Annotated in this window: 51 protein-coding genes and 1 pseudogene; 33 read left to right on the top strand and 19 right to left on the bottom strand. The window is 72.7% G+C overall.

Translation table 11 applies throughout. The annotated features are described in order from the left end of the window. The first annotated feature begins 175 nt into the window (after positions 1-175). The 3 genes from ACIQNG_RS09655 to ACIQNG_RS09645 all read left to right on the top strand — a co-directional run bounded on the left by ACIQNG_RS09655 (position 176) and on the right by ACIQNG_RS09645 (position 3,385). On the top strand, positions 176-670 hold the full coding sequence (locus ACIQNG_RS09655; RefSeq protein ID WP_401431678.1) for an FBP domain-containing protein: 495 nt from the start codon (positions 176-178) through the stop codon (positions 668-670). A gap of 288 nt (positions 671-958) precedes the next feature. Beyond that, the gene (locus tag ACIQNG_RS09650) at positions 959-2,215 is read left to right on the top strand and encodes an FUSC family protein (RefSeq protein ID WP_401483635.1); all 1,257 of its coding nucleotides are present in this window, start codon (positions 959-961) and stop codon (positions 2,213-2,215) included. Between the two features lie 126 nt (positions 2,216-2,341). Further along, positions 2,342-3,385, top strand: a complete 1,044-nt coding sequence (locus tag ACIQNG_RS09645; protein ID WP_401483633.1) for a hypothetical protein — start codon at positions 2,342-2,344, stop codon at positions 3,383-3,385. 47 nt (positions 3,386-3,432) lie between these two features. On the opposite strand, the gene ACIQNG_RS09640 is transcribed toward ACIQNG_RS09645, so the two are convergent. After that, the gene (locus ACIQNG_RS09640) at positions 3,433-4,161 is read right to left on the bottom strand and encodes a DUF2470 domain-containing protein (RefSeq protein WP_401483632.1); all 729 of its coding nucleotides are present in this window, start codon (positions 4,159-4,161) and stop codon (positions 3,433-3,435) included. Positions 4,162-4,323: 162 nt separating this feature from the next. Next, positions 4,324-4,932, bottom strand: coding sequence for a TetR/AcrR family transcriptional regulator (locus ACIQNG_RS09635; protein WP_401431667.1), 609 nt, complete (start codon positions 4,930-4,932; stop codon positions 4,324-4,326). A gap of 163 nt (positions 4,933-5,095) precedes the next feature. Between ACIQNG_RS09635 and ACIQNG_RS09630 the strand changes: the two genes are divergently transcribed. Continuing rightward, positions 5,096-6,646, top strand: a complete 1,551-nt coding sequence (locus ACIQNG_RS09630; RefSeq protein WP_401483630.1) for a cytochrome P450 — start codon at positions 5,096-5,098, stop codon at positions 6,644-6,646. Here the strand turns inward: ACIQNG_RS09630 and ACIQNG_RS09625 are convergent. The 3 genes and pseudogenes from ACIQNG_RS09625 to ACIQNG_RS09615 all read right to left on the bottom strand — a co-directional run bounded on the left by ACIQNG_RS09625 (position 6,608) and on the right by ACIQNG_RS09615 (position 9,181). Next, the gene (locus ACIQNG_RS09625) at positions 6,608-7,432 is read right to left on the bottom strand and encodes a pentapeptide repeat-containing protein (protein ID WP_401483628.1); all 825 of its coding nucleotides are present in this window, start codon (positions 7,430-7,432) and stop codon (positions 6,608-6,610) included. The two genes, ACIQNG_RS09630 and ACIQNG_RS09625, sit on opposite strands and share 39 nt — an antisense overlap. Positions 7,433-7,439: 7 nt before the next feature. Then, positions 7,440-7,832: pseudogene (locus ACIQNG_RS09620) on the bottom strand (RNA polymerase subunit sigma-70); the annotation flags it as partial. Positions 7,833-7,879: 47 nt separating this feature from the next. Continuing rightward, positions 7,880-9,181 (bottom strand): alpha/beta fold hydrolase, encoded by a 1,302-nt coding sequence (locus ACIQNG_RS09615; protein WP_401483627.1) that lies wholly within the window; start codon positions 9,179-9,181, stop codon positions 7,880-7,882. A 241-nt stretch (positions 9,182-9,422) separates the two neighbouring features. On the opposite strand from ACIQNG_RS09615, the gene ACIQNG_RS09610 reads away from it, so the two are divergent. Genes ACIQNG_RS09610 through ACIQNG_RS09595 form a run of 4 tightly spaced genes read left to right on the top strand, consistent with a single transcriptional unit; the run spans position 9,423 to position 13,483 of the window. Then, a complete protein-coding gene (locus ACIQNG_RS09610; protein WP_401431654.1) occupies positions 9,423-10,178 on the top strand; it encodes a (Fe-S)-binding protein in 756 nt (251 codons plus the stop codon). Next, entirely contained in the window at positions 10,175-11,650 is a 1,476-nt protein-coding gene (locus ACIQNG_RS09605; RefSeq protein WP_401483626.1) for a lactate utilization protein B, read from the top strand. Before ACIQNG_RS09610 ends, ACIQNG_RS09605 begins: the two co-directional genes overlap by 4 nt. Further along, a complete protein-coding gene (locus ACIQNG_RS09600) occupies positions 11,647-12,315 on the top strand; it encodes a lactate utilization protein C (RefSeq protein WP_401483624.1) in 669 nt (222 codons plus the stop codon). The genes ACIQNG_RS09605 and ACIQNG_RS09600 overlap by 4 nt, the downstream gene beginning before the upstream one ends. Before the next feature lie 4 nt (positions 12,316-12,319). Beyond that, positions 12,320-13,483 carry an ABC transporter ATP-binding protein gene (locus ACIQNG_RS09595; protein ID WP_401483622.1) on the top strand — a complete coding sequence of 388 codons (1,164 nt, stop codon included), beginning with the start codon at positions 12,320-12,322 and terminating at the stop codon, positions 13,481-13,483. A 64-nt stretch (positions 13,484-13,547) separates the two neighbouring features. Here ACIQNG_RS09595 and ACIQNG_RS09590 read toward each other — a convergent pair whose 3' ends face one another. Genes ACIQNG_RS09590 through ACIQNG_RS09580 form a run of 3 tightly spaced genes read right to left on the bottom strand, consistent with a single transcriptional unit; the run spans position 13,548 to position 15,861 of the window. After that, a complete protein-coding gene (locus tag ACIQNG_RS09590) occupies positions 13,548-14,516 on the bottom strand; it encodes an ABC transporter substrate-binding protein (RefSeq protein ID WP_401483620.1) in 969 nt (322 codons plus the stop codon). Then, positions 14,513-15,184: an ABC transporter permease gene (locus ACIQNG_RS09585; protein WP_401483618.1), complete on the bottom strand. Its 672-nt coding sequence runs from the start codon at positions 15,182-15,184 to the stop codon at positions 14,513-14,515. The genes ACIQNG_RS09590 and ACIQNG_RS09585 overlap by 4 nt, the downstream gene beginning before the upstream one ends. Then, complete coding sequence (locus tag ACIQNG_RS09580; RefSeq protein WP_401483616.1) at positions 15,181-15,861, bottom strand: ABC transporter permease; 681 nt, start codon at positions 15,859-15,861, stop codon at positions 15,181-15,183. The genes ACIQNG_RS09585 and ACIQNG_RS09580 overlap by 4 nt, the downstream gene beginning before the upstream one ends. A 302-nt stretch (positions 15,862-16,163) precedes the next feature. Here ACIQNG_RS09580 and ACIQNG_RS09575 point away from each other — a divergent pair, with 302 nt between their 5' ends. From ACIQNG_RS09575 to ACIQNG_RS09560, 4 genes are all read left to right on the top strand, one after another. Beyond that, a complete protein-coding gene (locus ACIQNG_RS09575; RefSeq protein WP_401483879.1) occupies positions 16,164-16,949 on the top strand; it encodes an ABC transporter ATP-binding protein in 786 nt (261 codons plus the stop codon). Positions 16,950-16,952: 3 nt separating this feature from the next. Further along, positions 16,953-18,263, top strand: a complete 1,311-nt coding sequence (locus ACIQNG_RS09570; protein WP_401483614.1) for an FtsX-like permease family protein — start codon at positions 16,953-16,955, stop codon at positions 18,261-18,263. Between the two features lie 122 nt (positions 18,264-18,385). Continuing rightward, complete coding sequence (locus tag ACIQNG_RS09565; RefSeq protein WP_401483612.1) at positions 18,386-19,243, top strand: AAA family ATPase; 858 nt, start codon at positions 18,386-18,388, stop codon at positions 19,241-19,243. A 221-nt stretch (positions 19,244-19,464) separates the two neighbouring features. Then, positions 19,465-20,772: a VWA domain-containing protein gene (locus tag ACIQNG_RS09560; protein WP_401483610.1), complete on the top strand. Its 1,308-nt coding sequence runs from the start codon at positions 19,465-19,467 to the stop codon at positions 20,770-20,772. 54 nt (positions 20,773-20,826) lie between these two features. On the opposite strand, the gene ACIQNG_RS09555 is transcribed toward ACIQNG_RS09560, so the two are convergent. After that, complete coding sequence (locus ACIQNG_RS09555; protein ID WP_401483608.1) at positions 20,827-21,807, bottom strand: threo-3-hydroxy-L-aspartate ammonia-lyase; 981 nt, start codon at positions 21,805-21,807, stop codon at positions 20,827-20,829. Then, positions 21,804-22,523, bottom strand: coding sequence for a transcriptional regulator (locus ACIQNG_RS09550; protein WP_401483606.1), 720 nt, complete (start codon positions 22,521-22,523; stop codon positions 21,804-21,806). Before ACIQNG_RS09550 ends, ACIQNG_RS09555 begins: the two co-directional genes overlap by 4 nt. A gap of 147 nt (positions 22,524-22,670) precedes the next feature. Here ACIQNG_RS09550 and ACIQNG_RS09545 point away from each other — a divergent pair, with 147 nt between their 5' ends. Together ACIQNG_RS09545 and ACIQNG_RS09540 are read left to right on the top strand one after the other, a co-directional pair. Then, entirely contained in the window at positions 22,671-23,168 is a 498-nt protein-coding gene (locus ACIQNG_RS09545) for a DUF6153 family protein (protein WP_401483604.1), read from the top strand. Between the two features lie 101 nt (positions 23,169-23,269). Next, positions 23,270-23,947 (top strand): DUF305 domain-containing protein, encoded by a 678-nt coding sequence (locus ACIQNG_RS09540; protein WP_401483602.1) that lies wholly within the window; start codon positions 23,270-23,272, stop codon positions 23,945-23,947. A 56-nt stretch (positions 23,948-24,003) separates the two neighbouring features. On the opposite strand, the gene ACIQNG_RS09535 is transcribed toward ACIQNG_RS09540, so the two are convergent. From ACIQNG_RS09535 to ACIQNG_RS09520, 4 genes are all read right to left on the bottom strand, one after another. Continuing rightward, on the bottom strand, positions 24,004-24,636 hold the full coding sequence (locus tag ACIQNG_RS09535) for a hypothetical protein (RefSeq protein ID WP_401483600.1): 633 nt from the start codon (positions 24,634-24,636) through the stop codon (positions 24,004-24,006). A 203-nt stretch (positions 24,637-24,839) separates the two neighbouring features. Next, positions 24,840-25,655 (bottom strand): hypothetical protein, encoded by an 816-nt coding sequence (locus ACIQNG_RS09530; protein ID WP_401483599.1) that lies wholly within the window; start codon positions 25,653-25,655, stop codon positions 24,840-24,842. Beyond that, entirely contained in the window at positions 25,652-26,020 is a 369-nt protein-coding gene (locus ACIQNG_RS09525) for a TraR/DksA family transcriptional regulator (RefSeq protein WP_401431614.1), read from the bottom strand. The genes ACIQNG_RS09530 and ACIQNG_RS09525 overlap by 4 nt, the downstream gene beginning before the upstream one ends. Before the next feature lie 52 nt (positions 26,021-26,072). Then, on the bottom strand, positions 26,073-26,354 hold the full coding sequence (locus ACIQNG_RS09520; RefSeq protein WP_401483878.1) for a TraR/DksA family transcriptional regulator: 282 nt from the start codon (positions 26,352-26,354) through the stop codon (positions 26,073-26,075). 503 nt (positions 26,355-26,857) lie between these two features. Here ACIQNG_RS09520 and ACIQNG_RS09515 point away from each other — a divergent pair. From ACIQNG_RS09515 to secD, 4 genes are all read left to right on the top strand, one after another. Then, entirely contained in the window at positions 26,858-27,925 is a 1,068-nt protein-coding gene (locus ACIQNG_RS09515) for a sensor histidine kinase (protein WP_401483596.1), read from the top strand. Next, entirely contained in the window at positions 27,922-28,704 is a 783-nt protein-coding gene (locus ACIQNG_RS09510; protein WP_401483594.1) for a response regulator, read from the top strand. The genes ACIQNG_RS09515 and ACIQNG_RS09510 overlap by 4 nt, the downstream gene beginning before the upstream one ends. Positions 28,705-28,798: 94 nt before the next feature. Next, complete coding sequence (locus ACIQNG_RS09505) at positions 28,799-29,242, top strand: hypothetical protein (protein ID WP_401483592.1); 444 nt, start codon at positions 28,799-28,801, stop codon at positions 29,240-29,242. An 87-nt stretch (positions 29,243-29,329) separates the two neighbouring features. Continuing rightward, on the top strand, positions 29,330-31,699 hold the full coding sequence (secD, locus tag ACIQNG_RS09500) for a protein translocase subunit SecD (RefSeq protein WP_401483590.1): 2,370 nt from the start codon (positions 29,330-29,332) through the stop codon (positions 31,697-31,699). Positions 31,700-31,807: 108 nt separating this feature from the next. Here the strand turns inward: secD and ACIQNG_RS09495 are convergent, their stop codons facing one another. Both ACIQNG_RS09495 and ACIQNG_RS09490 read right to left on the bottom strand, forming a co-directional pair. Then, positions 31,808-32,347: a DUF6328 family protein gene (locus ACIQNG_RS09495; RefSeq protein WP_401483588.1), complete on the bottom strand. Its 540-nt coding sequence runs from the start codon at positions 32,345-32,347 to the stop codon at positions 31,808-31,810. A 188-nt stretch (positions 32,348-32,535) separates the two neighbouring features. Beyond that, a complete protein-coding gene (locus ACIQNG_RS09490; protein WP_401483876.1) occupies positions 32,536-34,230 on the bottom strand; it encodes a VanW family protein in 1,695 nt (564 codons plus the stop codon). 577 nt (positions 34,231-34,807) lie between these two features. Here ACIQNG_RS09490 and ACIQNG_RS09485 point away from each other — a divergent pair. From ACIQNG_RS09485 to ACIQNG_RS09465, 5 genes are all read left to right on the top strand, one after another. Beyond that, positions 34,808-36,352, top strand: a complete 1,545-nt coding sequence (locus tag ACIQNG_RS09485) for an alpha/beta fold hydrolase (RefSeq protein WP_401483586.1) — start codon at positions 34,808-34,810, stop codon at positions 36,350-36,352. Between the two features lie 261 nt (positions 36,353-36,613). Beyond that, positions 36,614-37,192, top strand: a complete 579-nt coding sequence (locus tag ACIQNG_RS09480) for a TetR/AcrR family transcriptional regulator (RefSeq protein WP_401483585.1) — start codon at positions 36,614-36,616, stop codon at positions 37,190-37,192. 147 nt (positions 37,193-37,339) lie between these two features. Continuing rightward, complete coding sequence (locus ACIQNG_RS09475; protein WP_401483583.1) at positions 37,340-38,620, top strand: hypothetical protein; 1,281 nt, start codon at positions 37,340-37,342, stop codon at positions 38,618-38,620. Positions 38,621-38,869: 249 nt separating this feature from the next. Beyond that, entirely contained in the window at positions 38,870-39,064 is a 195-nt protein-coding gene (locus tag ACIQNG_RS09470) for a DUF5708 family protein (protein WP_401431591.1), read from the top strand. Positions 39,065-39,078: 14 nt separating this feature from the next. Then, a complete protein-coding gene (locus tag ACIQNG_RS09465) occupies positions 39,079-40,605 on the top strand; it encodes a hypothetical protein (protein WP_401483581.1) in 1,527 nt (508 codons plus the stop codon). 89 nt (positions 40,606-40,694) lie between these two features. Here the strand turns inward: ACIQNG_RS09465 and ACIQNG_RS09460 are convergent, their stop codons facing one another. Beyond that, positions 40,695-41,651, bottom strand: coding sequence for a LysR family transcriptional regulator (locus tag ACIQNG_RS09460; RefSeq protein ID WP_401483579.1), 957 nt, complete (start codon positions 41,649-41,651; stop codon positions 40,695-40,697). Positions 41,652-42,086: 435 nt separating this feature from the next. Here ACIQNG_RS09460 and ACIQNG_RS09455 point away from each other — a divergent pair, with 435 nt between their 5' ends. The 9 genes from ACIQNG_RS09455 to ACIQNG_RS09415 all read left to right on the top strand — a co-directional run bounded on the left by ACIQNG_RS09455 (position 42,087) and on the right by ACIQNG_RS09415 (position 54,264). Beyond that, positions 42,087-43,445 carry an aminopeptidase P family protein gene (locus tag ACIQNG_RS09455; protein WP_401483874.1) on the top strand — a complete coding sequence of 453 codons (1,359 nt, stop codon included), beginning with the start codon at positions 42,087-42,089 and terminating at the stop codon, positions 43,443-43,445. 35 nt (positions 43,446-43,480) lie between these two features. Further along, positions 43,481-44,929, top strand: coding sequence for an aminopeptidase P family protein (locus tag ACIQNG_RS09450; RefSeq protein ID WP_401483577.1), 1,449 nt, complete (start codon positions 43,481-43,483; stop codon positions 44,927-44,929). A 146-nt stretch (positions 44,930-45,075) separates the two neighbouring features. Continuing rightward, positions 45,076-45,873, top strand: a complete 798-nt coding sequence (locus tag ACIQNG_RS09445) for a GntR family transcriptional regulator (RefSeq protein ID WP_401483575.1) — start codon at positions 45,076-45,078, stop codon at positions 45,871-45,873. Between the two features lie 333 nt (positions 45,874-46,206). Next, a complete protein-coding gene (locus ACIQNG_RS09440) occupies positions 46,207-48,534 on the top strand; it encodes a M9 family metallopeptidase (protein ID WP_401483573.1) in 2,328 nt (775 codons plus the stop codon). A gap of 166 nt (positions 48,535-48,700) precedes the next feature. After that, positions 48,701-49,969 carry a M20 family metallopeptidase gene (locus ACIQNG_RS09435; RefSeq protein WP_401483571.1) on the top strand — a complete coding sequence of 423 codons (1,269 nt, stop codon included), beginning with the start codon at positions 48,701-48,703 and terminating at the stop codon, positions 49,967-49,969. 131 nt (positions 49,970-50,100) lie between these two features. After that, entirely contained in the window at positions 50,101-51,075 is a 975-nt protein-coding gene (locus ACIQNG_RS09430; protein ID WP_401483569.1) for an alpha/beta hydrolase, read from the top strand. Next, positions 51,075-52,286 carry an acyltransferase gene (locus ACIQNG_RS09425; protein ID WP_401483567.1) on the top strand — a complete coding sequence of 404 codons (1,212 nt, stop codon included), beginning with the start codon at positions 51,075-51,077 and terminating at the stop codon, positions 52,284-52,286. Before ACIQNG_RS09430 ends, ACIQNG_RS09425 begins: the two co-directional genes overlap by 1 nt. 80 nt (positions 52,287-52,366) lie before the next feature. Further along, the gene (locus tag ACIQNG_RS09420) at positions 52,367-53,593 is read left to right on the top strand and encodes a sensor histidine kinase (RefSeq protein WP_401483565.1); all 1,227 of its coding nucleotides are present in this window, start codon (positions 52,367-52,369) and stop codon (positions 53,591-53,593) included. Next, positions 53,590-54,264 carry a response regulator gene (locus ACIQNG_RS09415; RefSeq protein ID WP_401483563.1) on the top strand — a complete coding sequence of 225 codons (675 nt, stop codon included), beginning with the start codon at positions 53,590-53,592 and terminating at the stop codon, positions 54,262-54,264. Before ACIQNG_RS09420 ends, ACIQNG_RS09415 begins: the two co-directional genes overlap by 4 nt. Positions 54,265-54,310: 46 nt before the next feature. Here the strand turns inward: ACIQNG_RS09415 and ACIQNG_RS09410 are convergent, their stop codons facing one another. Next, complete coding sequence (locus ACIQNG_RS09410) at positions 54,311-54,817, bottom strand: cupin domain-containing protein (RefSeq protein ID WP_401483562.1); 507 nt, start codon at positions 54,815-54,817, stop codon at positions 54,311-54,313. Between the two features lie 268 nt (positions 54,818-55,085). Here ACIQNG_RS09410 and ACIQNG_RS09405 point away from each other — a divergent pair, with 268 nt between their 5' ends. Then, a complete protein-coding gene (locus ACIQNG_RS09405; RefSeq protein WP_401483560.1) occupies positions 55,086-55,787 on the top strand; it encodes a hypothetical protein in 702 nt (233 codons plus the stop codon). A 31-nt stretch (positions 55,788-55,818) separates the two neighbouring features. Here ACIQNG_RS09405 and ACIQNG_RS09400 read toward each other — a convergent pair whose 3' ends face one another. Then, positions 55,819-56,559, bottom strand: a complete 741-nt coding sequence (locus tag ACIQNG_RS09400) for an HAD family hydrolase (protein WP_401483559.1) — start codon at positions 56,557-56,559, stop codon at positions 55,819-55,821. Between the last annotated feature and the right edge of the window lie 51 nt (positions 56,560-56,610).

Below are 56,610 nucleotides of genomic sequence, written 5' to 3'. Positions count from 1 at the left end.
TGTGCGGCCCCTGTACAGGGTATGTCCCACGGCCTCCCCTTGATCCAGTGACTTCCCGGAAAATCCGGTGGGCGGGCCTGGCGGAAATCCGTTGGCCTCCCGCCACCGCTGCTCTCTACCATAGGCGGGCTCCTAGGGACTCTAGGGAGATGATGAGGGCCTTCAGGAGGCTTCCGTGCGATCGCTCACCGAGCAGGACATCCGTGGTTCTTTCGTGAACTGCTCCAAGGGAGAGGCCAAGCGGCTGGCCGTCCCCAGGGACCTCGACACCCTGCCCTGGGACGACCTCGACTTCCTCGGCTGGCGCGATCCGGGGGCGCCCGACCGCAGCCACCTGGTGACCGAGCGGGGCGGGCGGCTGGTGGGGATCGCGCTGCGGTTCCCGTCGTCGCAGCGGGGCTTCCTCCATCGCAGCATGTGCGGGCTGTGTCTGACGACCCATCCGAGCGGCGGGGTCTCGCTGATGACGGCCCGCAAGGCGGGCGCCGCGGGCCGCGAGGGCAACTCGGTCGGCCTGTACATGTGCACCGACCTCGCCTGCTCCCTGTATGTGCGGGGCAAGAAGGCCCTGGGCGGCGGGGCCCGGTTCAAGGAGAGCCTCACCCTGGAGGAGCAGATCGCGCGGACGACCGGGAATCTGTCGGCCTTCCTCGACAAGCTCTACGACTGACGGGGCGGCCACGGATCCGCCGTCCATGGATCCTCGGTCCACGGATTCGGCGTTCACGGATCCTCGGTCCACGGATCCGCCGTCCACGGACTCTCGGTCCACGGATCGGCCGAGTGGCCTCGCCCGGATGGCCCATGGCCCGGTCCCGCAAGGCGGGGACGGCGTGCGGGCGATGGGGTGCCTCGCCGCCGCGAGGATGCCCATGCCCCGGGTTCCCGTTCCCTCGTCCGCCCCTGGCGTACCCCGTGTCACGTTCGGCACAGCCGGTCAGCGGGAAGAGCCCAAGGGATGCGAGACATGAGGAAGTGGTGGGCGCGGGTCGGCCCCGAGGTGGTGCGGCGCAGCCGGGACCCGGTGATCGTGCAGATGCTGCGGTCGACGGCCGCGGCGACGATCGCGTATGTCATCGCGCTGCGGCTCAGCCCGGAGTCGGTCCCGCTCACCGCGCCCCTCACGGCCCTGCTCGTCGTCCAGGTCACGCTCTACTCGACGCTCACGACCGGGATCCGCCGGGTCAACTCGGTCGTCGCGGGCGTGCTCGTGGCCATCGCCTTCAGTCTGCTCGTGGGGCTGACCTGGTGGAGTCTCGCGCTGGTCATCATCGCCGCGCTGGTGGTGGGGCATCTGGTGCGGGTCGACGAGTTCGTGCCCGAGGTGGCGATCAGCGCGATGCTGGTGCTCGGGGTCACCGCCGTCGGCAACACGGCCTGGTCGCGGGTGCTGGAGACGCTGATCGGCGCGGCCGTCGGCCTCGCCTGCAATCTGCTGCTCGCCCCGCCGGTCTGGGTGGACGAGGCCGGTGAGTCGATCGACGGACTGGCCCGCCGGGTGCGGCAGCTGATGCTGCGCTGCGGGGAGGAGGCGGCGGGCCGTACGCCGCCGCAGCAGGCGGCCGAGCGGCTGCACGAGGCCCGGCGGCTCGACCACGACATCACCCAGGTGGACGCCGATCTGCGGCAGGCGGAGGACAGTCTGCGGCTGAACCCGCGGGTGCGGGAGGGGCTGTTGCACCGGATCGTGCTGCGCACCGGGCTGGACACCCTGGAGATCTGCACGGTCGTGCTGCGGGTGATCGCGCGCACGCTCACCGATCTGGCCAAGGAGCGGGAGCCGGAGCCGCTGTTCCCGCCGCCCGCGGGCGAGGTCGTGGAGCAGTTGCTGTCCGAGATCGCGGACGCCGTGGTGAGCTTCGCGGTGCTGGTGACGACCAGTGTCAGTGTGAGCGCCGAATCGGCGGAGGAGCGGCTCACCTCCGAACTGCGGCAGGCGGGGGCGACCCGGGACGCGCTGGCCCGGATACTGCTGGAGAACGTACGGCGGGACGACCGGCAGTGGCAGTTGTACGGCGCCCTCCTCACCGAGGCGACCCGCATCATCGACGAACTCGACACCGAGCACCGCACGCGCCGGCTGTTCGAGGAACTCGACCGCCACTCGCGCGAGCAGCGCGAACGCCGGCCGCGGCTGACGCGGGCACGGGAGCGGGTGCGGGCCTCGCGGCGCCGGATGCGGAACCGGGCTGCCGCCGCGCGTCGTTCTACGTGAGAGAGGGTCGCGGGACCCCGGAGGAAGTCCGGGAGAAATCCGGAGGAAGTCCGGGGGAAATCCGGGTGGGATCCGGCCGGGCATCCGCGTGGGCTTCCCGGTGGGGCGAGCGAGGGGAATGGGCGTATGACGGGGACGGTGCGGATCGACGGGGACACACTGCGGCTGCCCGGGGGTGCGGCGGTGCGGTTCATGCGGACGCTGCGGCTGCCGGAGACCGGGACGCACGCGCTGCCGCCCGCCCTCGGCGCGTTCCCGCTGCGCCCGGTCACGGACTTTCCCGACACCGCGCCGCCGGAGTGGCTGTCGCGCGGCGGTGTGCTGCTCCCGGTCCATCTGCGGGAGGCGATGTGGCTGAGCTTCCACGGCACGGCCGAGCCCGCCGCGCTCCAGATCGGGGTGGGCAAGGTCTGCGCGGTCTCGGGAGAACCGTGGAGCGACCGGCTCTCCCGGACGCCGCAGAACTATGTGGTGCTGCCGCGTCAGCCGTGGCTGGACGGCATCAACTCGGGGAAGGGCACCGTCCGCCAGTTCGTGGCGGTGCCGCTGGGGCTGGGCGCGACCGTCGAGGGGCAGGTCACCGGCGAGGAGGTGTGGGGCGGCCTGCAACTCCGGTCGTTCGCGCTGCGCGAGGAGGAACTGGCCGCCTGGCGGGAGGAGCAGCGCCGACGGGCCTCGGTCGAGCGGCGTACGGCGGCGCCCACGGGTTACGGCGCGGCGATGCCGATGGCGCCCGGGGCCGGTCCGGTGGCGGCGTCGGCGTCCCGGGGCGCGCCCCGGGCCCGCGGCGCGGCGATGGGGCTCGGCGTCGGCGGCTCCATGCGTCAGGAGGTCTACCGCGACGAGCGGCCGTCCTCGCACTGGGAGCGGCAGCCGTCGGGGCGGGTGTTCGTGCATCTGGTGACCCCGCCGGAGTGGCGCCGCATCACCGGCGAGGCACCGCCGCCGTCGCCGGTGGACCGTGCGATGTACACGCGCGCGGGACTGCCCTGGTTCGACTACTACGACGACGAGGCCGAGGATCTGACACCGACGGACCGGCTCACCGCGGTGCGACCGGTCGGCGAGTGGCTCGGCGACGACCACGAACCGTGGCAGGAGCCGGCACCCGGGCAGATCAAGCCCCTGGGCGACGCGGCGGGCGAGCCGGTGCGGGACGGGGACTGGTGAACGGGGTACGGCGAAGGGGTGGGGGGAATCGGGTCGTGGCGGTCGCCTCAGCCGTCCCGGTCGGTGCGCTGGCGCTGGAGCGCGGGGCGGGTGCAGGCGGCGGCGTTGGCCTGCACGAGCAGGACGTGCATGCGCTCGGTGAGCTGGGCGACGGTGTCGGCGGGCGCGTGGAAGGGGAGGCGCACGTCGCCGTGGGCGCGGCTGCGCTCTATGCGCAGGGTGAGTCCGTGGCGGTCGACGGCGAGCGGCTGGACGCGGACGACGCCGTGCAGGCTGTCGGGTTCCACGAGGCGGGTGAGCCGTTCGACGGCGTCCGGGTGGGCGTCGGCGAGATGGGTGAGGAGCCCGGACTCGGCGGTGGCGAGCGGGTCGGGCGAGGCGGTCGAGAACTCGCCCAGGTCCACGACCTCCGCTCCGGTGGGCTGGTGCAGCACCACGCGGGTCGCCCGGAAGACGAGCCGGCCGTCGGTGACCGCGCACCAGCCGGCCAGCCAGAGCCGGGCCCGGATGCGCTGGCGTACGGGCACGGGGGCCACGTCGGCGAACTCCAGCACGGCGGACGGCTCGCCGCGTGGGGCGCACAGGGCCGCGGCGAGCAACGCGCCGTCGTCGGGCACGTCGAGGTAGATCCGGCCGTCCTCGGCGACCTCGTGCGCACCGACCAACTCCTCCCGGCCGCCGTTCGCGGTCACCGCGCACGACCAGGCGGAGGCGAGCACGGACCGTGCTCGTTCCGCCGCGCCGGGGGCGGCCGTCCAGGTCTGGCTGTCACCCATCCGATCCTCCTACATAAGGTAAGGCTTGCCTAACCTATCGAAGATCGGGGTGTGCGCCAACCAGGCGCGCGACCACATCACACAATCGAGGAAGTACGCGCGCGGACGACCACGGCCTGATACGGGGTCCCCGCGGGGTTCCCTCTCATCGATGGGCCGCGCTCACCGCGAGACGATCCCGAGCAGCGCCCGCGCGCACAGCTCCCGCACCTGGTCCCGGGTCAGATCGGAGCCGCGCAGCCACTCCAGGCAGACGGACGTCGTGAACGCCAGCCAGCCGCGCACCGCGAGCCTCAGCTCCGGCCGCGCGGCCACGGCGGGCCCCAGCTCGGGGTCGGCCTCCAGAGCGGCCAGGATCTGCCGCTCCTGCGCGGCGAGCGCCCGGTGGTACACCCGGCGCACGGACTGGTCCCCGGCCGCGTCGGCCCGGTGGAAGGCGCGGAAGCCGTGGGCGTGCTCGCGGACGTACTCCAGATAGACGTCCAGTCCGGTGGTGAGCTGGTCGCGAACGGGAACACCGGGTACAGCGGCGGTCATCCGCAGCATGCGTGCGCTCTCGCGCTCCACGACGGCCGCGAAGAAGTCCCGTTTGGTCGGGAAGTAGTGATACAGGAGCCCGCGTGACACTCCGGCGATCTCGGCGACCTGCTCTATCCACACCTCGTCGTACGGATGGTCGGAGAACAGCCGCGCGCCGACCGAAAGGAGTTGCTCCCGGCGCTGCTCGGTACTGAGCCGGCTACGTGTGCGCGCGCCCTGATCGGCTGCCATGTCGGCACTTTACTTGACGCGGATTCAATGAGCGGTCGACACTGTCCGTTATTGAACCCATGTCCAATACGCCGTACGGGACGCCATACGAGCCGACGTGTGACGCCGCGAGACCCGGTGTACGGACCGCGCAACCCGCCGCCGAGTCGAGGGAGATCGCGTCATGGCGGAGACGACGACACAGGGCCCGCTGCCGAAGGGCTTCCGCAGCGCCGAGACCGGCTGGCCCGAACTGCACCGCATCCCGTGTCCGCCGTACCGGCTCCCGCTGCTCGGGGACGTGGTCGGAGCCCGTCCGCGCAGCCCGCTCCAGGACTCCATGCGCCAGGGGCGGCGGCTGGGCCCCATCTTCCGGCGCCGGGCCTTCGGGAAGGAGTTCGTGTTCGTGTGGGGCTCCGGGCTGGTGGCCGACCTGTCGGACGAGTCCCGGTTCGCCAAGCATGTCGGGGTCGGGGTCGCGAATCTGCGGCCGGTGGCCGGCGACGGGCTGTTCACCGCGTACAACCACGAGCGGACCTGGCAGTTGGCGCACGACGTGCTGGCGCCCGGGTTCAGCCGGGAGGCGATGGCCGGCTACCACCCGATGATGCTGGACGTGACGGACCGGCTGGTGGAGCACTGGGACCGCGCGGCGGCCTCCGGACGGACCGTGGACGTGCCGGGCGACATGACCAAACTGACCCTGGAGACCATCGCGCGCACCGGCTTCGGCCATGACTTCGGCTCCTTCGAGCGTTCCCGTCCGCATCCCTTCGTCACCGCGATGATCGACACCCTCGCCTACGCCCAGCGCCTCAACAACGTGCCCGCGCCGCTCACCCCGCTGCTGCTGCGCGGGGCGAACCGCCGCAGCGACGCGGGGATCGCCTATCTGAACCGCACGGTCGACGACCTGGTCCGCGCCCGCCGCTCGGCGAGCGGGGACGGTGATCTGCTGGACCGGATGCTGGAGACGGCCCATCCGGGCACCGGTGAGCGGCTGTCGGCCGAGAACGTCCGGCGGCAGGTCATCACCTTCCTGGTGGCGGGCCACGAGACCACGTCCGGCGCGCTGTCGTTCGCCCTGCACTATCTGGCCCGGCATCCGGAGGTCGCCGCCCGCGCGCGGGCCGAGGTGGACCAGGTGTGGGGTGCAACGGGGACGCCCGGCTACGAGCAGGTCGCCAAGCTGCGCTACGTCCGCCGGGTGCTGGACGAGACGCTGCGGCTGTGGCCGACCGCGCCGGCGTTCGCCCGCGAGGCCCGGCACGACACGGTGCTGGCCGGGGAGCATCCGATGCTGCGCGGCGCGTGGACGCTGGTGCTGACCTCGCTGCTCCACCGCGATCCGGCGGTCTGGGGCGCGGACGCGGACGCCTTCGACCCGGACCGCTTCGAGGCCAAGGCGGTCCGGGCGCGGGCGCCGCACACCTTCAAGCCGTTCGGGACGGGAGCCCGGGCCTGTATCGGCCGCCAGTTCGCCCTGCACGAGGCCACGCTGGTCCTGGGCCTGCTCCTGCGCCGCTACGAGTTCCGGCCCGACCCGGCCTACCGCCTCCGGGTGACGGAGCGGCTGACCCTGATGCCGGTGGGGCTGCGCCTGCGGGTCGGGCGACGGGAGGCCGGTGGCGGAAGTGAGGTGCCCGGTCAGCGGCCGGGCGCTGAGGGGGACGTCCCTTCCGGGCCCACCGACCCCTCAGCGCCCGGCCGTCCAGTGCGGGGGCCTGGTCACTGAGCCCGGCAGCCGGGTGCCCCCGCTCCCCCGGGCGGCGTTCACCTGCGGCTGGGTGAGGAAGAAGGCGCCGGTGAGATCGGCGTCCGTCAGGTCCGCGTCCCGCAGATCGGCGCCGATGAGGTCGGCGCCCCGCAGATCGGCGCCGGTGAGGTCGGCGGCGATGAGACAGGCCCCCCGCAGATTCGCCCTCCGCAGATCGGCCCCCTTCAGCCGGGCCCCGACCAGATCGGCACCCCGGTGATCGGGACCGGGGCGTCCGGCGCGGGCCAGTTCGCTCGTTCTCAGGAGCAGGGCGTTCACCTCCTGCCGGTGGGCGGGCAGGTCGAGGGTGGTGAGTTCCTCCGGGGTGCCGTGGGTGAGCGCTTCGGTGCGGTGCAGGGCGTCGCGCAGGTCCGGGTGGATCGCGCGGGCGGCGGGCAGGGTGAGGGCCTCGGTGAGATAGCGGAGCAGTTCGTGCAGGTGCCGGACGACCGGGAAGACCGCGAACATCCGCGCCGCCCGGTCACCGGGGCCGCCACGCCAGTCGGCGCCGCCGAAGGTGCCCTGCGACACCTTCTGACCGGCGCCGAAACAGTCGTAGACCGTGCAGCCGGTGAAGCCCCGTTGCCGCAGCCGGGCGTGGATCCCGCACCGGTGGTCCGCGCCCAGCTCGGGGCAGGGGGTCCCGGCGGGCTTGTCGCGTGCGAAGTCCGCGGAGGCGGCGAAGGGCAGGGCCACGCAGCACAGCCCGAAGCAGTTCTCGCAGTCCCCCCGCAGCAGGGCGAGGTCGGCGGCGTGGTCCCGCATCCGTCCCTCAGCCTTCCCCGCCGACGAGCGGGCCGAGTGCGAGGCGGGCCGTCCGCTCCGGGTCGGCCAGGATGTACAGGTGCGTGATCCGTCCGTCGGCGACGGTGAGCGCCATGACCGTACCCGCCCCCGGCTCCGGCTCCGGGTCGAAGTCGCCCGCGCGGGAGGCGGCCAGGAACGCCTCGGCCGCGGCACGCCGGCGCCCGAGGTCGGGGTCGGCGGCCGGGGTGGCGTCCCGGACCCGGCGCCGGGCGCGGCCGGCGAGCTGCCGGGTGGCGGCCGGGGTGCGCTCGACGACGGGCGCGATGTCGTCGAAGGGCACGGCGAACAGGTCGTGCGGGACGAACGCCAGGCGTTCGGCGGGCTCCAGTCGCTCCCGGACCACCAGCAGGGCCAGGCCGGGCGGGGGCCCGGCAGAGGTGGCGGCGTCGCTCGCCCGGGGGGTGTTCACACCTCGTCGCGGGCCAGTGCCAGCAGCCGGTCCAGTACGCGCGGGCCGCCCGCGCGGACCCCGTCGTGCTCGAACTCGTCGGTCACCCAGGTCCGCAGACCGCGCACGGTCGCGGCGGTGCGCAGGGAGTGGGCGGTGTCGACGTACATGTCGTCGTGGTAGACGGCGGCGGCGACCGGGACCTCGTTGGCGGCGAGCCGTTCGGCGTCGTAGAGGGTGGGCCAGTCGGTGCGGGCGGCGAGGAGTTCGGCGGTCTCGCGCAGCGGGCGCAGCGCCGGGTCGCAGTCGAACATCCAGGGGTGGACGGACTCGCCGGTGAACAGCAGGGGTCCGTCGCCGGTGAGGGTCTTGGCGGCGTCGAACTGCGGGAACTCGGTGCGCACCCGTTCGGCGGACCAGGCGGTGGGCCGGGGGCCCTGGGCGTAGCACGCCTCGTGGACGAGGGCGTACAGCGGGTGGCCCGCGTAGGACAGCAGTTGCTGGACGTCCTCCTGGAAGGCGTCGGAGAGTTCGCTGCCCCGGGGGGTGCGGAGGAAGGCGTGCTCCAGGAGGTGGTGGAGGCGGTGGCTGCCCTCGCCGCCGCCGAGCAGGATGCCGAGGGACTGGAACGCCTCGACGGTGAGGCGGTAGCCGTTCGGGAGCACCACGTCGTGGCCGAGGAGGTGGTCGGCGATCCGGCGGGCGCGCTCGACGTCCTGCGGGTAGCGGGCGTAGTGGGCGGCGACCTTGCGTTCGATGCGCGGGTAGGCGGCGCGGTAGACGTCGTCGGCGTGGGCGTCGAGGGAGGGCAGGCCGCCGGTGATGAGGGCGGTGCTGAGGCCCTCGGGCGCGGTCGACAGGTAGTGCGTGGTGCAGAAGCCGCCGAAGCTCTGGCCGAGGACGGTCCAGGGCCTGCCGCCGGTCAGCTCGCGGCGGATCAGCTCGCAGTCCTTGACGATCGAGTCCGCGCGGAAGTGGGCGAGGTGGTCGGCCTGTTCGGCGGGGCCGCCGCGCAGCGGGAGGGTCTGGCGGTTGGCGGGGGTGGAGTGGCCGGTGCCGCGCTGGTCCAGGAGGAGGACGCGGAACTCGTCCAGGGCCCGTCCGAGCCATGCCTGCTTCCCGATGAAGCGGTTCGCCCCGAAGCCGGGGCCGCCCTGGAGGTAGACCAGCCACGGCAGGTCCTGGCCCGCCTTGTCGCCGGCGACGGCCTCGCGGGCGTAGACCTCGATCGTCTCCCCGTCGGGGGCGTCGTGGTCGAGGGGCACGGTGAATCGGCGGTCGGTGAGGACGACGCCGGGCTGACGGTAACTGGCGCTCAAAGGGGGGCTCCCGATACGGACGACGACTTCGGCCGCGTCCCAGTCCAGCACACCCGTGCGGGCCGGCGGCCACCGGGATCATGCCAGGAGGCTGAACGGCCGGTCAGCCCAGGGCGTCGCGGGCGGCCGGTCCGCGCGGTCGGACGGCTCGCCCTCTGCCCGTCGGTACCGTCCCCGATTACGCTGATCCCGCGTACGGTTGCCCCGGTACACATCCGATGAACCACGACGAGGAGCCGTGATGCGTGTCGCCCTGTTCCTGACCTGCGTCAACGACACGCTGTATCCGGATACGGGCCGCGCGGTGGTGAAACTGCTGACCAGACTGGGTGTCGAGGTCGATTTCCCGATGGCTCAGACCTGCTGCGGACAGGCCCACTACAACACCGGGTACCGCCATGAGGCCGAGCCGCTGGCCCGGCATTTCTCCGATGTATTCGGTGAGTACGAGGCGATCGTGACCCCGTCCGGTTCGTGCGCGGCGATGGTCCGGGAGCTGTATCCGCGGCTCGGCGAGCGGGCGCGCGCCGAGGGGCGCGGCGGCGGTCTCGCGACCCTGCTGGAACCGGTCGTGCCGAAGACGTACGAACTGACGGAGTTCCTCGTGGATGTGCTGGGTGTGACGGACGTCGGCGCGTTCTATCCGCACCGGGTGACCTATCACCCCACCTGTCATGGGCTGCGTGGTCTGGGGCTCGGGGACCGGCCGACGCGGCTGCTGCGGGCGGTGCGGGGGCTGGAGCTGGTCGGGCTTCCGGGGGCCGAGGAGTGCTGCGGGTTCGGGGGGACGTTCGCGGTGAAGAACGCCGATGTGTCGGCGGCGATGGGCACGGACAAGGTGCGCGACGCGGAGTCGACGGGTGCCGAGGTGCTGTGCGCGGCCGACAACTCCTGTCTGCTGCACCTCGGCGGCACCATGACCCGGCTGGGGACACGCCTGCGGCCGGTGCACCTCGCGGAGATCCTGGCGAGCACGGAGGAGGAGCCGGCCGTATGAGCGGGACGTTCGTGGGGATGCCTGCCTTTCCGGTCGCCGCGCGGGAGGCGGTGGGGGACGCGACGCTGCGCGGCAATCTGCGGCACGCGACGCACACCATCCGCGCCAAGCGGGCCACGGCGGTCGCCGAGGTGTCGGACTGGGCGGAACTGCGGGAGGCGGGCCGGCGGATCAAGGACCACACGCTGCGCCGGCTGGACCGGTATCTCGTCCGGTTGGAGGAGTCGGTCACGGCGGCGGGCGGCACGGTGCACTGGGCGGCCGACGCGGGCGAGGCCAACCGGATCGTGACCGGGCTGGTCCGGGCGACCGGCGCGTCCGAGGTCGTGAAGGTCAAGTCGATGGCCACCCAGGAGATCGGCCTGAACGAGGCGCTGGAGGCGGCGGGCATCCGGGCCTACGAGACCGATCTCGCCGAGCTGATCGTGCAGCTCGGCAGGGACCGGCCCTCGCACATCCTGGTCCCGGCGATCCACCGCAACCGGGGGGAGATCCGGGACATCTTCCGCCGGGAGATGGGCAGGTGGGGCCGCCCGGCGCCCGAGGGTCTCACCGACAGCCCGGCGGAGCTGGCGGAGGCGGCCCGGCTCCATCTGCGGGAGAAGTTCCTGCGCGCGAAGGTGGGGATCTCCGGCGCCAACTTCATGGTCGCGGAGACCGGCACGATGGTGGTCGTGGAGTCCGAGGGCAACGGACGGATGTGCCTGACCCTGCCGGAGACGCTGATCTCGGTCGTCGGCATCGAGAAGCTGGTGCCGACCTGGCGGGATCTTGAGGTCTTCCTCCAGACCCTGCCGCGCTCCTCGACGGCGGAGCGGATGAACCCGTACACGAGCACCTGGACCGGGACGACGGACGGGGACGGGCCGCGCGCCTTCCATCTGGTGCTGCTGGACAACGGCCGTACCGACACCCTCGCCGACGCGGTGGGCCGCCAGGCGCTGCGCTGCATCCGCTGCTCGGCCTGTCTGAACGTCTGCCCGGTGTACGAGCGGGCCGGGGGCCATGCCTACGGTTCGGTGTACCCCGGCCCGATCGGCGCCATCCTCAGCCCGCAACTGCGCGGGACGGCCAGTGAGATCGACGCCTCGCTGCCGTTCGCGTCCTCGCTGTGCGGGGCCTGCTACGAGGTCTGCCCGGTCGCCATCGACATCCCCGAGGTGCTGGTGCATCTGCGGGAGCGGGTGGTGGAGGGCGGTCCGGTGATCCGGCGGGGCGACAAGGTGGTGCTCAAGCCGGCGAAGGGGCACGCGGCCGAGCGGGCGGCGATGCGCGCGGCCCGCTGGGCGCTGCTCCGGCCCGGCGCGCTGCGCACCGGGCAGCGGCTCGCCGCACGCACCCGGCGCTGGCATCCGCGTACGGTGCCGGGGCCCGGGCGGGCGTGGAGCGCCGGCCGGGATCTGCCGGCGTTCCCGGCCGAACCGTTCCGGGACTGGTGGCGGCGGACCGACGGCGGGAAGGACACGCGATGAGCAGCAGGGACCGGATCCTGGGCCGGGTGCGGCGGGCACTGGCGGACGTGCCGCGCGAGGAACCGTCGTACGAGGAGGCCGTGGAGCGGTCGTACCTGCGTGAGCACGGGGCGCGCGGTGTCGCGGAGACGGTGGAGCTGCTGGCGGCGCATCTGGCGGACTACCGGGCGATCGTGCACCGCACCGATGCGCAGGGGCTGCCTCTCCTGGTGACGCGGCTGCTCGCGGAGCGGGGCTCCCGGTCCGTGCTGGTCCCGCCCGGGCTGCCGCCGCAGTGGCTGGCGGCGGACGGGCCCACCCGGATCCAGGATCGCGCCGCGAGCACCCCGTACGAACTCGACGCGGTCGGGAGCGTGGTGACCGGCTGCGCGGTGGCGATCGCGGAGACCGGCACGATCGTGCTGGACGGCGGCCCCGCCCAGGGCCGTCGCCGGATCACCCTGGTGCCGGACCATCACATCTGTGTGGTCCGCGTCCCGGACCAGGTGGTGTCCTCCGTCCCCCAGGCCCTGGAACGCCTGGATCCGGTCCGGCCGCTGACCTGGATCTCCGGCCCGTCGGCGACCAGTGACATCGAGCTGGACCGGGTGGAGGGGGTGCACGGGCCGCGCACGCTGGAGGTGGTGCTGGTGACGAGCGGGCCGGGGCGGGCGCCGCTAGCGTGAGGGGATGATCCGGTTCGAGCAGGTCACCAAGCGGTACCCGGACGGGACCACGGCGGTCGACGGACTGAGCTTCGAGGTGGCGCAGGGCGAGCTGGTCACCCTCGTCGGGCCGTCGGGCTGCGGCAAGACCACCACGATGATGATGGTCAACCGGCTGATCGAACCGACGTCGGGCCGGATCCTGCTGGACGGCGAGGACATCGCGGATGTCGACCCGGTGCGGCTGCGCCGCCGGATCGGCTACGTCATCCAGCAGGTGGGGCTCTTCCCGCACCGCACGGTCCTCGACAACACGGCCACCGTGCCCGCGCTGATCGGCTGGCGGCGTACGAAGGCCCGTGCGCGGGCGGCCGAACTGCTGGAGCTGGTGGGTCTGGACCCGAAGACGTACGGGCCGCGCTATCCGCATCAGCTCTCGGGCGGTCAGCGGCAGCGGGTCGGGGTGGCGCGGGCGCTGGCCGCGGATCCGCCGGTGCTGCTGATGGACGAGCCGTTCGGGGCGGTCGACCCGGTCGTGCGCGAACAGCTCCAGGACGAGTTCCTGCGGATGCAGGCCGCCGTGCGCAAGACGGTGCTGCTGGTCACCCATGACATCGAGGAGGCGGTACGGCTCGGCGACCGGATCGCGGTGTACGGACAGGGCCGGATCGAGCAGTACGACACCCCGGGCGCGGTTCTCGGTACGCCCGCGTCGCCGTACGTCGCCGAGTTCGTCGGCGCGGACCGGGGGCTGAAGCGGCTGTCGGTGACCGCGATCGAGGAGGGCGATCTGGAGCAGCCGCCGGTCGTCCGGCCGGACGAGCGGGCGGCGCGGGCGGCGGCCCGGCTGCGGGCGGACGGGGCGCGCTGGGCGGTGGTGCTGGACGCGGACGGCGATCTGCACGGCTGGGTGGGCCTCGACGAACTGGGCGCGGACGGTGTGGACGCCGTGGTCGGGGCGCTCGCGCACCGGATGAAGGCGTGGGTTCCGGTCGGTGCCCCGCTCAAGCAGGCGTTCGGGGTGATGCTCCAGCACGACGCCGGCTGGGTGGCCGTCCTGGACGGCGCCCACTTCCTGGGTGTGCTCACCCCCGCCAAGCTGCACGAGGCGCTGCGCCGGTCGGTGGACGCGGACGCGCAGGGGGTGGCGCGGGGCCAGGTGGACTTCGACTCGGTGTCGGACGCGTAGGGCGGGGCGCCCGGGCACCACGGACACCACGGACACCACGGGCACCACGGGCACCCCGGGCGGGCTATTCCAGCAGGCCCTTGTCCTTCAGGTAGGTGCGGGCCACGTCCTCGGGGAGGCGGCGCCAGCTGTCCACCTGCTGGTTCAGGGAGGCCAGGTCGGCGGTGGTGAGGACCTCGTTGAGCCGGTCGAGCGCGTCGGTGACGCCGGTGGCGCCGGCGCGGGCGCGGTTGACAACGGGCACGATGTAGTCGGCGTTCTGGAGGTGCTTGTCGTCGGCGAGCAGCACCAGCCCGAACTGGTCGAGGGTGGCGTCGGTCGTGGTGGTCAGCACCATCTGGTCCTGGCCGCTCTCCACGGCCCGTTTCGCCTGGGTCGTGCCCACGCCCTTGGGGTCCACGGCGACGATGTCGATGCCGTACACCTTCTCCAGGCCGGGCGCGCAGTACGGCCGTTGCACGCATTCGTCGCCGGCCGCGAGCCGTACCTTCAGTCCGGAGGCGCCGAGGTCGCTGAGGGTCTTGAGGTGGTGCTCGCGCGCGTAGGCGGCCGTCACGGCGAAGGCGTTCTGGTCGACCGCCCGGCCCGGGTCGAGCACGGTGAGCCCGCGGGGCGCGGCGAGGCGGCGCAGGGCCTTCATGGTGGTGTCGAGGTCGGGTGAGCCGACCGGAGGTGCGTCGGGGCCGTTGGTCTTGGCGTTGAGCCAGTCGGCGAAGGTGGCCGCGTACTCGGCGACGACGTCGATCTGCCCGGACTCCAGGGCGGGTTCGTACAGTTCGCGGTTGGCGACGGTGAGGAAGGAGGTCCGGTAGCCGGCCCGGTCCAGCAGCAGGGCGTACATCTGGGCGAGCAGATCGCTCTCGGTGAATCCGGCGGAGCCGACGGTGAGCTGGTGGCTGTCGCCGGGCGGTGCGGTGACCTCGCCCCGGTGCTCCAGGGACGGCCCGGTGGAGCAGGCGGCGGCGAGCGCGAACAGGAGGACGCCGGCGAGGGCCGTGCGCGGCCGGGTCCGCTTCTTCCCGGGGGGCCTCATCGGGTGCCCCTGGCCCAGGCCGGTGCCATCCGTTCGGCGATCTCGAAGAGGCCCTCGACGATCAGTGCGAAGACGGCGACGAGCACGGCACCGGCCACCACCTGCGGGGTGCTGGCGAGGTTGAACCCGGCGGTGATGATCCGGCCCAGCCCGCCCCCGCCGGCGAGGGCGGCGATGGTGGCGGTGGCGACGAGCTGTACGGCGGCGATCCTGACGCCGTTGAGGATCATCGGGGCGGCCAGCGGCAGCTCCACGTGGAACATCACCTGCCGGCCGGTCATCCCCATGCCACGGGCGGCCTGCACCGTGCTGCGGTCGACCTCGCGCATGCCGACGTAGGCGTTGGTGAGCAGGGGTGGTACGGCGAACAGCACCAGGGCGATCACGGTCGGGCCCTCGCCCCAGGTGCCGACCGGGGTGAGCAGCAGCAGGACCAGCACGGCGAAGGTGGGGACCGCGCGGCCGACGTTGGAGAGGTTGACGGCGAGGGCGCCGCCCTTGCCGAGATGGCCGAGGACCACGGCGATCGGCAGGGCGATCAGACAGCTGACGACGAGGCAGACGACGGTGAGGACGAGATGCTGGAGGAGGCGCTGGCCGATGCCGTCGGCGCCGGACCAGTGGGCGGGGTCGGTGAGCCAGTCCCAGGCGTCGGTCAGCGTCTTCATGCGCGGGCCGTCCTGGTCCAGGGGGTGAGCAGCCGCTGGACACCGAGGAGCAGCAGGTCGGCGAGGACGGCGATGACGACGCAGAGCACGGAGGCGGTGAGCACCTGGGCCTTGAAGTAGGTGTTCATACCGGAGTAGATGAGGTTGCCGAGTCCTCCGTGGCCGACGATCGCGCCGACGGTGACCAGGGAGACGGCGGAGACGGTGGCGATCCGCAGCCCGGCCATGGCGGCGGGCAGGGCGAGGGGCAGTTCGACGGTGAGGAGCAGCCGGACGGGGCCGTAGCCCATGCCGCGGGCGGCCTGCCGGGTCTCCTCGGGGACCGCGCGCAGCCCGGCGAGGATGTTGCGGACCAGCAGGGTCAGCGAGTACAGCACCAGTCCGGCGACCACCAGGGCGGCGGAGAGCCCGTACAGGGGCAGGAGCAGCGAGAACATCGCGAGGGACGGGATCGTGTAGAGGATCGTCGTCACGGCGAGGACGGGCGCCGAGGCCAGGTTCCAGCGGCGGGCGAGGACCGCGAGCGGAAGCGCGACGACGAGCGCGATCAGGATGGCCGCGAAGGTCAGCTGGAGATGCTGGAGCACCGCGTCCGCGAGGATCTGGCTCCGGGTGGTCAGATACGCACCGCAGATCCAGTCGTTGCGCGCGAGACAGTCGTCCGGGGGCGCGGCCATGGGTCCATTGGAGCGGCGGGGCGGCGTGTCGGCGCGTTGTGGTCACCCGTTCGGGTCGAAGCGGCGTAGGGCGCCGCCGCCGGGGCGGGCGTCCGGCGGGCGCGGCGACCTCGGCCCTGGGTCAGGCGTCGGTGCCCCGTCCGCCGTCGTCTCCGGTGACGCCCTGACGGCGGCTCCGGGCGGGCCCGGGGGTGTAGCTGGGTACACCCCGCGATACGGGCTCTGTGCCCCCTGTGCTCGCGGCGCGCGCTCCGTAGCGTCGTGGACGAGGCACAGGGCGTGCCGCACGGAGGATGATGACGATGTTTCGCACCGGCTCACGACAGCGGGGCGACCAAGGCCCCGCCGCCGAGGCGCTGCGGCTGGTCAAGGTGTCCAGGACCTACGGCCACGGGGACGGCGCGGTGACCGCGCTCCACGAGGTCACGCTCAGTCTGGCGCGGGGCTCGTTCACCGCCGTGATGGGTCCGTCGGGTTCGGGCAAGTCGACGCTGCTCCAGTGCGCGGCGGGGCTCGACCGGCCGGACAGCGGGGTCGTCACGGTGGACGGCACGGTGATGACGCAGGGCGGGGAGGCCGAGCTGACCCGGTTCCGGCGGGGGCGGATCGGGTTCGTGTTCCAGCAGTACAACCTGCTGGACACGTTGACCGTCGCGCAGAACACCGTGCTGCCGCTGAAGCTCGCCGGGCGGCGGGTGGACCGGCGCCGGGTGCGTGAGGTGCTTCAGTCGGTGGGCCTCGGCGACCGGCTCGGGCACCGTCCCGCCCAGCTCTCCGGCGGTCAGCGGCAGCGGGTGGCGATCGCGCGGGCGCTGGTCACCGAGCCTCGGGTGATCTTCGCGGACGAGCCGACGGGGGCGCTGGACCTCCGCAGCGCGCGGGATGTGCTGGCGCTGCTCCAGGAGGCGGCGCGGCTGCACGGGCGGACCGTGGTGATGGTGACGCACGATCCGGTCGCCGCGTCCTTCGCGGACAGTGTGGTGTTCCTCGCGGACGGCCGGCTGGCGGGGCGGATGGACGGGCCGACGCCGGACGCGGTCGCCGAGCGGCTGGCGCACCTGGGCGACGACATGCCGGCGGGGGTGTGAGGGATGCTGGTACTCGCTCTGCGTTCGGTCCGGCAGCGGCCCGGACGGTTCGTCGCGACCCTGCTGTCCGCGTTCCTCGGCGCGGCGATCGTCATGGCGTTCAACTCGTTGCACGACACGGCCGCCGGGCCGGGCGTGGACGATGTGAGCGCCTCGACACTGACGACCGCGGCGAGCGTGGTCGGCGGGTACGGCACCCTGCTGGTGTTCTTCGCCGTCGCCTCCGCGCTCACCGTCAATGTGCGCCAGCGCGCGGCGGAACTGGAGTTGCTGCGCTGCTCGGGGGCGACGCCCGCGCAGATCAAGCGGATGGTCGTCGGTGAGGCGGTCGCCGTGGCCCTGGTGGGCGCGGCGCTCGCGATCGTGCCGGGCCTGCTGGGCGGGCGGGCGCTGCTGGAGCTGTTCCACGACAGCGGTCAGGTCTCCCGGTCCGTCGACCACGCCTTCGGCCCGGTCGCGCTGATCTCGGGCGTCGACATCACTCTGCTGGCGTCGGCGGGCGCGGCCTTCCTCGCCGTACGACGGGCCACGCGCCGTCAGGAGCCGCGCGGCCGGGGCCGTACGGTCCTCGCGTACGCGGCGCTGATCGCGGGCGCGCTGGGGGTGACGTCCACCTTCGCCTTCGACGCGACCGACTCGGCGCTGATGGCGCCGCCCGCGTACGGGGCGATCCTGCTCTCGGTGGGCTGTGCGCTGCTGGCGCCGCGGCTGCTCAAGGGGGTACTGGACCGGCTGGATCTGACCGGGGCGAGCGGCTGGCTGGCGGTGCGCGTCCTGCGTGAGCGCGCCGACGGGCTGGCCGGGATCCTGACGTCCCTGATCCTGTTCACGGCGGTGTCCGCGGCGACGCTCACCATGCAGTCCCTGGAGAGTGCCGAGGTGGCGGCGTCGGGGCTGGTCAAGTCGGTGGAGGCCAAGAACCTGGAGACGCTCAACCTCACCGTCGTCGGCATCATCGTGGTCTTCGTCTGCGTGATGCTGGTCAACTCGCTGTACGCGGCGACGACGTACCGGCAGCGGGAGTTCGGGCAGCAGCGGCTGGCCGGGGCGACGCCGGGGCAGGTGCTGCGCACGGTCGGGGTGGAGGCGCTGCTGCTCACCCTGACCGGGCTGTTCTTCGGCACGGCGGCGGCGCTGGCGGGGGTCGTGCCCTTCACGGTCGTGCGCTCCGACGCGGTCCTTCCGGACCAGTTCCTCGGCATCTGGGCGGCGGTGGCCGCGGTGGCCGCGACGGTGACGCTGGGCACGAGCCTGCTGACCACCCGTCGGATGCTGCGGACTCCGGCGGTGGCGGCGGTGACGCTGGCCGCTTGAGCGGGGTGGGGCGGGGTGAGGTGGGGTGAGGTGGGGGGGGGACGGCGGGGCGGGTTGCGGCGGGGCAGGGCACGGCGGGGCGGGGACCCGTATGCTGAACAAGCGCTTAGACAGGGGGTCTTGTGTTCACGTCCGTAGAAGATGTCTCCGCGCGGCTCGCCGAGACCGGGTATCTCGCCTCGGCCGCCGTCGCCACGACCGTGTTCCTCGCCGACCGGCTGGGCAAGCCACTGCTGGTGGAGGGGCCGGCCGGGGTCGGGAAGACCGAGCTGGCGAAGGCCGTGGCGCAGGCCGCGGACGCCCGGCTGGTGCGGCTCCAGTGCTACGAGGGGGTGGACGAGTCCCGTGCGCTGTACGAGTGGAACCACGCCAAGCAACTGCTGCGGATCACCGCGGGCCGCGGCGAGAGCTGGGACGAGACCCGCACGGACATCTTCAGCGAGGAGTTCCTGCTCCCCCGGCCCCTGCTCACCGCGATCCGCGGCGACGAGCCGACGGTGCTGCTGATCGACGAGACCGACAAGGCGGACGTCGAGATCGAGGGGCTGCTCCTGGAGGTCCTCGGCGACTTCCAGGTGACCGTGCCCGAACTGGGCACCATCAAGGCGGTCCGTCGGCCGTTCGTGGTCCTCACCTCCAACGCCGCCCGCGAGCTGTCCGAGGCGCTGCGCCGCCGCTGTCTCTTCCTCCACATCGGCTTCCCGGACGAGGAGTTGGAGCGGCGGATCGTCCGGCTGAAGGTACCGGGCATCGACGCGGCGCTGACCGAGTCGGTGGTGCGGGTGATCGGCGCGCTGCGCGCGATGGACCTGCGCAAGGCGCCGTCCGTGGCGGAGACCGTCGACTGGGCCCGCACCCTGCTGGCGCTGGGCGCGCACACGCTGGACGAGACCGTCGTACGGGAGAGCCTGGGCGTGGTGCTCAAGCATCAGGACGATGTCCTCAAGGCCGCCGCCAAGCTGGATCTGGACGCGGGGTGAGCGGCGGGGACGGGCTCTCGCCGGTCGGGGATGAGCCTTGCGGCAGGGAGCCTGCCGGGGGTGAGGCTTCCGGGGGTGAGCCTTCGGGGGGTGAGCCTGCCTGGGGTGAGGCTTCCAGGAATGAGGCTTCCGGGGGTGAGGCTTCCGGGGGTGAGGCTTCCGGGGGTGGGGATGTCGTCGCCCGGCTGACCGGGTTCGTCGCCGCGCTGCGGGCGCACGGGGTGGGTGTCGGTACCGGGGAGAGCGTGGACGCGGGGCGGGCCGCGGCCGTGCTGGGCTTCGACGAGCGGGAGTCGCTGCGGGAGGGACTCGCCGCGACCCTGCTGCACGGCGCGGGGCAGCGGCCGGTGTTCGACGCGGTCTTCGACCTGTACTTCCCGCGCGGGATCGGCGGGCCCGGGACACAGGCGGCGGACCGGGACGAGTTGCGTGACCGGCTCGTGGCCGCGCTCGCCGCGAACGACACCGCCGCGACGGCCGCGCTGGCCGCCCAGGCGGTGGACGGCCTGGGCGGATACGGCGGTGCGCCGGAGTCGGACGGCTGGTCGGCCCATCAGACGCTCGACCGGCTGCGCCCCCAGACCCTTCTCGCACGGGTACGGGACACCGTGCGGGCGGGCGGAGGCGACGCGGCCGGTGCCACCCGGTTCACCGAGCGGCTGCTGGACGACGAGATCCGGCGCCGTATCGAGGCGTTCCGGGCGCAGGTCGGCGCCGAGGCGCGGCGGCGGGTCGCCGAGCGACGCGGCCGGGAGCGGATCGCCCGGCGCGCGGTGGCGCCGAGCGCCGACCGGGTGGACTTCCTGTACGCCGGGAAGGACCGGCTGGCCGAACTGCGCCGGACGGTACGGCCGCTGGCGCGCAAACTGGCCACCCGGCTCGCCGCGCGCCGCCGCCGGGCCGCGCGCGGCAGTGTCGACCTGCGCCGCACCCTGCGCGGTTCACTGTCGACGGGCGGGGTCCCGATGCGGCCCGTCCTGCGCCGACGCCGTCCGGTCCGGCCCGAACTGGTGCTGCTGTGCGATGTGTCGGGCTCGGTGTCCGGGTTCTCGGACTTCACGATGCTGCTGGTGCAGGCGCTGCACGACCAGTTCAGCAAGGTGCGGGTCTTCGCCTTCGTCAACCGGATCGACGAGGTCACGGGGCTGCTGGAGCACGGCGCCGCGGACCCCGAGGCACTCGGCGCCCGCATCCACGGGGAGGCGAGGCTGACCGGGTGGCACGGCAGCAGCGACTACGGCGTCGCGCTCGGGGAGTTCGCCGAGCGCCACGCCGAGTCCGCGGTGGGGCCGCGTACGACCGTGTTCGTGCTGGGGGACGCCCGCACGAACCGCGGCGACCCCAACCTCGCGGCGCTGCGGCAAGTGTCCGCGCGGGCCCGCCGGGTGTACTGGCTGAACCCCGAGCCGCGCGACCGGTGGGGCACCGGCGACTCGGCGGCACCCGCGTACGCCGCGTCGGTGGAGATGCACGAGTGCCGGACGGCACGGCAGTTGGGGTCGTTGATCGGGCGGCTGCTCCCGGTGTGAGCGCCGCGAGACCCCGCCGCCGTTTCCCGCCGCACCCCGTCTGGGGCCAGCTCCTCACCCGGGGGTCCCGCACAGCCTCCAGAACCGCTCCGCGTCGATGTTGCCGCCGGAGACGATCACTCCGACCCGGCCCGTGAGCGGGGTCGTCCGGCCGTTGAGCAGGGCGGCCAGTACGGTGGCTCCACTGGGCTCGACCACGATCTTCAGGCGTTCGAAGGCGAACCGCATGGCGTCCCGGATCTCGTCGTCGCTCACCAGCGCGATCTCGTCCACCAGCCGCCGGTTGACCGAGAAGGTGAGTTCGCCGGGGGTGTGCAGGGCCTGGCCGTCGGCGATGGTGCGGGGCACGGGGATCTCGACACGGTGGCCGGCCTCCAGCGACCGCTTGGTGTCGTCACCGGCCTCGGGTTCGACGCCGATCATCCGGATCCCGGGGTGCCGGCTCTTGGCCACCGTGGCGCTGCCCGCGATGAGTCCGCCGCCACCGACCGGGGTGATCAGGGCGTCCAGCTCCCCCACCTCATCCAGGAGTTCGAGGGCGGCGGTGCCCTGTCCCGCGATGACATGGGGGTGCTCGTAGGGCGGGACGAGGGTGAGGCCGCGCTCGGCGGCCAGGGCTTGCCCGAGGGCGATCCGGTCCTGGCCGTAGCGGTCGTACGTCACGATCTCGGCGCCGTAGCCCTCGGTGGCGAGGCGCTTGGAGCGCGGCGCGTCCTCGGGCATCACGATGACGGCGGTGGTGCCCAGTTCACGGGCGGCGAGCGCGACGGCCTGGGCGTGGTTGCCGGAGGAGTAGGTGACGATGCCCCGGGCGCGCTGCTCGGGCGTGAGCCGGGAGGCGGCGTTGTAGGCGCCGCGGAACTTGAAGGCGCCGACGCGCTGGAAGTTCTCGCACTTCAGCAGCGTCTCCGCGCCGACCAGGCGGTCCAGGGTGCGGGAGCGCAGCACGGGGGTGCGGTGGGCGACGCCCTTGAGCCGGGCGGCGGCGTCGAGGATGTCGTCGTAGGTGACGGGCGGGGTGGAGGAGGTCGTCACGCGGGGTCTCCCTCGGTGGTCGATGGGGTGGTGGTCGCGACCGCCGCCCTCGCCTGGGACAGATAGCTGTACGCCGAGGCGCGGGAGATGCCGAGGCGGGCGGCGACCTGTTCGATGGCGCGGCGGACGGCGAACACACCGCGTTCGTCCAGGTTGCGGAAGAGAGCGAGGCGGCCGGGGCGGTCAAGCGCCGCCCAGGTGGTGTCCTGGTGCGCGTCCACGAGGGCGTCCACGACCGTGTCGATGTCGTTGTCGAAGGTGGTGACCGGGATGGCCGGTCCGACGGCCGGTCCGAGGCTCGGGGGGCCGGCGGGTCCGGCGGGTCCGGCCAGTGCGCTCAGCAGGGTCTGGGCCTGGCGGACCGCGCCCGCGTCGACGTTGACGCAGAGCGCGCCGAACACCGTGCCGGTCGCGTCGCGCAGCACCATCGTGGACGACTTCACGAGGTGTCCGGACCCGGTGCGGGTGAGGTAGTTCAGCTCGTCGGCGGCCTCGTCACCACGGGCGAGGACCCGCATGCCGATCTCGCTCATCGCCCCGCCGACACCCCGCCCGGTCACCGAACCGGCCACCGCGACCACGGACCGCTCGGGCCGCCGGTAGTCGTGCAGCACCACTTCGCACACCGGGCCGAAGGTCGCGGCGATCCCGTCGACCACCGGGACGAGCGCGGCGAGGATCGCGTCCCGCTGTGCCTCGATGTCCTGCTCGGCCACCCCACACCCCCCTGGACAGAATTTCCAAGCTCTGGACTCACAGTCTAAGCAGAGGGTGGGGTGCCTCCACAAGTCCTCGGGGCGGGGCGCGCCGTGGCCGAGGGGGTGGCGGGTCATCAGGGGACCCGCGCCTCTACTATGACCAGCGTGACCAGCACCGCAGCGCGCGACGGACGACGCCCCTCCGGGCGTCCCGTGCTGCTGCTGGTCTTCGCGCTGCTGGTGGGCGTCCTGGCGATGCACGGACTGGGGCCGGGGGGAGCGCTCGGGCACGCCGGGGGCTCCGGACATTCCGGCGCACCCCACTCCTCTCCCCCGATCCCCGCCGCTACCTCGGCCACTGTCTCGGCCTCAGCCGCTGTCCCCGCCTCGGCCGCTGTCCCCGGCTCTGCCGCTGTCTCCGCTGCTCCGCACCAAGTGCACTGCGTCCGGGCGACCGACGGTGACAGCGGTTCGGGGCATCTGCGCCACGCCGACATCACCTGCGCGGCGACCGGGGTGGCGACGTCGTACGCCACGCCCGCCCTCACCGCCGCCCCGGACGCCACGGTCACGCCGCCCGCTCCCCCGGGCCGGGTCGCCGCCGTGACGGACAGCGGACGGGCCCCGCCCGACCTGGCGGAACTGCAACTCCTTCGGATCTAGAGGCACCCGCACGGCGGCACCACCGTCCCGCCGTGCCCCGGCATGTCTCCATCCCCTCTTCGCGCCCGTATCGGGGCGCGGGTACAAGGAGTTCCCTCAGCATGACCGCACACCGTATGTTCCTTCGCCGCGCCGCCATGGCGGCCGTCGGCACCGGCGCCGCCCTCGTCCTGGCGGCCTGCGGCTCGGGATCCGACGACTCCGGTGCCGGCGCGCACGGCGGCCACGACGGATCCGGCGCCTCCGCCTCCCCCAGCACCTCCGCCTCGTCCTCGTCCTCCGGCTCGGGCTCGGGCGCCGCTTCGCAGGGCGAGCACAACCCGGCCGATGTCGCGTTCGCGCAGGGGATGATCCCGCACCACCGCCAGGCCGTGGAGATGGCCGATCTGGCGCCCGGCCGGGCGGGGTCCGAGGAGGTCAAGACGCTCGCGAAGGAGATCAAGAAGGCTCAGGACCCGGAGATCAGGACGATGACCGGGTGGCTGGACGCCTGGGGCGAGGAGGTGCCCGCCGACGGTGGTTCCTCGGGCCACGAGGGTCACTCCATGGCGGGGATGATGACCGAGGAGGAGATGAAGGAACTGGAGGGCGCCTCGGGTGAGGCGTTCGACACCGCGTTCCTCAAGCTCATGGTCAAGCACCACGAGGGAGCGGTCGAGATGGCCGAGGCCGAGAAGAAGGACGGCGCCTACCAGCCCGCCCTGGACCTGGCCGACGCCGTCATCACCACCCAGTCCGCCGAGATCACCCGTATGAACGGGTTGCTCGGGAAGGGCTGATCCACCGCCGACGGGAGGGGCCGGGCACGCCACGGGCGGGCCCGGCCCCTCCGCTGTCACGGGGAGATCGTCCAACGCGGCGCAGTCTCGGCCCACTTGAGGTCCCACGCGGCGAGGTTGCGGCGGCGCAGGGCGAGGACGGTGGCGGCGAAGGCGGCCACACCGGTGAGGGCGACGGTGAGGAAGGTGAGCAGGGCCCAGCCCAGAGCGCGGCTGCGGACCTCCTCGGGGGGCATCGGGGGGTCGGTGATCGTGCCGTCGGCGGCGACCCAGACGCGCACGGTGTCGCCCTCGGAGAGGCCGGGCGGGACCTCGGTGCGGCCGGTGCGCGTCCCGCCGTCCGGGGCGGTGAGGCGGACGGTGACCGGGTAACGGGTCTCGCGGGCCTCTTCGGATCCGGGTTCGGGGTGGCGCGGGGCGTCATGGACGAGGGCGGCGGTGACGAGGTGCCGGGTGGCGTGCTGCCGGTCGGCCTCGGCACGGTAGTGCCGGTGGGCGGTGTCGCCGACGGCGTACATCGCCGCGAGGCCGAGGAGGGGCACGGTCAGCAGCAGGACGAGGGCGGTCCAGCTCTCCAGCCGGTCGGTACGGCGGCGCAGGGGGTTGCGCCGCCAGCGCCAGAAGGGCACGGGCCGCACCGGCGCGGGCGGTTCGGGGGGCGGCTGTGCGGGAGGGATCACGCCCGACACGGTGGTCCTCCTTCCGGGAGGGCGCACGGCCGGGGGCGGCGGTGCGGGGGGCGGTGGTGCGCGAGGGGCGAGGGGCGAGGGGCGAGGCGTCGGGGACGGGGCCGCCACGGCCGGTGGGGGCGGCGCACCGGCCGTGGCGGCTTCCTCGGTGGGGACGGGGTTCTTCGGGTGGGGACGGGGTTCCGGGGGCGGCCGGACGCCGGTCAGGGCGCCGGTCGCTCGTGGTTCCGCCCGGTGGAGGGGTGGCGGTGCGCGGACCGCAGCATCAGCGCGGCGCCGCGGACCGCGGCCGTGTGCGGCGCGGGCACCGGACGCAGCGGCGCTTCCAGGCCCCCGGTGAGGCGGTAGGTGAGATCGGGGCGGAGCGCTCCTCCACCGGCCAGCAGGCCGCCCCGGCTCAGGGCATCGGCGGTGAGCGGTGTGCGGTCCTGGCGGAGCATCGAGGTGAGCATCGCGGTGACGCCCTCGCGGAGATCCGCCGGGGTGGCGGCACCGGAGAGGTCGGCGGTGCCCAGGGCGGTGCGGCGGGCGTCGAAGACCATCCCGTCCACGAGCAGCACCACCTCGGTGAGATGCGCGCCGAGGTCCACCACGAGCAGCGGCCGGGACAGGTCGGCGTCCACGGCCAGGGCCACCGCGCGCGCCGTCGGCACGGTGAGTACGGCACGCGGGTGGAGCACCCCGACGGCGGCGCGGGCCCGCTCCCGATGGGCGGGCCCGTCCAGGACCGGCGTGGTGACCACCACCAAGGGGCGGGCGAGGCGGGGCATCCGGTGGCCGAGCAGCCGTTCGAGCAGCCGGGCCGTGCCCGGTACGTCGGTGAGCGCGCCGCGCGGGACCCCCGTCCCGGAGGACGTGACGGTGGGTACGTCGATGAGTGTGCCGCGGCCCTCGCTCCACGCCCGGGTGCGGGCGCCGCCCAGGTCGAGGGCGACACAGTGGCACGACCGGCCGGGTGGCCGGGGCAGCCGCCGGGGCCCGGCCGGCGCGGTGGGCAGCGGGTGTCGTACGACGGTCATGGCGCGGCCTCGCGCACCTGCTGGCAGCGGGCGCAGTAGCGGGCCTGCGGCACGATCATCAGGCGTTCGCGTTCGACGGGGCGGCGGCACAGTTGGCAGATGCCGTAGCTGCCCTCGGCGATCCGCCGCAGGGCCGCCTCGACATCGTGGAGCACCATCCGCGCGGACGCGGCGAGCTTGATGCGCACCTCGGTCCGCGCGGCGGAGCCGCGGCGCGGCGGGTGCTCGGTGCGGGGCGCCTCGGCCATCCGCCGCAGTTGTTCCCGGCGGAACGCGCGCTGTTCTCGCAGGTTCCGCCGGAGCGCGGCGAGGTCGTCGGGCGGCAACGGGGCGGCACGGTCGCCGATGGTCTGGTGGTTCACCACTTCACCCCTTGTGCAGGGCGGGAGACGGGGAGTCTGTCCGGATGGATCGGGTTCAGGCGGCGGCGCGGCGCTGGCAGGTCACGCAGTGCCGCGTGTACGGGAGGATCTCCAGGCGTTCCTCCGGGACGGGCTTGGCGCAGTCGAGGCAGGTGCCGTAGGAGCCGTCCTCGATTCGGGCGAACGCCGCGTCGATCTCCAGGAGCACCCGCTGGATCGCCTCGGCCTGCACGGACATCAGATGGTCGTCCGCGCTCTGGCCGCTCTCGTCGAGTGCCCGCAGTTGGGCCGTGCGGCTGTTGCGGGCGTGTTCGAGGCGCTGGCGGGCCTCGTGCACGGTCGGCCGGTCGGAGCGGGCGGGCTCGGTGCGGGATTCGGCACGGGATTCGGCACGCGGGTCGGGCCGGGCTCCGGTGTCGGATCCGGTACGGGCTCCGGTGTCGGCTCTGGTACGGGCTCCGGTGTCGGATCCGGTACGGGGGGTGTCGAGCGCCACGGTGGGTCCTCTCTCAAGGCGCGCTACGCGCAGCGGAGGCCGCCCCGCTCGGTGGCCCCCGGTCCCACGACGGCCGGGGGTACTGCGCCGAGCGGGACGGCCGGTACGTCCCACCACTGTGGTCCGCCGGGCCGCCGGAACCCATCGGGCGCAGGACCCATTTACCGGGGGCCGGGGTACCCACACGGGGGTGGGTCGCGGCGGATGGGTATCGCGTGGCGGTGGAAATGGGGATCGGACCCCATCGACCCGGTGCACGGTGAAAGTGCAGGGTGAGGGAGGATCGGTCGTGATCAGAAGCGGTGGCTCCGCTCCCGGACGTCACGGAAGGAGGCGGGTCACCGGTGTCGCTGTTCTGGCGGATCTTCGGGCTCAACGCCCTGGTGCTGGGTACCGCCACGGCGCTGTTGCTGCTGGCCCCGATCCGGGTGTCCGTTCCGGTGCTGCTGACCGAGGCGGTCATCCTGGTGGGCGGTCTCGCGGTCATGCTGGTCGCCAATGCCGCGCTGCTGCGCTGGGGGCTCGCCCCGCTGGGCCGGCTCACCCGGCTGATGCGTACCGTCGATCTGCTCCGGCCCGGCCAACGGCTGCCCGTACCCGGCGCGCGCCTCGGGGACCCCGGCGGAGACCCCGACGCACAGGTGACGGGAGACATCGGCGGCGGGAAGGACGGCGGGAGCGGGCGCGGGGGCGGGAGCGGGAGCGGGGGCAGGGGCGAGGTCGCCGAGCTGATCCGGACGTTCAACGCCATGCTGGACCGGCTGGAGCACGAACGGGCCACGTCCAGCGCCCAGGCCCTGATGGCGCAGGAGGCCGAACGGCGTCGTATCGCCCAGGAGCTCCACGACGAGGTGGGGCAGGGCATGACCGCGATCCTGCTGGTGCTGAAGCGGGCCGCCGAGGAGGCGCCGGAGCCGCTGCGGGAGGAGTTGCAGCAGGTCCAGGAGATCACCCGGGAGAGCCTGGACGAGGTCCGTCGGCTGGTGCGCCGGCTGCGGCCGGGCGTCCTGGAGGACCTCGGCCTGATCAGCGCGCTGACCTCACTGACCCAGGACTTCGCCACCCACACCGGGGTACGGGTGGTGCGCCGCTTCGATTCCGACCTTCCCGTGCTGGACCGGGAGACCGAACTTGTCCTGTACCGGGTGGCCCAGGAGAGCCTCACCAACGCGGCGCGGCACGCGGACGCCGGGCGGGTCGAGGTGACCCTGCGCCGGGTCGGTGCGGCGATGACACTGGAGATCGCGGACGACGGCCGGGGCGTCGGGGCCGCCCACGAGGGCGCGGGCATCCGCGGGATGCGCGAGCGGGCCCTGCTCGCCGGGGCCACCTTGGACATCGCCTCCACCTCCCGGACCGGCACCCGGATCCGACTGACCACCCCCGTCCCCAGGAAGCAGCTCTCCGCATGACCGACCAGTCCCCGAACCGAGCGACCACGGCCCAGGAGCCGTCCGAGGCCGGAGCCGGCCCCGGGAACCCGCCGTCCCGCTCCGCCGCGCACCCCGCCGAGGGGCCGTCCGCTTCCGGTGCCGCGCCGACCCGGCCCATCCGTATCCTGCTCGCCGACGACCACGCCCTGGTCCGGCGCGGGGTACGGCTCATCCTCGACCGGGAGCCCGATCTGGAGGTGGTCGCCGAGGCCGGTGACGGGGCCGAGGCGATCGAGGCGGCCCGCGGCCAGGAGGTCGATCTCGCGATCCTGGACATCGCGATGCCCCGCCTCACCGGCCTCCAGGCCACCCGTGAGCTGTCCGCGATGGAACACGGTCCGCGCATCCTGATGCTGACCATGCACGACAACGAGCAGTACCTGTTCCAGGCGTTGAAGGCGGGTGCCTGCGGGTACGTCCTGAAGTCCGTCGCCGACCGGGATCTGGTGGCCGCCTGCCGGGCGGCGATGCGGGACGAGCCGTTCCTCTACCCCGGCGCGGTGACCGCGCTGATCCGCAGTTATCTGGACCGGGTCCGGCACGGTGAGGAGAATCCCGAGCATGTGCCCACGCCCCGCGAGGAGGAGGTGCTGAAGCTGATCGCCGAGGGACACTCCTCGAAGGAGATCGCCGAACTGCTGTTCATCAGTGTGAAGACCGTGCACCGTCACCGGGCCAACCTGCTGCACAAGCTCGGACTGCGCGACCGGCTGCAACTGACCCGGTACGCCATCCGCGCGGGCCTGATCGAGCCCTGACCGGGTAACCCCGCCCCGGTCGACCTCCACTCCGTACCCCTCCCACCACCCCGAACCACGCCAGATCCGGAACCCGACAGGAAAGGGACGGTGCATGCCCCAGGCACCCCGCGCCGCCCCGTCCACGGCCCCCCGCGCCGCCCCGTCCACGGCCCCCCATGCCGCCCCGTCCCCGGGTCATCGCGTCGCCGCGACGCTCGGCCTGCTCATCGCCGTCCTGCTGGCGGTCCTCCCGCCCGTCGCCCCCTTCGGCCCCGCCCCCGGCACGGCCACCGCGGGCGCCCAGGTCCCGGACTCCGACCACCGGGTCGACGCCCCTTGTGCCGCGGGCTGCGCCGCGCAGGTCAGGGCGGTCCGCCATGAGCACCTCGCCGAACGCCCCGCGCCCCTGGACCACTTCGCGACCGCGCCCCGCGCGGGGGCCGCCGACCCGAGCGCCGGCACCCGTACCCCCGCGCACCGCGCGTTCCCGCCCGACTCCCCCGACCGCCCGGACCGGCACCGGGGTCGCGCTCCTCCGGCCGACGTCAGCAGCTGACGCCACCTTCCTCCCCCCAACTCTTCTGACCGTCGCGGTCGTGCGCGTGGCGCCGCCGTGACGTGTCCGCCTGCCTGCCGGAGGCCCGTGTTGAAACGTCGTAACCGTTCCGCCCAGCGCGTGCGCGCGCTGTTCGCCCTTCTCGTGATCGCCGGATCGCTGGCCATTGCCTTCACCGTGCCGGTCCGGCTGGGGCTCGACCTGCGGGGCGGCACCCAGATCGTGCTGGAGACCCGCTCCACCCCGACCACCGAAGCCGACCGCGCGGCGACCGACCGTACGGTGGAGGTGCTGCGCGGGCGGATCGACGCCCTCGGCGTCTCCGAACCGACCCTCGTCCGCTCCGGGGACCACCGCATCATCGTCGAACTGCCCGGCGTACAGGACCCGCAGCAGGCCGCCGACGTCCTCGGCCGTACCGCGCAGCTCACCGTCCACACGGTGCTGGGCCCGGGCGAGCCCGGCAAGGACACCGACGCTTCCGCCCCGCCGTCGGAGCGGTCCGGCGCGACCGAACCGAAGGGTCAGGCCGACCCCTCCGGGGAGCAGGTCCTGTCCGACGAGTCCGGCCGCCCCCTCCGGCTCAAGGCCGCCGACCTCACCGGTCAGGACGTCAAGGGCGCGGACGCCCAGTTCGATCCGCAGAGCGGCACCGGCTGGTATGTCACGGTCGACTTCAGCGACACCGGACGCGACCGGTGGACGCAGGTCACCGCGGAGGCGGCCTGTCACCCCGTCGGTGACCCGCAGCGCCAGGTGGCCATCGTGCTGGACGGGAAAATCATCTCCGCGCCGCAGGTCGACCCGTCCGTGGGTTGCGGGGCCGGCATCCCGGGCGGCAGCACCCAGATCACCGGTTCCTTCGACGACGCCGAGGCCCGGGAACTGGCCCTGCTGATCTCCGGCGGCGCCCTGCCCGTGCCGGTGGAGACCATCGAGCAGCGCACCATCGGCGCCACCCTCGGCGACGCCGCCATCTCGGCCGCCGCCTGGGCCGCCGTCATCGGCACCGCGCTGACCGCGCTGTTCATCATCGTCGTCTACCGGCTCATGGGAGTGCTCGCGACCCTCGCCCTGGCCTGCTACGGACTCATCTCGTACGCCGCCCTGGCTGCGCTCGGCGCCACGCTGACGCTGCCCGGACTCGCCGGGTTCGTGCTGGCCATCGGTATGGCGGTGGACGCCAACATCCTGGTGTTCGAACGGGCCCGGGAGGAACACGCCGCCCGCAGCCGCCCCAGCCCGCGCTCGGCGCTGACGGCCGGTTTCCGGGGTGCCCTGAGCGCGATCGCGGACTCCAACATCACCACCCTGATCGCCGCGGCCCTGCTGTTCGCCCTCGCGTCGGGCCCGGTACAGGGCTTCGGTGTCACGCTGGGCATCGGGGTGCTGGCGTCGATGGTCAGCGCGCTGGTGATCACCCGGGTGCTGGCCGAGTTCGCGGCGGGCCGCCCCTGGGTCCGCCGCCGCCCGCGCCTCAGCGGAATCGCGGGCATCGGCTGGGTGCGTGACCGGCTGACACGCCGGGATCCCCATCTGATGCGTCACCCGCGCCGCTGGCTGGCCGTCTCCGCCGCCGCCATGGTCCTGGCCGCCTCGGGCGTACTGGTCCGTGGTCTGGACTTCGGTATCGAGTTCACCGGCGGCCGGCTGGTCGAGTACGCCACCAGCAGTTCCGTCGACCCCGACCGGGCCCGGGAGGCGCTCGCCGACGCCGGGGTGCCCAGGGCGGTCGTCCAGTCCTCCGGGGACGACGGGCTGACCGTGCGGGCCGAGGATCTGAGCGACGCCGACACGGCCACCGTCACCGAGACCGTCGAACGGCTGGGCGGCGAGGCGGAGAAGGTCCGTGACGAACGGATCGGCCCCAGCCTCGGTGACGAACTGCGCCGGAACGCGCTCATCGCCCTCGCCCTGGCCATGGGCGCCCAGCTGCTGTACCTCGCGGTGCGCTTCCGCTGGACGTTCGGCGCCGCGACCGTGGGCGCGCTCGCCCATGACGTGGTGATCCTGGTCGGTGTCTTCGCCTGGCTGGGCAAGCCCGTCGACGGGCTCTTCCTGGCCGCCCTGCTGACCGTCATCGGCTACTCGGTCAATGACTCCGTGGTCCTCTTCGACCGCATCCGCGAACTGCTCGGGCGCGACCGCGCCACGCCGTTGCCCCGGCTGACCAACCAGGCGATCCTCCAGACCCTGCCGCGTACCGTCAACACCGGTATGGGCGCGGCGCTCATCCTCACCACACTCGCCGTCATGGCCGACGACGCGCTCACCGACTTCGCCCTCGCCCTGCTCATCGGCCTGGCGATCGGCACCTACTCGTCCGTCTTCACCGCGACACCGCTCACCATCGAGCTGCATCCGGACCGCAAGGCCCGTCGCGGCGGGCGGAGCGGGCACGGTGAGGGGAAGGAGGGCAGGGTGAAACGCCGGGTCGGGGCCGGCGGGCGCGCCTGACCGATCACGGGGGGCGGGGGGCGCGCTCTGAGTGTGAGGAGCGTGCCCCCGTCACCGCCAGGTGCACACCACTAGGCGCCCCCGCCACAGCCGGTGACCGCGCCACAGCTACGTACGCCGTCGCCGCCCGTCCGTTTCGTCGCCTCCGCCTGCTTGGTCGCCGCTCCTGCTCCGCCACCGTGCCCACAGGGGCAGCGCGAACCAGCACACGACGAACCAGAGCACGGCGGGGACGATGAGCCAAGTGGCGAGGGAGTCGTCGAGGACGACCCGCAGGATGAGGAGGAGCGCGGAGGCCATCGTGCCCAGGAGCAGGACGAGGCCGATGACGGTCAGGCGCGAGGCCCACTCGACGGTCTGCGGTTTGACCTTGCGGCCGGTGAGCATCCGGTGCAGGGCCACCGGGCCGATCAGCGCGGCCGTGGCTCCGGCGCCGAGGAACACCGTGACCAGGTAGATCACCCGGTCCGCCGGGTCGAGGGCGGCGAAGCGCGGCTGGAACACCACGGCGAGCAGGAAGCCGAACAGGATCTGCACCCCGGTCAGGGTCACCCGTACTTCCTGGAGCAGATCGGCCCACCGCCGGTCGGCCCGCTCCTCCTCGGTCTCCTCGCGGCCCTGTCTGCGGCCATCGCCCTCCGACGCCACACCGCGCTCCTTCCTCCCGGCCCCCTACGGGTACCCCGCGTCTCCGTCTTCATCGGCACGCCGAGGCCGGCGCTGACGCGGCGATCGGGGTGATTCCGGCGGGACCGGCGGGGTGCCCGGACAGGGGTGGACGATCAGGCGCCCTGCTGTCCGGGGCGGCCGAGGGGAGGGAAGGGACAGGGGCGCGGTCAGTCGCAGGTGACCTCGTCGCGGGGGACGTAGCGGGTGTTGAAGGTCTCCCGCTTGACCTCCGCGCCGTTGTTCTTGAAGACGCGGTCGACGGCGACGTCGAAACCTTCGAGCGGGGTCTGGGGCACGCACTTCTCGGCGGCGCCCTCGCGGGTGCCGGGCTCCTGCACATTGGTGCGGGGGCCCTTCACCGACTCGACCTCGTCGTACTTCTTGGTGCCGTAGAAGGAGATGGTGATCGAGGTGTCGGTGGCGCGTGCGTCGATGTAGATCGCGTTGCCGGAGTCGTTGCGGAACTTCAGGTCGAGGCTGCCCCAGGCCACCGTGGCCTCGCGGCCCTCCGGGTAGCGCTCGATGTAGAAGGAGTGGGCACCGTACTCGACGGGCTTCACTCCGGCGAAGAACGCGGCGTTGAAGACGGTGGTGGCGACCGCCGAGACACCGCCGCCGGCGGCCCGCTCGTAGCGGTCGTTGTTGATGATGATGCCCTCGACGAAGCCGTTGGCCTCGGTGCGCTCCCCGACGGTGCCGTTCATGCTCCAGGTCTCGTCGGGCAGCACGACGGAGCCGTCGATCAGTTCGGCGGCGCGGCCGATGTTGGTGACCCGGTAGGGCTCGGGCTCGAAGTCGACCGTGAAGGTCGACATCTGTTCCTTGATGCCGAGCTGGTCCAGGTTGGCGCCGGAGATCTTCGGCTGGACCTCCTTGACGGCCACGGTGGCGGTGCGCTGCGCCCCGGACTTGGTGAGCAGCGGCCGTACGGCGTCCGTGAGGGCCTTCGCCGTGACCTCCTGGCCGGGCCGGCCCGCGGAGGCCGCCACGACCTTCCCGCCCTCCAGGCGCAGCTTGGCGTTGACGGCCTTGTCGGTGGCCAGGGCGAGGGGGCTCGCCACCTCGGGGTCGGCGAGGAGGCCCTTGCCGTCGAAGGTGGGGTCGAGCCGGGCCTTCCCGCCGTCCTCCGGCGTGTCCCCGCTCGCCTTGGTCGGCTTCATCGACAGGTGCTCGCCGAGGGTGGCGGCGGCGATCTCGACCGTGGAGTCACCGACGGTGAGGGTGACCGGGCCGGACATCGCGGGCCGGGCGAACTCCTTCAGGGCGCGGTCCACCTCCGCCGTCCCGACCTCGGGCTCGTCGGTCTTCACGGGCAGGTCGACGGGGTCCGTCGTCCGGCCGGGGACCACCGGGTCGAGCGCTCCGAGCGAGCCGTCGACGTCGAGTTTCTGGCCGGTGACGGGCTTCACGCGCACCGCCTCGCCGTCCTTGAAGCGGACGGCGCCCTCGCGGGGCTTGCGGTCGTGCTTCTCGGCCAGCCCGTCCAGCGCCGCGCGGGCCTTGGTCTCGTCCAGCGTGACCACCGGTTCGACGGTCCGCTCACCGCTGCTGAACAGCCGGCCGATCACCGTGAACGGGTCGGAGCCCGACTGGGCGGCCTCGTCCAGGGTCGCCTCGGCGTCCAAGGCGAACCCGGCCTTCGTGGCGTCCAGAGCGGCCTTGTCGTCGCCGACCCGGACCTCGACCGGCTTCGCCCAGTCCTTCCGCAGCCCGCTGTCCAGCGCCTTCCCCGCCTCGGAGCGGCTCATGCCCCCGATGTCCACGCCGCTGACCCGCACGCCGTCGGGTATGTCCTCACCGGCGGCCAGCAGGCCCACCAGGTACAGCCCACCGAACCCGACACCGACGGCCGCCCCCGCCACGAGGGCGGCGCGGCCTATTCGGCGCCGACCGGCCGCGGCGGTGTCGGTCGCGCCGTCGGAGTCGGCGGGCGGACCGCCGGGGGCTGAGCGAAGCACTGAGTCTCCTCGTCTTGGCAGGTGCCGGGCGGCGAGGACAGCGCTCATGAAGCGCCCCCCGCACGGGTGATCGTATGAGAAGTTTTGTGGTGATTGCATAAGCCCCGGCAGCGTTGTTCCTCCGGAGCCATGAATGACGGCGAATTGCGGTGATCACTCCCCCGTCGTGGAGGACATCCCGCACCGCCCGCAATCGTATCCCCTTGCGAACTCAGACATTCCGCGCGGGCGGCGGACCGACAGACGGGACAGATCGGGCGAGGCCCGCCAGACCTTCATCGTACCCCCTGGGGGTAAGGACTCCCCGGCTGGGTCCGCAGCGCGGGGGGGGGGGCTCAGGGGACGCGGGGGACGCGGAGGACACGGGGGACGCGGGCAACGCGGGGGACGCGGGCAACGCGGAGGGGCAGCGGGACGCGCGATTACGTGTCCGCCATGCGCTCATAGAACCCTCATCACACAGCCCCGACACAGTGACCGTATGAACACGAGCACGCGTCCGAGCACGACACCGAGCGGGGAACCGGGCACGGGACGACGGATCGTCTCCGTACTCGTCGCCCTCTCCGCCTCCGCCGCGCTGGCCGCCCCTACCGCGCTGGCCGCCCCCGCCGCGCTCGCCGCCCCCACCGCGCTCGCCGCCCCCGCGGCCGAGCCCGACCGGCGGACGGCGTCCACCCCTCTCACCCCGTCCGTCTCCCCCATCCGCTGGGGCGGCTGCCCCGCGAACGAGCCCTTCCCTGAGCCCGGTCCGCCGGCCGAATGCGGCACGATCCGGGTGCCGGTGGACTGGGCGAAGCCCAAGGGACCGAAGACCGAGGTCTTCGTGGCCCGCTACCGCGCGACCGACCCGGCACAGCGGATCGGTGTCCTGATGTCGAACCCGGGCGGTCCGGGGAACCCGGGGGCCGACACCGCGATGTACGCGGATCTGGAGTACACCCCGGAGATGCTCCGCCGCTTCGACATCGTCTCCTTCGACCCGCGCGGTATCGGCCGCAGCGAGGGCATCCGGTGCGACGAGTCCCTCGCCGCCAAGCTGCCGGCCCGGCCGCGCGACGCCGCGGAGTTCGAGCGGCTGCGCACCCTGAACGGGAAGCTGGCGGAGAGCTGTCTGCGGCAGATGGGCCCGCTGGCCGCGCACATGGACACCGACAGCGTGGCCCGCGACATGGACGCGATCCGCGCGGCCGTCGGTGAGGAGAGGATCAGTTATCTGGGGCACTCGTACGGCACCTCCGTCGGCGAGCGCTACGCCCGTCTCTTCCCGGAGCGGCTTCGGGCACTGGCTCTCGACAGCTCGGTGGACCCGTCCGGGGCGGGCGCCGAACGCTTCCTCACCGACGCCGCCGTCACCCTCGACGCCATCTTCGAGCGGCTGCGGTCCTGGTGCCAGACGGACCCCACCTGTGTCCTGAAGGGCCGTGACCTGGCCGCCGTCAACGCGGAGCTGTTCGCCCGGGCCGAGGCGGGCACGCTCTACGAACCGGGCCCGAACGGTCCGACCCGCAAGAAGATCGACGCCGATCAGCTCACCAACTATCTGTACGGCACCCTGCGCAGGCTGGTTCCCGACTCGGCGGCGGAGGAACTGGCCGCGCTGCACAGCGGCACGGGCCGGATCCACCTGGACCCCTACGGTCCCGACCGGGCCTGGCAGCTCGTACTGTGCCGGGACAACGACTTCAGGATCCGCGACTGGGCGCACTACCGGTCGATCCGCGCCCGGGTCGAGAAGGCCGCGCCGCACGTCCGCCACAGCTCACAGGCGCTCGACATGGTCCTCGGCTGTCAGGGCTGGCTGCCGCCCAAGCCGCGGCCGGCCCAGGCGGAGGGCGCTCTCCCGCCCGTCCTGTTGGTCAACGCCACCCTGGACGCCGCGACCCCGCTGGCGGGTGCCCGCCGCATGGCCGCCATCTTCCCGAAGGCGACCCTGCTCACGGTGGACGACGTCGGCCACTGGATGTACAACCGCCCGGAGTCGAAGCGGACGATCGACGCCTATCTGAGCGGTCGTAGGAACTGACGCGGCGGGGGCGCGGGTCCGGGTGCGCCGTGCGGGACCACCCACCGTCACGGCGACGACCGGCCCGCGCCTCAGCTCCCCACCTCCAGACCTTCCGCGGGAGCCGCGTCGAGCGTCGCGACGTAGGCGGCCACGGTGCGTCCCTCGGCCGTCGAACGGCTCGGTGGAGCGCAGGCCGCGGGCGAGGAGGAAGGCCCCTTCGGACGACCCGACCCCGACGCTTTTCTTGAGCGATCGATCCACTTAGCGTACGGTGGGTGCATGGCGAGAACACGCGCGTTCGACACCGAGGCCGCGGTGCGCAAGGCGATGGAGCTGTTCTGGTCGCGCGGCTACGAGGCGACCTCGGTTCGGGACCTGACCCGGCATCTGGGACTCGGACAGGGCTCCCTCTACGCCGCGTTCGGCGACAAGGACGGCCTATACCGGGCGGCACTGGAGTACTACCGCAGCAGTCTCGCCGCCGACGCCCTGAGCAGCCTGGAGCAAGGGACGGACGCCCGCGCGGTGATCCGCGCGATGCTGGTCGAGCGCATCCGGATCGCTGTGGGCGAGGGCGGCCGGGGCTGTCTGGCGGTCAACGCCGTCTGCGAACGCCTGCCGGAGGACGCGGCGACCCGGCGCACCGTACGGGACATGCAGGACGCGAGCCGGAACGCGCTGGCGGAGGTGTTGGGCGCGGCGGCGGCGCGAGGCGAGATCACGACGCGGCACGACCCGTACACCCTGGCCGGTTTCCTGGTCACCTTCCTCAACGGGCTCCTGGTCTCCTCGAAGATCACCCCCGACGCGCCCGGCCTCGAACCGCTCGTGGAGGTCGCGCTGACGGCTCTCGACTGAATTTTTCATACCTTGAAAATGGATCGCTCGATCCACATAAAGCGTCCGGCTGCGGCTGCCCCGGCCCAGCCCGGCCCGGCACCGGCTCAAAGCCACCGCCACCCCGGCACGACCACCTCGACCATCTCGACCACGGAGGAGCCCCCCATGCCCACCCCCACCCCTTCAACCACCTCGAACACTCCCCCGCTGGGCGGCAGCCGCTGGAACACCTTCCCCGCGACCGCCACCACCCGCACCGCGCGTGACTTCCTCACCGCCACCGAACCCCTGCTCCAAGGCGTCATCGACGCCAACGCCAACGCCCTCACCGCAGCCGACGTCGATGTGCTGGAGGCGCAGATCCACGCGACTCTCGCCCTGGGCACACGGGAGACCTCCCTGCCGCTGAACCTCGGACCGCACAGCACCTCGGCGGCACGTGAACTGGGTTCACAGGCCGAGGCGATCGGCCGGGAACTGGCCTCGTGGGCCACCGCCGTCCTCAAGCGCCTCCTCGACCGGCGCATACCGCTGCCCGCCGGCCCGCTGGTCGTCCGCAGTCATTGCTACGGCCATCTGCTCACCCCGGCCGCCGCCGACCTGCTCCTCGGACGCCGCGGCGGGCCGGTCGCCATGCAGCTCTACAACGAGTGGCTCCACCAGGTCGTCCTGCTCCGTGACGCCCTGCTGCCCTTCACCGACTGGCAGGACGTCCCCCTGCACATCACCCCGACGGGCCTACGGCACACCGAGGCCGCCCGTGACACCTTCCTCACCGAACTCCTGGTCCGCCGGATCCGGCACACCAGCATCGTGGACTTCGCCCACCAGGCCCTCACCGGCACCTCGGGCCGGTCGGGCTACGGCTTCGACGCTCCCGGCGGAACGGCCCTGCCCGCCGTCCTGGACCGGCCCCCGCTCACCGCCCCCCGCCATCTGCTGACCTGGCGCCCGGACCCCACCGTCACCGAAGCGGCCATGTACGTACCGGAGTTGGAGGACTACTACGCTGCACCCCGCACCCTCGTCCAGGATCTCCCGTCGACCACCTCCCCCGGCCCCCTCACCGCCCGCACCGTCCCCGGACCGGTCACGGAAGGCACCCGGACCGCCCACATCGAGGTCACCCGGAACGGCGCCACGACCACCCAGGTCGACCTGGGCCAAGCCCTACGGGGCCACCGCTTCGCCCGCCAGCAGCCCCCGGCCGCCGAGGGCACGCGCACACTCGACCCCTCCGGCTCGGCCGACGCCTGGTCCGTGCTGCGCGCACCGGGGCTGGTGTGGGCGGAGGGCACCGAGGTCACCCTGAGCACCACCGGTCAGGACGACCTCGTGGTACTGGCCCTGCTGGGGGCGCTCTACCCGGAGTACGTCACCCTGCGCCGCGCTGGACACCCGACCGTGCGGACCGCGGCGAGGACATCGCCGCGAGCGGCTTCCTGACGGGGCTCGGCGAGTCCCGGTTCATGACCCACGACGTAGCAGCCGGTCTCCTCGCCGCCGGTCACGATCGGGCAGCACAGCACATGCCGGACCCGCGCGCCCGGACTCCCCGCTGCATCGAAGGATGTAGTCCGCGCGGTCCCCCTTCGTCCTACGGGCGGAAGACCCCCGCGGATTCCGTTCCTAAGGTGATCAGTGCCCGGAAGCAGCGCAGGGAGTACTGACACCCCCTCGAAGGAGTGGCCCCACATGAAGCAGGCGTCGAAGAATCTGCGCGAGGGCGGCATCACCTTCACCATCGGCCTCGCCCTGCGCCTGTTCACCGACGGAGTGGACACCCCTGTCGTCACCCTGACCAAGGTGGGCGTGGCCCTGATGTTCGTCGGCGGCGGCCTCCTCGCGCTGGGAACGTTCCAGTCGCTGCGCAGCACGAACTCGACGTAGGGCATGCTGCCCTGGTGCATCACGTTCTCTACGGGCTCGCCGTCAATCCAGCCCTGTCGCCCGGGCAGGTGGGCCGGTTGATGTCCATGGCCGACGAGGAGATCGCCACGCGGCTCGCCGGGCGCGCGGACCTCGGTCACGAGCAGGCGGTCGCGTTGGCCGCGCACAGCGCCGACAGCGCGGTGCTGCTCGCCCACGAGGGACGGCTGACCTCCGCCGACATCGACCCCGGTCATCGGCCGGAGGCCGCCCTCGCGCTGCTCGACCGGGGTACCGGCTCCGTCGAATGGGCCCGCCACTTCGCGGCGGACCCGGTCCGCGAGCGACGGGAGAAGCTCGCGGCCTGCCCCGGTCTCCCGTCCGATGTGGTGGACACGCTCGCCGCGGACCCGGACGTCCAGGTCGTCGCCGAGCTGGCGTACTGGACCACTCCGGACAACGCCGCGAGGCTCGCGGCACATCCGCACGCCGAGGTCCGCCGGGCCGTGGCGGGCAACGAGGCGACGCCTGCGGCCACCCTGGCGGCGCTGGTGACCGGGGACGGGCTGCCCCCGGCCCGCCACTGTCTGGTCTGTGACCGTGGGGAGACTCCCCTCGTCCACGACCCGCGCCGGCCTCGGCTCGACGGCGATCTACCCTCCGGCGCCTCCTGCGACGGTTCCCACGAGTCCACCGTCCAGGGCCTGCTGCTGGCGGCGCTCGGCAATCCGGCCACGCCCGTCGAAGCAGTCCTCGGATGTGCGGACCATCCGTCGGTGCTGGTGCGCCGGACCCTCGCCGCCCGGCCCGACCTGCCGCGGCAAGTGAGCGTGCGGCTCGCCGCGGACCCCGATCCCGGCGTCCGCGCCGCTCTCGCCGAGAACCCGGCGACCGACAAGGCCCTGATCCACACGCTGGCCGACGACCCCGATCCCGAGGTCCGTCGCGGTCTCGCCCGTCATCCCCGGGTGCCGCTGACCGTGCTCACCGTCCTGGCCCGGACCACCAGGACCGGTCACACACCGCTGCCCCGGGTCACGACTGCCTCTCCGGTCGAAGTCGACCAGCTGGCCCGATCACCGGAGCCGACCACCCGGATGCTCGTGGCCCTACGGCGCGACCTGCCGCCCGAGACACGCGACCGGTTGGCCGACGACCCCGACGCGAAGGTGGCCAAGGCCGTCGCGCCGCACCCCGGCCTCACCGAAACCCGTCTGCGCGCCATGGTCGACCGGCACGGTGTGCACGTCCTGGCCGGGGTCGCGGCCAACCCGGACGCGTCGCCGGCCCTTCTGGAGGATCTGGTCCGGCACGTACCGGCGCCGCAGCGGATGCTCCGTGAGGTGGCCCGCCACGACAGCGCCACGGCCCCGGCACTGCTCGCCTGCCTCACGGACCGACGGGCGAGGCTCATGGCCGCCGGACACCCCGCGCTCCCACCGCCGGTCATCGCCGATCTGCTCACCGACACGGACTGGCAGGTGGTGGAGGCAGCGGCGGCCAACCCCTCGTTGCCGCCCGCCGTGACAGCGGCCCTCCTGGCCCTACCGCACCGAGGATGACCGCACCGACCGCGACCGCGCGCCGACGGTGAACGCGCCGGGCCACCGTAGGGACTTGCCCGCGCCTGCCGGGCCCTCCTACCGGCCGTCTACAGACGGGCGCTCGTGTACGCGCGGGTCGCCCATCTCTGGAGGTGTGGGGCCTGGGCCAGCAGGTTTCGGTAGGCGCGGGCGGCGTGGTGGTGGAGTGCCTCGGCCACGGGCGCCGCGACGGCCTCGCGGCGCCAGATGAGCAGATGCCGCTGCCACAGGGGGTCTCCGGTCAGCGGCTTGACCAGCACTCCGTCGATGGGGCGCAGGGTGGGCTGGACGGCGGTCACCCCGAGGCCCTTGGCGATCATCGACTGCAACTGGTCGAGGACGTGGAACTCATGCGTGCCGGCCGGTGTGAAGCCCGCGGCCTGGCAGGCGTCGTAGAAGGCACCGGGCCAGCCCACCCCGTCGTCGGAGGCGACGAACCAGGTGTCCTCGGACAGCTCCTCCAGCGGGACCTCGATGCGATGCGCCAGGGGATGGTCGGCATGGATCGCCACGAAGATGGGGACGGTGTTGATGGCGCGGTGCGCCAGGGCGGAGGAGTGCCGCACCGGCAGCCCGGGGTAGTCGACGCCCAGCGCGGCGTCGAGTTCGCCGGCCTCCAGCAGACCGAGGAGTTCACCGGTGGCGTACACACTGCTGACGGAGACCGTGAGGTCCGGGCAGGTGTCGCGGAGGGTGTCCAGCAGCGTCGGCACCACCGGTGTGTTCGTGACACCGAGCCGGAGCGTACCGGCCGCCGCGGGCGGGCATCCGTGGTGCCGTCGCCCGAGCGCATCGGCGCGGACCAGGATCTCGCGGGCCTGGCTCACGACCTCCGCGCCGTACGCGGTCAGCTCCACCCCCGCGCTGCTGCGCACGAACAGTCCGTCACCGAGCAGCCGCTCGATGCGCCGCAGCTGGGTGCTGAGCGCGGGCTGGGTGAATCCGAGCGCGACCGCCGCCCGGCCGACGCTCCCGGAATCCGCGATCGCGCACAGTACGCGCAGATGCCGCAGCTCCAGTTCCATCGGGGCACCTCACTGTGTGGCGGGGGGAACGGGTCGGGTCCGTCGAGCGGGGTCCATTATGCGCGGGAGGACGGCGGCCGGGCCGCTCCCCGTCGGACCGGCCGCCGAACGTTATGCCCGCTCCGCCCGGTCTCTTATGCCCCGAGTCGTTGCCCGGCGGGGCCGGTCGTGAAAGCCTCCACTTCGCGTCCTGTCCCGCCGAGGTGGAGCAGGTCCGCTCCCTGTGACACCCGCATCCCCGTGGTGCCGTCGAGGCGGGACACCCTGCCCCACGCCCAGGCCGTGCAGCTACTGGATCCACGTTCCGTCCCACTCGATCCATGACCGACCCACTCGATTCAAGAAGCGGAGGCGACGGTGGCCGAGGAAGCATACGAGGGCACCCAGCGGAAGAACGGGCTGTACCGGCGGGTCAGCGCCGAGTTGGCCGAGAACATGAAGGGGGGCTGGGCGGACACCGAGCGCCACGGCCTCGAACCGATCGCGCAGGCGACGTACACCGCGCGCCGCCGGGCCGAGCTGTCCGCCCGCTTTCCCGGTGAGCTGCTGGTGATCCCGGCCGGGACGGCGAAGGTCCGCGCCAACGACACGACCTACCCCTTCAGGCCCTCCTCGGACTACGTCTACCTCACCGGCGACCAGTCGCAGGACGCCGTGCTGATCCTGCGCCCCGACGAGCACGGCGGGCATCAGGCGACCGCCTACCTGCTCCCGCGTTCCGGCCGCGAGAACGGCGAGTTCTGGCTCGACTACCACGGCGAACTCTGGGACGGCCGCCGCAACAGCCTCGCCGAGAACAGGCAACTGCTCGGCCTGCCCTGCGACGACGTCCGCACCCTCGCCGACCTCCTCGGCGCGGCCGGCGGCCCGGTCCGGCTGCTGCGCGGCTACGACGCGGGCGTCGACGCGGCGCTCGACGGCCGGACGACGGCCGAGGGCGACGAAGCGTTCCGCGAGACCCTCTCCGAGATGCGGATCGTCAAGGACGCGTTCGAGATCGCCGATCTCCGGTTCGCCTGCGAGGCCACCGCCCTCGGCTTCGAGGACGTCGTCCGCACCCTCGGCTCCGACGCGCCGACGCCCGAGCGCCGTATCGAAGGCACCTTCTGGACGCGGGCGCGGATGGAGGGCAACGACGTCGGCTACGCGTCGATCTGCGCGGCGGGATCCCACGCCACGACCCTGCACTGGATCCGCAACGACGGCATGGCCCGCCCCGGCGATCTCCTGCTGCTCGACGCCGGTGTGGAGACCCGCAACCTCTACACCGCCGACGTCACCCGCACCCTGCCCGTGGACGGCCGCTTCACCCCGATCCAGCGCAAGGTCTACGAAGCGGTGTACGCGGCGCAGGAGGCGGGCATCGCCGCGGTCAAGCCGGGTGCCGCGTACCGGGACTTCCACGACGCCGCCCAGCGGATCCTCGCCGAACACCTCGCCGCCTGGGGCCTGTTCGAGGGGCGGACCCTGGACGAGGCCCACGCACTCGGGCTGCAGCGGCGCTGGACCCTGGCCGGCACCGGACACATGATCGGCCTCGACGTCCACGACTGCGCCAAGGCCAGGACCGAGCTGTACGTGGACGGCACGCTGGAACCGGGCATGGTGCTCACCGTCGAGCCGGGCCTCTACTTCCAGCCCGACGACCTCACCGTCCCCGAGGAGTACCGCGGCATCGGCGTACGCATCGAGGACGACATCCTGGTGACGGAGGACGGCAACGAGAATCTCTCGGCCGGCCTGCCCCGGGCGGCGGACGAGGTGGAGACCTGGATGGCCCGGCTGCGCGGCTGACGCCGACGGCTCTCGCCAGGCGAGGGGATCTCTCGATGAAGGAGCGGAACGGATTGCGCGGGACGAGCGAGGCTCATCGTGACGTACCGGCCACGGAGAACGGCGGCCCCTTCCGGGGAGGGTGGGCGGACACGGCACTGAAGTCGCCGCCCTTGCCGGGCGCGGCGTACGCCGCCAAGCGGCGCTCGGCGGTGTCGGAGCGGTTTCCCGGGGAACGGATCGTCGTCCCGTCGGGCGGGCTGAAGGTCAGGAGCAACGACTTCGACCACCCGTTCCGCCCGCACAGCGCATACGTCCACCTCACCGCCGAGGAGGGGTCGTCCGCGGTCCCCGACAGCGTCCTCGTCTTCGAGCCCACCGGCGGCAGCCACGCGGTGACCCTGTTCACCCGGCCTCGGTCACCGCGGGACGGCGGCCCGAACGGCACGGAGTTCCACGGCGACCGACGGTACGGCGAGTTCTGGACCGGTCGGCGCCGGACCCTCCCGGAGACCGCGGACGCGCTCGGCGTCGAGGTCGCCGCGCGCGACGACCTGGATCGGGCCCTGCGCGGGAACATCCCGACCCGCGTGCTGCGCTTCGAGGATCCGTACGTCGACGCACGCGTACCGCCCTCCCCCCAGGCCGATGCCGAACTGGTCGTTTTCCTCTCGGAGTTGCGGCTGGTCAAGGACGCCTGGGAGATCGGCCAGCTGGACGGGGCCGTGGACTGCACGGTCGCCGGATTCCACGATGTCGTGGGCGAACTGCGCCACGCCACCCGCCTGGAGCGGGGGGAACGCTGGATCGAGGGCACCTTCAACCGGCGTGCCCGGCTCGGAGGTCACGCGCTGGGTTTCGATACCATCGCGGCGGCCGGAGCCCACGCCTGCGTGCTGCACTGGATGCGCAACGACGGCCCGGTCAGGGACGGCGACCTGCTCCTGCTGGACGCGGGGGTCGAGGCCGACTCCTTCTACACCGGCGACCTCACCCGGACGCTGCCGGTCGACGGCCGGTTCACCGACACCCAGCGCCGGGTCTACGACCTGGTGCACGCCGCCCAGTCGGCGGGGATCGCCGCGCTGCGCCCCGGCGCCCGGTACGGCGACTTCCACACCGCCGCCATGCGGGTCATCGCCGAGGGACTCGACGCGTGGGGCCTGCGGCCGTACGGGGCTTCGGCCGCGACCGCCGAGTCCGACCTGTACCGCCGGTACACCGTCTGCGGCTCGGGGCACATGCTCGGTCTGGACTGCCATGACTGTGCCGGTGCCCGCGGCGAGACCTACCTGGACGGTGTCCTTGAGGCCGGTCATGTCCTCACCGTCGAGCCGGGCCTGTACTTCCAGCCCGACGACCTGACGGTGCCCGAGGAACTGCGCGGCATCGGCGTACGGATCGAGGACGACTTCGTCATCACCGACGACGGAGCCGTGTGCCTGTCGTCGGAACTGCCCCGCGACGCCGACGAAGTGGAGGCGTGGATGGCAGCGCTGCGCTGAGCCCGTACGGCACACCCGTGCCGTGTCACCCGGAGGACACCTCGCGGTCGGCGTGGACGCCCGCGTGGCAACCGCCGACGATCCGTCGAAGCAACGTGACATTGTATAGTGGGAGGTTATTGGGCTGGTCGGACGGAGGAACAGAGATGCCTCATCTCGAACCGCAGGTGATCTCCGTCCAGGCCCATCTGCGCGACCAGGTCGCCAACGCGCTGCGGGCCGCCCTCACCGCCGGCGAACTGCGGCCGGGGGTCCTCTACTCCGCCCCGACCCTCGCGGCGAAGCTCAATGTCTCCGCCACTCCGGTCCGCGAGGCCATGCTGGACCTGGTCCGGGAGGGCATGGTCGAAGCGGTGCGCAACAAGGGGTTCCGCGTCACGGAGATGACCGAGCAGGATCTCGACGAGTTCACCGAGATCCGCACCCTGATCGAGGTCCCCACGGTGGGACGGGTCACCGCGACAGCCGGTGCCGAGCAGTTGGAGGCTCTGCGTCCACTGGCGCGGCAGATCGTCACGGCGGCCCAGGAGCATGACGTCCTCAAGTACCTGGAGGCCGACCACCGGTTCCATCTGGAGCTGCTGGCCCTGGCCGGCAACCACCATCTGGTGGCGGTGGTGGCCGACCTGCGCAAAAGGTCACGTCTGTTCGGACTGAGCAGCCTCAACGAGACGGGCCGCCTGGTGGCTTCCGCCCAGGAGCACGTGGAACTGCTCGATCTCATGGTGAGCGGCCGGGTCGCCGAGGCCGAGGAGTGCATGCGCCGCCATCTCGCACATGTGCGCACCCTGTGGGCGGACGGGCGCGCGGACGCCGAGGACCGCGAACCGGCACAGGCGCAGGACCGCGAACCGGCTCCGATTCCGGCTCAGGACCGTGACCCGGCTCAGGCGCGGGGCGGCGATCCGGCTCCGGCTCCGGCCCTTGGGCTCGGCGGCCGATAGCGTCTCCGGCCCGCCTCAGCCCACCGGTCCCCACCCCACCGCTCCCCGCCCAGGTGACCTGAATTCCGTCCGATGTGACGGCCATCGGGCCCTTCACCCACCCACGCGGTCAAGTCCCGTCACACGTAGGTCAGTTGGCAACCCTGGATTCCGTCCGATGCCTTCCCTGAGTCATGTCACCTGTGCAATGGTACATGGCACAGGTCGTGGTCATGCCAATCTAGGCATCGGTCGTGTTCCCGTCAGCGCGACGGCACGGCCCTCCCCGATCCACGGCCCTCTCATCCCCCCCTAGGCCACGCGTCGCGTGGCCGACCCCTCATGGGAGGCGTAGTGAGAAAGTCATTCCTCCGGCGACGTCTGGTCGCGGCGTTGCCGCTGGCCCTGGCCCTCTGTACCGGTCTGCCGGCGCAGCCGGCCGGCGCCCACAACGGGCCCCCGGCCGCCACCGCCCCCACCGCCCCCACCGCGGCCGGAGACGAGCGGCACGACGGTCCCCCGCCCGTGGCCCAGTCCGTCACCGCCGAGACCGAGCATGTCGGCGAGGGACGCAGGGCGACGTCCGAACTCCCGCCGCTGGCGGCGAACAAGGACGCGCTCAAGACATCCTACGGCCGGCCCGAGAAGCAACCGCTCCGTCCCTCCGAGTCGGCCGACCCGCCGGCCGAGGGCAAGGGCGCGCGGAAGACCGCCGCCGCGTGCGACGTCTCCGACTTCACCAGCCGCACCGGCAGCGCGCTGGTGCAGCAGATCAAGGCGTCCACGACCGACTGCGTCAACACCCTGTTCAATCTGACCGGCACCAACGCCTACCAGGCGTTCCGCGAAGCGCAGATGACCACCGTCGCCTACGCCCTGCGCGACGGCTCGGCGTCCTACCCCGGCAACGGCGGCACCGGCATGCCGCAACTCGTGCTCTATCTGCGGGCCGGCTACTACGTGCAGTACTACAACGGCGACGCGGTGGGCAGCTACGGCAGCGGCCTGCGGACCGCCATCCGCGCCGGGCTCGACGCGTTCTTCGCCAGCCCACGCTCCCGTGACGTCAGCGACGCCAACGGTGAGACCCTCGCCGAGGCCGTCACTCTCATCGACAGCGCGGAGGAGAACGCCCGCTACCTGTACGTCGTCAAACGCCTGCTCGCGGACTACGACTCCTCCTGGAACTCCTCCTGGTGGATGCTCAACGCGGTCAACAACGTCTACATCGTGACCTTCCGCGGTCACCAGGTGCCCGCGTTCGTGACAGCCGTCCAGTCGGATCCCAGCCTGATCGACGCCCTGTACGCCTTCGCGGCCGGTCATCTCCCGCTGCTGGGCACGGACCAGTCCTACCTCACCTCCAACGCGGGCCGTGAACTCGGCAGATTCCTCCAGCACCCGACCCTGCGGAGCAAGGTCCGCCCGCTGGCCGCCGGTCTGCTGAACGCCAGCTCGATCAAGGGCACCACGGCCCCGCTCTGGGTCGGGGTGGCCGAGATGACAGACGCCTACGACAAGGCCAACTGCTCCTACTTCGGCACCTGTGACCTCCCGACCCAACTGGCGAACGCCGTACTCCCCGTGCGACACACCTGCAGCTCCAGCATCACCGTCAGGGCCCAGCAGATGACCTCGGGCGAACTGTCCTCCAGCTGCGACAGCCTGCGCCGCCAGGACGCCTACTTCCACGACGTCGCCCGGGACAGCGGACCCGTCGCGGGTGACAACAACACCACCATCGAGGTCGTGGTCTTCGATTCCAGCACCGACTACCAGACCTACGCCGGTGCCATGTTCGGGATCGACACCAACAACGGCGGCATGTACCTCGAAGGCGACCCGGCGGCGACCGGCAACCAGGCCCGCTTCATCGCCTACGAAGCCGAATGGCTGCGCCCCGACTTCCAGATCTGGAACCTCAACCACGAGTACACCCACTACCTCGACGGCCGCTTCGACATGCACGGCGACTTCGGCGCCAACATGACCACCCCGACCATCTGGTGGATCGAGGGCTTCGCCGAGTACGTCTCCTACTCCTACCGCGGAGTCCCCTACACCGCGGCGATGACGGAGGCCGGGCGCCGCACCTACGCCCTGAGCACCCTGTTCGACACCACGTACAGCCACGACACCACCCGCGTCTACCGCTGGGGCTACCTCGCCACCCGGTACATGCTGGAGAACCACCGCGCCGACATGGACACCGTCCTCGGCCACTACCGCGCCGGCAACTGGAACGCCGCCCGCACCTATCTGACCAGCACGATCGGCACCCGCTACGACAACGACTGGTACACCTGGCTGGCGGGCTGCGCGGCCGGCGACTGCGGCGCGGGCAGCACCGTCACCGAGTGCACCGGAACCGACACCCGGGAGCTGGGTCGCAACTGCCGACGCAGCAACCAGGCCGCCACCACCGGGAACCGGGCCTACCTCTACCTCTACGTCCCGGCCGGTACCGCCCGGCTGAAGATCACCTCCTCCGGCGGCACGGGCGACGCGGACCTGTACTACAGCCCCACCGGCTGGCCCGGCACCACCAGTTACACCCAGCGCGCCACGGGCACCGGCAACAGCCACACCCTCACCGTCGACAACCCGACGGCCGGCGCCCACTACATCAGCCTGCACGCCGTGAGCACCTTCGGCGCAGTCACGGTCAGCACCGGTTACTGACCACCGGTACCCACGCCCCGGGACGACGGCTCCGGCACGGCCCGGGGCGTGGGGTGGCTGCCCCCACCGCCGGAGGGTGGCTCACCGGATGGGCAAGGACCACGGTGCGCGGCGATCGTGGGTGCCGGAAGCCGACTTGAGGTGAGGGGTAACAGTGGATCGTCCGGTGGAACACGCTCTCGCACGCCGCACGGTGCTGGCCGGAACGGCGGCAGTCAGTGCCGGGTTGATGTGGGCAGCCACGGGGGAAGCCGTCGCGCGGGGGCGGGGCGGGCCGGTGACGCAGACGGCGCTGTCCACCGAGGCCGCACGTCTGGAGCAGGCGCTGATCCGGTTGCGGCGGGATCTCCATCAGCATCCGGAGGCGCCGGGTCAGGAGCGGCGTACGGCCGCCCTGGTGGCCCGGGAGCTACGGGCCGCGGGACTGACCGTCACCACGGGGGTCGGCGGTCACGGGGTGGTCGGGGTTCTCGCGGGCTCGCGTCCGGGCCGTACCGTCGCCTACCGGGCGGACATGGACGCGGTTCCGCCCAAGGACATCGTCGGAGGAGGGACCGCTCCGGCCCATCTGTGCGGCCACGACGTCCACACCGCGGTGGGGGTCGGCGTCGCGCGGGTCCTGGCCCGGTTCCGGAAGGAGTTGAGCGGAACGGTCGTCTTCCTCTTCCAGCCCGCCGAGGAGACGCTCTCCGGCGCCCGCGCGCTGATCGACTCGGGTGTCCTGGAACGCGAGCAGGTCGAGGAGATCCACGCGCTGCACTGCGGGCCGTTCCCCGTCGGCCGGTTCGCCCTGACCGGGGGTTTCGGGATGCCGGGCCAGGACAAGGCGGAAGTGACCCTGACCGGCCCGGACGCGCTCGACGACGCGCGGCGGCTGGCCGCCGACCTCGGCGGGCTCGCCACCGTGGCGCTCCCGCAGACACCCGCGGACCTGGAGCGGATCATCGCCGAGTCCCGCACGCCCGACGGACCGCTGACCCGGTTCATCGCCCTCCGGGCGGTGCCACAGCAGGCCCAGGTGACGGTGTCGTACCGCTGCTGGCCGCAGGAGCGGTACGTGGAGGTGCGCGAGAGCATCCGCCGTACGGCCCGGTCGTACCCGGGCGCCGGGGTCCGTTTCCCCGCCGATCCGTTCCCTGCCATGGTCAGCCCGGAACGCGACGCCCGTCTGCTCGGCCGTCATCTGCGCCGCGCCCTCGGCCACGACTCGGCCATCGAGCTTCATGCCGCCTTCCCGCCCTTCAGCGGCGAGGACTTCGCCCTCTTCCTGGACCGGATCCCCGGTACGTTCACCTTCCTCGGCGTACGCGCTCCCGGCGCGCCCGTCACGACCAGCTATCCGCACTACCCGGACTTCTCCCCGGACGAACGCGCCATCGGCGTCGGCGTGCGGGCGATGGCGGGCTGGCTCGCCCAGCGCGCCCACCGGGCATGACCAGCCGGCCGGTAGGCCACCCCCTACCCGGGTAGCACTTCCGACTTGGCTCCCCGGGGTGACGCCCCGCCCGACACCGTCTTCCTACCTTCCTCCCGTCACCACGGACGAGACATGAGGGGGACGGACGGATGCGCCGCTTCAGGAAGACGCTGACCACCGCCGCACTGACCGCGCTGCTGGTCGGCAGCACCACCGGCTGGGCGTCGGCGCGCGGCGAGAGCCCGCCGGGCGGTCCGCTCCCCGGCACCGCCGCCTGGCTGGCGGACGACTCCCTGGGCCGGGCACTGCCGGACCCCACCACCGCCACCCCCACCGAAGTCGCTGCCTTCTTCGCCGGCCTGACCGACGCCCAGCGGCAGCGACTCGTGGAGAACCACCCCGCGGTGGTGGGCAATCTCGACGGGGCGCCCGTGCGCCTCCGCTACGCGGCCAACGCCCCCGCGGGCGACCAGGTCCTCGCGTACGACCCGCGCGGTCGCGGACTGATCGCGCGGGTCGCGGGCGACCTGGAGAACGCCACCCACGTCTCGGTGATCGTCCCCGGCTCGGACATCGACCTCTCGACGTCAGGCCGTACGGCACGGTGGGCCGCCGACCTCCAGGAGGAGGCGGGCGACGACACCGCCGTCATCGCCTGGGCCGGCTACATCACCCCCTCCGGCATCGGCCCCGACCTGGCGACGGGCCGGCTGGCCGAGGCCGGGGCCGCGCGCCTCACCCGCTTCACCGACGGCCTGCACGCGGCCGGGCTGCCCGACCCCTCTCTCTTCTGCCACAGCTACGGCTCGGTGGTCTGCGGCCTCGCCGCCCCCGACACCGACGCGGGCGACATCGTCGTCATGGGCTCGCCCGGCATGCGCGCCGACGATGTCACCGCGCTCGACACCGACGCCCACGTCTGGGCGGCCACGTCCGAGGACGACTGGATCGACCACGTGCCCCATGTCGAGATCCTGGGCCTGGGCCACGGCGCGGACCCCACCTCCCCCGACTTCGGCGCGACCGTCCTGTCCGCCGACGACGTCCCGGCGCACGACGCGTACTTCTCCCCCGGGACGTCCACGCTGACCGCGTTCGCGGCGATCGCCGACGGAGACCTGTGATGAGGACGCCCCCGCGGCTCGCGAAGCTCACCGCCACGATCGACGGCCGGACCCCCGCCCATCGCGACCGCGCCGTCGACGGCCTGCGCGCGCTGGCGCTCCTGGCCGTCCCGACCGGCCACTGGCTGGTCGGCGGCTTCACCCTCGACAGCGGCGGCGGCCTGCACAACGCCAGTCCGCTGGCCACCTTCGGCGCGCTGGCCCCGGCCAGTTGGATCCTCCAGTTGCTGGGGATCTTCTTCCTGGTCGGCGGCTACTCCTCGTACCTCTCCTACCGGCGCCGCGAGGGCTCGGCCCGCGCATGGATCACCGGCCGGCTCATCCGCCTGGGCCGCCCGGTCCTCGGCGTCACCGCCGTATGGGCGCTGCTGCTTCCCACCCTCCACTACGGTTTCGACGTCCCGGTCGCCACCCTGCACACCGCGTCGACACTGGTCGTCCAGCCCCTGTGGTTCGTCGGCGTCTACGCCGTGATCACGGCCCTCACGCCGTACTGCGTGCGCGCCTCGCGGCGCCTCGGTCTCTGGGCCGCGGCCCCGCTGCTCGGCTCGGTCGCGGTGGTCGACTTCCTGCGCTACGGGCCGTACGCGGAGGCGATGCCGTCCTGGCTGAGCCTGCTCAATCTGCTGCCGGGCTGGATGTTCGCCTACCAGCTGGGGGTGGCCTGGGCGGACAGGCGGCTGGGCCGCCGCGAGGCATGGCTCCTGCTCACCGGCGGTGCGGCTCTGTTCGCCGCCCTGCTGCTCGCCTTCCACTATCCGGCGTCGATGGTGGGGGTGCCCGGCACCTCCCGCACCAACTCCCACCCGCCGTCCCTGCTGGTCCTGGCGCTCGCGGCCACCCAGTCCGGTGCGGCGATCCTGCTCCGCGACCGGCTGGCCCGGCTGCTGCGACGCCCGGCCCTGTGGGCCCCGGTGGTGATCATCAACCTGTCGGCGATGACGATCCTGTGCTGGCACCAGACGGCGATGCTCGCCGCCGCGGTCCCCGCCTCGTACGTCGGCGAGGTCCCCGGTCTGACGAACGCGCCGGACACCGTCGGATGGATCCTGGCGCGCCTGGCGTGGATGCCGCTCTTCGCGGGGCTGTTCGTGGCGATCGCGAAGTTCGCCCAGCCCCTGGAGACCCCGTGGGACCGCACGGGCACGACCCGCCGCGCGCTGGTGGGCGTACTGGCCGCGGGCTTCGCCTATTTCGCGCTGGCGGCGTGAGACGCGACCGCTCGGGCACCCGACATCGGACGGGTCGTCCCGTCCCGGCCCTGCTCAGAGCCGCGCATAAGGTGGGTCCCATGACGTCAGTGGAGGAGAGACCACCGCGCGCCCTGCTCGCGGGGGCGTCGCGTCGATGGGTGCGGCTGCTGCCGTGGGGCGTCGCGTTCGTGCTGTGCGTCTCCCTCCTGCCCACCACCATCATGGTGCTCAGCACCGACTACGGTCTGAACGGCGGCATCGCGAGTTCGCTGGCCGTCGCGCAGACGGCCCCGCTGCTGCTCGCCGTCGTACGGCCGCTGCACGCCTGGGCCGTGATTTTCGCGGCGGACGTGGCCGGGGCGCTCGCCCTGCTCACCGTCGACTTCGCGGCGCAGCACGTCTGGCCGTACCCGCCCACGGTGATCGTCGGGTATGTCGGCCTGTGCCTCGCCCTCGGCCTGCGCGAGCCGCGCCGGACCCTGCTGCTGGTGTGGCTGGCGACGGCGGGCACCAACATCGTCCTGGCCTTCTTCGCGCCCCACGGCACCAGCGGGGTGAGCCCGCTGCTCACCATCCTCAGTGGTGTGGCGCTCGTCCTCGGCGGTGCGCTCCGCGAGCGCTACGAGGCGCAGCGCAGGCTGGCCGAGCAGGAGACGATCAGCGAGGCCGAGCGGGGCCGGCGGACCCTGCTGGAGGAGCGGGCCCGTATCGCGCGCGAGTTGCATGACGTGGTGGCGCACCACATGTCCGTCATCACGGTGCAGGCGGACACGGCGGCGTACCGGCTGGAGGGGCTGCCGCCGCATGTGCAGGAGGAGTTCACGTCCATCGCGGCGACCGCGCGGGAGTCGCTGGGCGAGATGCGGCGGCTCCTCGGCGTGCTGCGCAACGAGGAGGCGCACGGTGAGCTGGCGCCCCAGCCGGGCCTGACGCGGATCGGTCAGTTGGTGGAGGCGACGGTGAGGGCGGGCATGCCGGTGGAGTTCACCCCCTGCGACGCCGAGGTGCCCGAGGCGGTGGGGCTGTCGGCGTACCGCATCGTCCAGGAGTCCCTCGCGAACGTCGTACGGCATGCGCCGGGTGCTGCGACGCGGGTGTCGGTGTCGGTGTCGCAGGACGGGGAGCGGCTCACCGTCCTGGTGGTCAACGGGCCGCCGCCCGAGCCGCCCGCCGCGCCGCTTGAGGAGGGCGACACCGGTCATGGCCTCGTCGGCATGCGCGAGCGGGTGCGGCTCGCCGACGGCACCCTCGATGTGGGGCCGCTGCCGGACGGCGGCTTCCGGGTGGCCGCGCAACTCCCCTTGAACGGAAGGACTTTCACGTGACGACGCGCGTCATCATCGTCGATGACCAGGCCATGGTGCGGGCGGGTTTCGCCGCGCTGCTGGCCGCTCAGAGCGACATCGATGTGGTGGGCGAGGCCCCCGACGGTGCGCAGGGCGTGGAGCTGAGCCGACGGACCCGTCCCGATGTCGTGCTGATGGATGTCCGCATGCCCGAGATGGACGGCCTTGAGGCCGCGCGTCGTCTTCTGTCGCCCCCGCCGGGTGTCACGCACCGGCCGCGGGTCCTGATGCTCACCACGTTCGACGTCGACGACTATGTCTACGAGGCCCTGCGGGCGGGCGCGAGCGGTTTCCTGCTGAAGGACGCGCCCCCGGCCGACCTCATCGCGGCGGTACGTGTCGTGGCATCGGGCGACGCACTGCTCGCCCCCTCCGTGACCCGCCGCCTGATCGCTGACTTCACCCGGCAGCGCCCGGCGGCCCGGGGCAAGCCCGCGTTGCGGCTCAAGGCCCTGACGGAGCGTGAGACGGAGGTCCTCACCCTGGTGGCCCGTGGCCGGTCCAACACGGAGATCGCGGAAACCCTGCTGCTGGCCGAGCAGACGGTGAAGACCCATGTGAGCCGCGTCCTCACCAAACTCGACCTGCGCGACCGCGCCCAGGCCGTGGTGTTCGCCTACGAATCAGGACTGGTGACCCCGGGCGACTAGAACGGCCTCTCCCCTTTCGCCCGATGCCGCCGCCTCGGGCGATGGCTCAGTGGAGGTCCTCCACGAAGTAGCTGTCGTGCCGGACTTGGAACTCCTTCAGTTCCTCGGGACCGCGCCGCGACATCTCCGCGACCCGTTCGAAGTACTCCTCGCGCGGGGCACCCGGGGCGAAGAGCATGAGCATGGAGACGGGGGCGTCGGTCACGTTCTTGAAGGCGTGCAGGCCGCCGACCGGCACGTACAGGAAGTCTTCCGTACGGCCCGTGACCCACTTGTCGCCGTCGAACAGCTCCAGCTCGCCGGAGAGGATGTAGAAGGACTCGGACATCGCCCGGTGGAAGTGGGTCTTGGCACCGGCGGACCGCGGACCCAACACCCCCTTGTAGAGACCGAACTCGCCGCCGGTCGACTCCTGCGTGGCGAGGTAGCTGGTGGATCCGCCGGGGGAGGAGACTTCCGGCGGGGTGTCAGCCGAACGGAAGGACGCGTTCACCTCGCCCTCGGGGCCGTGGTAGCGGGGCTCCGGGTACTGCGAGTTCTCCAGGTACGACATCATGCGCTCCTAGTCGGTGGGGTCACCCCAAGGGTGTCGTCCGCTGACGGAGCGGCGCATCGGGCCGGCGATTGATCGGCGTAGGCATCCGGATGAGGTCGAACGACCTAAGCCTCGTCCCGGAGATGGTCCACCAGCAGGATCCTGGGGTGCGTGGGGTGGTGGCAGCGCTTGGTGCCTGAGCGGAGTGGTCGTGGGAACCGCGGCACCGGGTGGGCTCGTGTCCTGGTACGGGTGAAGGTGTGCGGGCGAGGTTCGCGGGGGAAGCATGCAGATCATCGAGGTGACCGGGTACGCCGTCCGATCCGCTGTGATCACCATGAGGCGGACCGGGACGCCGCTGGAGTTCGTGATCTTCCCGATGCTGCATGTGGCTTCTCCGACGTTCTACTCCCAGGTCCGCGTCAGGCTCAGGGAATGCGATCTCATCGTCATCGAGGGAATCCGAGGGAGATCGCTCGGGGTGAGCGCGCTCACGCTCGCCTACCGGTTCGCCCCGCGTCGGCGGCGCAACGGCCTCCAGGAGCAGCGTGAGGCGATGCTGCTTCCGGAGGCCGTGCCGGTCATCAACCCGGATGTGACCGCGGCGGAGGCGATCGCGGATCTGAAGAGCCTGCCGCGGTGGACCTACGTGATGCTCATGGTCGCTGCTCCTGTCATGGGCCTGGTGTTCGCGTTGCGTGGTCCGCGCGCTTTCCTCGACGAGGACTTGGTGGTCGAGGATCTTCCGTCGACGCTGCGGGCGGAGATGAGGGCCGACGGTCCTGTGGAACATGCCTTGAGCGACCGGCGTGACCAGAGGTTGCTCGACGCGCTCGGCGAGATCCTCGCGGAACGCGGCGCCGAGCCGCTCCGGGTGGCCATCGTCTACGGAGCCGGCCATGTGCCGGCGATCGTGTCGGGGCTGTGGGAGCGTCACGGTTACCGGCCCCGTGAAGCGGAGTGGCTCACGGTCCTCGTCCCGACGTAGACGGGAACCCCTCGCGATGCCCCGGTGCGTCTCAGGCTCGCGTCGAGGTGCTCGCCGAGCGTGGCGCGGGCGGGTGTTGCTGGGAGGGGGTGCGGGAGGCCGCCTGCCGCGCGGTCCATTCGCGGATCCTCGGGTCCTGCAGCGTGTCGATCCACAGGTCGGTGAGCGCGACGGTCTCGTCGCCCGGCCATGGTCCGACGCCGAGGATCCGCAGGCCGGCCCGCTTCGCGGCGAGGATGCCGCAGTGGGTGTCCTCGACGGCCAGGGTGTCGGCGGGAGCCGCCTCGCAGTGGCGGGCGGCGGTCAGATAGACGTCCGGGTCCGGCTTGGGTCTGATCTGTTCGTCCGGCACCACCACGGCGCGGAAGTGGCCGAGCAGTCCGGTGGCGTCGAGGCAGGACTCGACCACCTCCCGGGGGCAGTTGCTGGCCACGGCCAGCGGGGCGAAGGCGGCTGTCGCCTCCACGATCTCGCGGGCACCGGGCATGGTTTCCAGCTGTTCGGAAACTGTGTTGCGGAAGTACTGCAGAAGCCGTCCGGCCAGCTCCTGGCCCTGCTCGGAGCGGGCCGCCTCGTCGGCGATGAGCTGTCCGCACTGGGTGTAGTGCAGTCCTTTGGCTCGTGTCGCGAAGCCGGGTGTGGGGGTGAGGGCCAGGTCGTCGAAGACTCTTTGCCGGGCGTCCATCCAGTGGCGTTCGGTGTCCATCAGGGTGCCGTCGCAATCGAAGACGACGGCAGCGGGGGTCCAGGACAGGAGGGGGCGAGGGGTCATCTGTGTGCTTCCGTTCGGATGTCGGCCGCAGGGATTGCGGGGGCTGTGACT

This window comes from Streptomyces sp. NPDC091377 (genome assembly GCF_044757045.1).
Classification (GTDB): Bacteria; Actinomycetota; Actinomycetes; order Streptomycetales; family Streptomycetaceae; genus Streptomyces.
Note: the sequence above shows the minus strand (reverse complement) of the source record. Positions and strands in the feature narration are given on the sequence as shown.

Bases quoted from the DNA above. Each gene is read 5' to 3' on its own strand.
- ACIQNG_RS09400 (WP_401483559.1), bottom strand. From the start codon at position 56,559: ATGACCCCTCGCCCCCTCCTGTCCTGGACCCCCGCTGCCGTCGTCTTC.
- ACIQNG_RS09410 (WP_401483562.1), bottom strand. From the start codon at position 54,817: ATGTCGTACCTGGAGAACTCGCAGTACCCGGAGCCCCGCTACCACGGC.
- ACIQNG_RS09610 (WP_401431654.1), top strand. From the start codon at position 9,423: ATGCGTGTCGCCCTGTTCCTGACCTGCGTCAACGACACGCTGTATCCG.
- ACIQNG_RS09645 (WP_401483633.1), top strand. From the start codon at position 2,342: ATGACGGGGACGGTGCGGATCGACGGGGACACACTGCGGCTGCCCGGG.
- ACIQNG_RS09510 (WP_401483594.1), top strand. From the start codon at position 27,922: ATGACCGACCAGTCCCCGAACCGAGCGACCACGGCCCAGGAGCCGTCC.
- ACIQNG_RS09540 (WP_401483602.1), top strand. From the start codon at position 23,270: ATGACCGCACACCGTATGTTCCTTCGCCGCGCCGCCATGGCGGCCGTC.
- ACIQNG_RS09650 (WP_401483635.1), top strand. From the start codon at position 959: ATGCGAGACATGAGGAAGTGGTGGGCGCGGGTCGGCCCCGAGGTGGTG.
- ACIQNG_RS09585 (WP_401483618.1), bottom strand. From the start codon at position 15,184: ATGAAGACGCTGACCGACGCCTGGGACTGGCTCACCGACCCCGCCCAC.
- ACIQNG_RS09580 (WP_401483616.1), bottom strand. From the start codon at position 15,861: ATGGCCGCGCCCCCGGACGACTGTCTCGCGCGCAACGACTGGATCTGC.
- ACIQNG_RS09590 (WP_401483620.1), bottom strand. From the start codon at position 14,516: ATGAGGCCCCCCGGGAAGAAGCGGACCCGGCCGCGCACGGCCCTCGCC.
- ACIQNG_RS09460 (WP_401483579.1), bottom strand. From the start codon at position 41,651: ATGGAACTGGAGCTGCGGCATCTGCGCGTACTGTGCGCGATCGCGGAT.
- ACIQNG_RS09530 (WP_401483599.1), bottom strand. From the start codon at position 25,655: ATGACCGTCGTACGACACCCGCTGCCCACCGCGCCGGCCGGGCCCCGG.
- ACIQNG_RS09405 (WP_401483560.1), top strand. From the start codon at position 55,086: ATGCAGATCATCGAGGTGACCGGGTACGCCGTCCGATCCGCTGTGATC.
- ACIQNG_RS09635 (WP_401431667.1), bottom strand. From the start codon at position 4,932: ATGGCAGCCGATCAGGGCGCGCGCACACGTAGCCGGCTCAGTACCGAG.
- ACIQNG_RS09505 (WP_401483592.1), top strand. From the start codon at position 28,799: ATGCCCCAGGCACCCCGCGCCGCCCCGTCCACGGCCCCCCGCGCCGCC.
- ACIQNG_RS09575 (WP_401483879.1), top strand. From the start codon at position 16,164: ATGTTTCGCACCGGCTCACGACAGCGGGGCGACCAAGGCCCCGCCGCC.
- ACIQNG_RS09640 (WP_401483632.1), bottom strand. From the start codon at position 4,161: ATGGGTGACAGCCAGACCTGGACGGCCGCCCCCGGCGCGGCGGAACGA.
- ACIQNG_RS09625 (WP_401483628.1), bottom strand. From the start codon at position 7,432: ATGCGGGACCACGCCGCCGACCTCGCCCTGCTGCGGGGGGACTGCGAG.
- ACIQNG_RS09595 (WP_401483622.1), top strand. From the start codon at position 12,320: ATGATCCGGTTCGAGCAGGTCACCAAGCGGTACCCGGACGGGACCACG.
- ACIQNG_RS09455 (WP_401483874.1), top strand. From the start codon at position 42,087: ATGAAGGGGGGCTGGGCGGACACCGAGCGCCACGGCCTCGAACCGATC.
- ACIQNG_RS09430 (WP_401483569.1), top strand. From the start codon at position 50,101: ATGCGCCGCTTCAGGAAGACGCTGACCACCGCCGCACTGACCGCGCTG.
- ACIQNG_RS09470 (WP_401431591.1), top strand. From the start codon at position 38,870: ATGAAGCAGGCGTCGAAGAATCTGCGCGAGGGCGGCATCACCTTCACC.
- ACIQNG_RS09425 (WP_401483567.1), top strand. From the start codon at position 51,075: ATGAGGACGCCCCCGCGGCTCGCGAAGCTCACCGCCACGATCGACGGC.
- ACIQNG_RS09450 (WP_401483577.1), top strand. From the start codon at position 43,481: ATGAAGGAGCGGAACGGATTGCGCGGGACGAGCGAGGCTCATCGTGAC.
- ACIQNG_RS09570 (WP_401483614.1), top strand. From the start codon at position 16,953: ATGCTGGTACTCGCTCTGCGTTCGGTCCGGCAGCGGCCCGGACGGTTC.
- ACIQNG_RS09420 (WP_401483565.1), top strand. From the start codon at position 52,367: ATGACGTCAGTGGAGGAGAGACCACCGCGCGCCCTGCTCGCGGGGGCG.
- ACIQNG_RS09605 (WP_401483626.1), top strand. From the start codon at position 10,175: ATGAGCGGGACGTTCGTGGGGATGCCTGCCTTTCCGGTCGCCGCGCGG.
- ACIQNG_RS09475 (WP_401483583.1), top strand. From the start codon at position 37,340: ATGCCCACCCCCACCCCTTCAACCACCTCGAACACTCCCCCGCTGGGC.
- ACIQNG_RS09600 (WP_401483624.1), top strand. From the start codon at position 11,647: ATGAGCAGCAGGGACCGGATCCTGGGCCGGGTGCGGCGGGCACTGGCG.
- ACIQNG_RS09480 (WP_401483585.1), top strand. From the start codon at position 36,614: ATGGCGAGAACACGCGCGTTCGACACCGAGGCCGCGGTGCGCAAGGCG.
- ACIQNG_RS09630 (WP_401483630.1), top strand. From the start codon at position 5,096: ATGGCGGAGACGACGACACAGGGCCCGCTGCCGAAGGGCTTCCGCAGC.
- ACIQNG_RS09445 (WP_401483575.1), top strand. From the start codon at position 45,076: ATGCCTCATCTCGAACCGCAGGTGATCTCCGTCCAGGCCCATCTGCGC.
- ACIQNG_RS09485 (WP_401483586.1), top strand. From the start codon at position 34,808: ATGAACACGAGCACGCGTCCGAGCACGACACCGAGCGGGGAACCGGGC.